At 37.4% G+C, this 57,671-nt stretch carries 48 protein-coding genes and 5 pseudogenes (1 of these 53 running past the window's edge); 17 read left to right on the forward strand and 36 right to left on the reverse strand.

Annotation, left to right across the window (positions count from 1 at the left end; all coding sequences use genetic code 11):
• A pseudogene (locus ACFILO_RS06795) lies at positions 1 to 91 on the forward strand (DNA-binding protein); the annotation flags it as partial.
• 150 nt (positions 92 to 241) lie between these two features.
• Here the strand turns inward: ACFILO_RS06795 and ACFILO_RS06800 are convergent.
• The 4 genes and pseudogenes from ACFILO_RS06800 to ACFILO_RS06815 form a co-directional block, all read right to left on the reverse strand.
• Positions 242 to 654, reverse strand: a pseudogene (locus ACFILO_RS06800) (hypothetical protein).
• Between the two features lie 139 nt (positions 655 to 793).
• Positions 794 to 1,075 carry a hypothetical protein gene (locus tag ACFILO_RS06805; protein WP_375668514.1) on the reverse strand — a complete coding sequence of 94 codons (282 nt, stop codon included), beginning with the start codon at positions 1,073 to 1,075 and terminating at the stop codon, positions 794 to 796.
• Positions 1,039 to 1,524 (reverse strand): hypothetical protein, encoded by a 486-nt coding sequence (locus ACFILO_RS06810; RefSeq protein ID WP_375678037.1) that lies wholly within the window; start codon positions 1,522 to 1,524, stop codon positions 1,039 to 1,041. Before ACFILO_RS06810 ends, ACFILO_RS06805 begins: the two co-directional genes overlap by 37 nt.
• 79 nt (positions 1,525 to 1,603) lie before the next feature.
• A complete protein-coding gene (locus ACFILO_RS06815; RefSeq protein WP_375678038.1) occupies positions 1,604 to 1,987 on the reverse strand; it encodes a hypothetical protein in 384 nt (127 codons plus the stop codon).
• Between the two features lie 125 nt (positions 1,988 to 2,112).
• On the opposite strand from ACFILO_RS06815, the pseudogene ACFILO_RS06820 reads away from it, so the two are divergent.
• Together ACFILO_RS06820 and ACFILO_RS06825 are read left to right on the forward strand one after the other, a co-directional pair.
• A pseudogene (locus ACFILO_RS06820) lies at positions 2,113 to 2,559 on the forward strand (DUF488 family protein).
• A gap of 355 nt (positions 2,560 to 2,914) precedes the next feature.
• On the forward strand, positions 2,915 to 3,865 hold the full coding sequence (locus ACFILO_RS06825) for a tyrosine-type recombinase/integrase (RefSeq protein WP_404977284.1): 951 nt from the start codon (positions 2,915 to 2,917) through the stop codon (positions 3,863 to 3,865).
• Between the two features lie 57 nt (positions 3,866 to 3,922).
• Here the strand turns inward: ACFILO_RS06825 and ACFILO_RS06830 are convergent, their stop codons facing one another.
• The 6 genes and pseudogenes from ACFILO_RS06830 to ACFILO_RS06855 all read right to left on the reverse strand — a co-directional run bounded on the left by ACFILO_RS06830 (position 3,923) and on the right by ACFILO_RS06855 (position 8,535).
• Positions 3,923 to 4,222 (reverse strand): HigA family addiction module antitoxin, encoded by a 300-nt coding sequence (locus ACFILO_RS06830; protein WP_375629753.1) that lies wholly within the window; start codon positions 4,220 to 4,222, stop codon positions 3,923 to 3,925.
• A gap of 17 nt (positions 4,223 to 4,239) precedes the next feature.
• A pseudogene (locus ACFILO_RS06835) lies at positions 4,240 to 4,520 on the reverse strand (type II toxin-antitoxin system RelE/ParE family toxin).
• Positions 4,521 to 4,725: 205 nt separating this feature from the next.
• Positions 4,726 to 5,394: a ribonuclease HII gene (locus ACFILO_RS06840; protein ID WP_375678040.1), complete on the reverse strand. Its 669-nt coding sequence runs from the start codon at positions 5,392 to 5,394 to the stop codon at positions 4,726 to 4,728.
• A 165-nt stretch (positions 5,395 to 5,559) separates the two neighbouring features.
• Positions 5,560 to 6,468 (reverse strand): 4-(cytidine 5'-diphospho)-2-C-methyl-D-erythritol kinase, encoded by a 909-nt coding sequence (locus ACFILO_RS06845; protein WP_375631568.1) that lies wholly within the window; start codon positions 6,466 to 6,468, stop codon positions 5,560 to 5,562.
• Between the two features lie 237 nt (positions 6,469 to 6,705).
• Positions 6,706 to 7,554 (reverse strand): S49 family peptidase, encoded by an 849-nt coding sequence (locus ACFILO_RS06850; RefSeq protein ID WP_375612095.1) that lies wholly within the window; start codon positions 7,552 to 7,554, stop codon positions 6,706 to 6,708.
• Between the two features lie 192 nt (positions 7,555 to 7,746).
• Complete coding sequence (locus ACFILO_RS06855; protein ID WP_375612094.1) at positions 7,747 to 8,535, reverse strand: tRNA1(Val) (adenine(37)-N6)-methyltransferase; 789 nt, start codon at positions 8,533 to 8,535, stop codon at positions 7,747 to 7,749.
• Positions 8,536 to 8,714: 179 nt separating this feature from the next.
• Here ACFILO_RS06855 and ACFILO_RS06860 point away from each other — a divergent pair, with 179 nt between their 5' ends.
• From ACFILO_RS06860 to glyS, 4 genes are all read left to right on the forward strand, one after another.
• Positions 8,715 to 9,791, forward strand: coding sequence for a polyprenyl synthetase family protein (locus ACFILO_RS06860; RefSeq protein WP_375613529.1), 1,077 nt, complete (start codon positions 8,715 to 8,717; stop codon positions 9,789 to 9,791).
• A gap of 95 nt (positions 9,792 to 9,886) precedes the next feature.
• Entirely contained in the window at positions 9,887 to 11,581 is a 1,695-nt protein-coding gene (locus ACFILO_RS06865; RefSeq protein ID WP_375612092.1) for a tetratricopeptide repeat protein, read from the forward strand.
• A 91-nt stretch (positions 11,582 to 11,672) separates the two neighbouring features.
• Positions 11,673 to 12,614: a glycine--tRNA ligase subunit alpha gene (locus ACFILO_RS06870; RefSeq protein ID WP_375606430.1), complete on the forward strand. Its 942-nt coding sequence runs from the start codon at positions 11,673 to 11,675 to the stop codon at positions 12,612 to 12,614.
• Entirely contained in the window at positions 12,614 to 14,836 is a 2,223-nt protein-coding gene (glyS, locus tag ACFILO_RS06875; RefSeq protein ID WP_375652331.1) for a glycine--tRNA ligase subunit beta, read from the forward strand. The genes ACFILO_RS06870 and glyS overlap by 1 nt, the downstream gene beginning before the upstream one ends.
• Before the next feature lie 124 nt (positions 14,837 to 14,960).
• Here glyS and ACFILO_RS06880 read toward each other — a convergent pair whose 3' ends face one another.
• The 8 genes from ACFILO_RS06880 to ACFILO_RS06915 form a co-directional block, all read right to left on the reverse strand.
• Positions 14,961 to 15,455 (reverse strand): F0F1 ATP synthase subunit B, encoded by a 495-nt coding sequence (locus ACFILO_RS06880; protein ID WP_375612090.1) that lies wholly within the window; start codon positions 15,453 to 15,455, stop codon positions 14,961 to 14,963.
• An 11-nt stretch (positions 15,456 to 15,466) separates the two neighbouring features.
• The gene (locus ACFILO_RS06885) at positions 15,467 to 16,033 is read right to left on the reverse strand and encodes a F0F1 ATP synthase subunit B (RefSeq protein WP_273790398.1); all 567 of its coding nucleotides are present in this window, start codon (positions 16,031 to 16,033) and stop codon (positions 15,467 to 15,469) included.
• Between the two features lie 143 nt (positions 16,034 to 16,176).
• Positions 16,177 to 16,407 (reverse strand): F0F1 ATP synthase subunit C, encoded by a 231-nt coding sequence (locus ACFILO_RS06890; RefSeq protein WP_005773968.1) that lies wholly within the window; start codon positions 16,405 to 16,407, stop codon positions 16,177 to 16,179.
• A 54-nt stretch (positions 16,408 to 16,461) separates the two neighbouring features.
• The gene (locus tag ACFILO_RS06895; protein ID WP_375612111.1) at positions 16,462 to 17,220 is read right to left on the reverse strand and encodes a F0F1 ATP synthase subunit A; all 759 of its coding nucleotides are present in this window, start codon (positions 17,218 to 17,220) and stop codon (positions 16,462 to 16,464) included.
• A 7-nt stretch (positions 17,221 to 17,227) separates the two neighbouring features.
• The gene (locus ACFILO_RS06900; RefSeq protein WP_375612110.1) at positions 17,228 to 17,662 is read right to left on the reverse strand and encodes an AtpZ/AtpI family protein; all 435 of its coding nucleotides are present in this window, start codon (positions 17,660 to 17,662) and stop codon (positions 17,228 to 17,230) included.
• A 1,088-nt stretch (positions 17,663 to 18,750) separates the two neighbouring features.
• Positions 18,751 to 20,175: a ribosome biogenesis GTPase Der gene (der, locus tag ACFILO_RS06905; RefSeq protein ID WP_375629773.1), complete on the reverse strand. Its 1,425-nt coding sequence runs from the start codon at positions 20,173 to 20,175 to the stop codon at positions 18,751 to 18,753.
• A gap of 4 nt (positions 20,176 to 20,179) precedes the next feature.
• Positions 20,180 to 20,851: a tetratricopeptide repeat protein gene (locus ACFILO_RS06910; protein ID WP_375631557.1), complete on the reverse strand. Its 672-nt coding sequence runs from the start codon at positions 20,849 to 20,851 to the stop codon at positions 20,180 to 20,182.
• Positions 20,852 to 21,424: 573 nt separating this feature from the next.
• Positions 21,425 to 23,197: an SLC13 family permease gene (locus ACFILO_RS06915; RefSeq protein ID WP_375678041.1), complete on the reverse strand. Its 1,773-nt coding sequence runs from the start codon at positions 23,195 to 23,197 to the stop codon at positions 21,425 to 21,427.
• A gap of 354 nt (positions 23,198 to 23,551) precedes the next feature.
• Between ACFILO_RS06915 and ACFILO_RS06920 the strand changes: the two genes are divergently transcribed.
• Together ACFILO_RS06920 and nhaA are read left to right on the forward strand one after the other, a co-directional pair.
• A complete protein-coding gene (locus ACFILO_RS06920) occupies positions 23,552 to 25,258 on the forward strand; it encodes a hypothetical protein (RefSeq protein ID WP_375678042.1) in 1,707 nt (568 codons plus the stop codon).
• 146 nt (positions 25,259 to 25,404) lie between these two features.
• On the forward strand, positions 25,405 to 26,763 hold the full coding sequence (gene nhaA / locus ACFILO_RS06925; RefSeq protein ID WP_375618444.1) for a Na+/H+ antiporter NhaA: 1,359 nt from the start codon (positions 25,405 to 25,407) through the stop codon (positions 26,761 to 26,763).
• A 2,628-nt stretch (positions 26,764 to 29,391) separates the two neighbouring features.
• Here nhaA and ACFILO_RS06930 read toward each other — a convergent pair.
• Positions 29,392 to 30,648, reverse strand: a complete 1,257-nt coding sequence (locus ACFILO_RS06930; RefSeq protein WP_375629782.1) for an aspartate kinase — start codon at positions 30,646 to 30,648, stop codon at positions 29,392 to 29,394.
• A gap of 189 nt (positions 30,649 to 30,837) precedes the next feature.
• On the opposite strand from ACFILO_RS06930, the gene ubiG reads away from it, so the two are divergent.
• Complete coding sequence (gene ubiG / locus ACFILO_RS06935) at positions 30,838 to 31,581, forward strand: bifunctional 2-polyprenyl-6-hydroxyphenol methylase/3-demethylubiquinol 3-O-methyltransferase UbiG (RefSeq protein WP_375613538.1); 744 nt, start codon at positions 30,838 to 30,840, stop codon at positions 31,579 to 31,581.
• Positions 31,582 to 31,601: 20 nt separating this feature from the next.
• On the opposite strand, the gene grxC is transcribed toward ubiG, so the two are convergent.
• Together grxC and ACFILO_RS06945 are read right to left on the reverse strand one after the other, a co-directional pair.
• Entirely contained in the window at positions 31,602 to 31,856 is a 255-nt protein-coding gene (grxC, locus tag ACFILO_RS06940; protein WP_375612081.1) for a glutaredoxin 3, read from the reverse strand.
• A gap of 47 nt (positions 31,857 to 31,903) precedes the next feature.
• Positions 31,904 to 32,689: a ComF family protein gene (locus ACFILO_RS06945; protein ID WP_375613539.1), complete on the reverse strand. Its 786-nt coding sequence runs from the start codon at positions 32,687 to 32,689 to the stop codon at positions 31,904 to 31,906.
• 195 nt (positions 32,690 to 32,884) lie between these two features.
• On the opposite strand from ACFILO_RS06945, the gene ACFILO_RS06950 reads away from it, so the two are divergent.
• A complete protein-coding gene (locus ACFILO_RS06950; protein ID WP_375613540.1) occupies positions 32,885 to 33,763 on the forward strand; it encodes a methyltransferase in 879 nt (292 codons plus the stop codon).
• 7 nt (positions 33,764 to 33,770) lie between these two features.
• Here the strand turns inward: ACFILO_RS06950 and ACFILO_RS06955 are convergent, their stop codons facing one another.
• A complete protein-coding gene (locus ACFILO_RS06955) occupies positions 33,771 to 35,126 on the reverse strand; it encodes an L-cystine transporter (protein ID WP_375638025.1) in 1,356 nt (451 codons plus the stop codon).
• A gap of 797 nt (positions 35,127 to 35,923) precedes the next feature.
• Here ACFILO_RS06955 and ACFILO_RS06960 point away from each other — a divergent pair.
• A pseudogene (locus ACFILO_RS06960) lies at positions 35,924 to 36,522 on the forward strand (type ISP restriction/modification enzyme); the annotation flags it as partial.
• A gap of 980 nt (positions 36,523 to 37,502) precedes the next feature.
• On the opposite strand, the gene ACFILO_RS06965 reads toward ACFILO_RS06960, so the two are convergent.
• Positions 37,503 to 38,876 (reverse strand): glutamate--cysteine ligase, encoded by a 1,374-nt coding sequence (locus ACFILO_RS06965; RefSeq protein WP_375612076.1) that lies wholly within the window; start codon positions 38,874 to 38,876, stop codon positions 37,503 to 37,505.
• A gap of 68 nt (positions 38,877 to 38,944) precedes the next feature.
• Positions 38,945 to 39,688, reverse strand: coding sequence for a 16S rRNA (uracil(1498)-N(3))-methyltransferase (locus tag ACFILO_RS06970; RefSeq protein WP_375613542.1), 744 nt, complete (start codon positions 39,686 to 39,688; stop codon positions 38,945 to 38,947).
• 235 nt (positions 39,689 to 39,923) lie between these two features.
• On the opposite strand from ACFILO_RS06970, the gene ACFILO_RS06975 reads away from it, so the two are divergent.
• Entirely contained in the window at positions 39,924 to 40,067 is a 144-nt protein-coding gene (locus ACFILO_RS06975) for a hypothetical protein (RefSeq protein WP_273790383.1), read from the forward strand.
• Positions 40,068 to 40,382: 315 nt separating this feature from the next.
• Here the strand turns inward: ACFILO_RS06975 and ACFILO_RS06980 are convergent, their stop codons facing one another.
• Positions 40,383 to 42,263: an AsmA family protein gene (locus ACFILO_RS06980; protein WP_375678043.1), complete on the reverse strand. Its 1,881-nt coding sequence runs from the start codon at positions 42,261 to 42,263 to the stop codon at positions 40,383 to 40,385.
• Positions 42,264 to 42,578: 315 nt separating this feature from the next.
• Between ACFILO_RS06980 and folD the strand changes: the two genes are divergently transcribed.
• Positions 42,579 to 43,478, forward strand: coding sequence for a bifunctional methylenetetrahydrofolate dehydrogenase/methenyltetrahydrofolate cyclohydrolase FolD (folD, locus tag ACFILO_RS06985; RefSeq protein WP_375612073.1), 900 nt, complete (start codon positions 42,579 to 42,581; stop codon positions 43,476 to 43,478).
• Positions 43,479 to 43,544: 66 nt separating this feature from the next.
• On the opposite strand, the gene edd is transcribed toward folD, so the two are convergent.
• The 7 genes from edd to ACFILO_RS07020 all read right to left on the reverse strand — a co-directional run bounded on the left by edd (position 43,545) and on the right by ACFILO_RS07020 (position 51,977).
• Entirely contained in the window at positions 43,545 to 45,368 is a 1,824-nt protein-coding gene (gene edd / locus ACFILO_RS06990) for a phosphogluconate dehydratase (RefSeq protein ID WP_375612072.1), read from the reverse strand.
• Between the two features lie 55 nt (positions 45,369 to 45,423).
• Positions 45,424 to 46,176 (reverse strand): 6-phosphogluconolactonase, encoded by a 753-nt coding sequence (pgl, locus tag ACFILO_RS06995; RefSeq protein WP_375631536.1) that lies wholly within the window; start codon positions 46,174 to 46,176, stop codon positions 45,424 to 45,426.
• Between the two features lie 10 nt (positions 46,177 to 46,186).
• Positions 46,187 to 47,659, reverse strand: a complete 1,473-nt coding sequence (gene zwf, locus ACFILO_RS07000; RefSeq protein ID WP_375678044.1) for a glucose-6-phosphate dehydrogenase — start codon at positions 47,657 to 47,659, stop codon at positions 46,187 to 46,189.
• A 120-nt stretch (positions 47,660 to 47,779) separates the two neighbouring features.
• A complete protein-coding gene (locus ACFILO_RS07005; RefSeq protein WP_375678056.1) occupies positions 47,780 to 49,063 on the reverse strand; it encodes an NAD(P)/FAD-dependent oxidoreductase in 1,284 nt (427 codons plus the stop codon).
• 11 nt (positions 49,064 to 49,074) lie between these two features.
• Positions 49,075 to 50,502, reverse strand: a complete 1,428-nt coding sequence (locus tag ACFILO_RS07010; protein ID WP_375631532.1) for a glutamine synthetase family protein — start codon at positions 50,500 to 50,502, stop codon at positions 49,075 to 49,077.
• 456 nt (positions 50,503 to 50,958) lie between these two features.
• Positions 50,959 to 51,255 carry a class I SAM-dependent methyltransferase gene (locus ACFILO_RS07015; RefSeq protein ID WP_375678057.1) on the reverse strand — a complete coding sequence of 99 codons (297 nt, stop codon included), beginning with the start codon at positions 51,253 to 51,255 and terminating at the stop codon, positions 50,959 to 50,961.
• A 137-nt stretch (positions 51,256 to 51,392) separates the two neighbouring features.
• Positions 51,393 to 51,977 (reverse strand): hypothetical protein, encoded by a 585-nt coding sequence (locus ACFILO_RS07020; protein WP_375678058.1) that lies wholly within the window; start codon positions 51,975 to 51,977, stop codon positions 51,393 to 51,395.
• Positions 51,978 to 52,437: 460 nt separating this feature from the next.
• Here ACFILO_RS07020 and ACFILO_RS07025 point away from each other — a divergent pair, with 460 nt between their 5' ends.
• The 3 genes from ACFILO_RS07025 to ACFILO_RS07035 are packed head-to-tail and all read left to right on the forward strand — an operon-like array spanning position 52,438 to position 55,090.
• A complete protein-coding gene (locus tag ACFILO_RS07025) occupies positions 52,438 to 53,091 on the forward strand; it encodes a radical SAM protein (RefSeq protein ID WP_375678045.1) in 654 nt (217 codons plus the stop codon).
• A 24-nt stretch (positions 53,092 to 53,115) separates the two neighbouring features.
• Entirely contained in the window at positions 53,116 to 53,859 is a 744-nt protein-coding gene (locus ACFILO_RS07030) for a hypothetical protein (RefSeq protein WP_375678046.1), read from the forward strand.
• Positions 53,860 to 53,869: 10 nt separating this feature from the next.
• Positions 53,870 to 55,090 (forward strand): MFS transporter, encoded by a 1,221-nt coding sequence (locus tag ACFILO_RS07035; protein ID WP_375678047.1) that lies wholly within the window; start codon positions 53,870 to 53,872, stop codon positions 55,088 to 55,090.
• A gap of 991 nt (positions 55,091 to 56,081) precedes the next feature.
• On the opposite strand, the gene ACFILO_RS07040 is transcribed toward ACFILO_RS07035, so the two are convergent.
• The 4 genes from ACFILO_RS07040 to ACFILO_RS07055 all read right to left on the reverse strand — a co-directional run.
• Entirely contained in the window at positions 56,082 to 56,447 is a 366-nt protein-coding gene (locus ACFILO_RS07040) for a hypothetical protein (RefSeq protein ID WP_375678048.1), read from the reverse strand.
• Between the two features lie 423 nt (positions 56,448 to 56,870).
• Positions 56,871 to 57,056 carry a hypothetical protein gene (locus tag ACFILO_RS07045; protein ID WP_375678049.1) on the reverse strand — a complete coding sequence of 62 codons (186 nt, stop codon included), beginning with the start codon at positions 57,054 to 57,056 and terminating at the stop codon, positions 56,871 to 56,873.
• Between the two features lie 28 nt (positions 57,057 to 57,084).
• A complete protein-coding gene (locus ACFILO_RS07050) occupies positions 57,085 to 57,282 on the reverse strand; it encodes an NADPH-dependent FMN reductase (RefSeq protein ID WP_375678059.1) in 198 nt (65 codons plus the stop codon).
• Between the two features lie 306 nt (positions 57,283 to 57,588).
• Positions 57,589 to 57,671: the 3' end of an MATE family efflux transporter gene (locus ACFILO_RS07055; RefSeq protein WP_375678050.1), read on the reverse strand. 1,261 nt of this gene lie beyond the right edge of the window; only the last 83 of its 1,344 coding nucleotides appear in the window; the start codon falls outside the window, past its right edge; it ends in the stop codon at positions 57,589 to 57,591.

The raw sequence follows: 57,671 nt of genomic DNA on the forward strand, positions 1-57,671 counted from the left end.
AAAATTTGGTTTTTTATCCCGTTGGTTACAATCGGATCTTTTGAATGTCATCGAGCAAGCAAAACAGCAACGTTATAACGACGTGGTATAAAAAAACTTGTCACGTAAGGACGGACAAGGCTTTCTCAAACTCATCACCCTAGAGAGTGCACAATCCGTCCTATGACGCAACGTTATAGGATTACCTAAGTGTATTCCATACGTCATATCGCTTCACATACAGCATTTTGATTGTTGATTATCAACGGCAAAATTTAGTGTTGATATTTAAGAGTGTTTTTATACTTTTTTTACAATACGGACTATTTAAGCGCTTCTTGACACTGCGCCTCGGGATGACAGCACTTGGACGATACACTGGAATTCTATCATCTTTACAATTTCACACCATTTTCCATTTTTAATTTTATAGTGAAATCCCGATTGAATCACACAACCATGAATCATTGCCCATTCATTTAAATCCAATTTACTATTTTCCGAATCTATATTATAAGGAGATGATATACCACACTCTAACGATGCTTTTTCTACCTCAGTAAAGTCTACACTTGGCTTTTGCCATATAACAAAGTATGTTGAAGGAGGCTTTGAGTTACATCCAGTAATACTTAATAGAACTATCCCACTTAATAATTTAAACAGTGTATTCATTTTTTTTCCATAAATAACCTAAACCTAAATAATCTAAAATTGCACGAGGTGCATAAATTTTTGTATTATCATTATGATGTGTTCCATAAGTATCTTGACATTTTTCCCCGCATTACCATAACACTTATGGGTACTAGGGTTATGCCCGATAAACGTTCCCCCTTGCTCTATCATTGGAATTGCTGGTGGATAATACATAGGGGAACTTCAAGGGTACCTTATAAACAGGAGGTAGATTGTGACTAATTCCTGTACCAATGGGATTAAATATATGGTTTTGTAAATAAATATGATCTTTTTTACCATCACTCACATAATATAGTGCATTCGCTATCGATAGAGAGTTATTAGCTGGTCCCAAAAGATAGATATCTGTTTTTTCTGCTATACCGTGAATGCCATGCTGTTCAAAGTCACGCATTCCATTGCCCACTGTAAGACTACTCGGCTATGCGCACTAACGATCGCCCCTGTATTGCCATAATGATAGATAAAATCTTGTAACTTCTTGGTTGAATTACTCCATCCCCCAAAATACTCATAAATCGCTACTCCAATCTCTACGAGCCTGTCTTTAGCTTGTGGGTGGTATGTAAAATAAAGGGGACCATTTTTATTAACAGCCAATTGGACAGCATTACCCGTAGCATCATCGGGTGAATTTAAAATGCCATTGTAGAACATATAAACAGCGCCATCAGAGCCAGCTTTTAAATGCTGCTCATCTTCAGCATTTAAAAAGTGATACAGAGTAATGTACTTTCCATCGCTGCCTTTTATATACTCTCCATTCTTATCAGTTAAATAGAGTACATTGCCATTTTCATCGTGCGCAACTTCTCCCTCAGGATGCTCTTTGACATTTGTCATTTCGCGCACTTTGTCCTAGTATCCAAGCCCTTCATCCGATAAATCATTGATCATATCTACGCGATTATGAACGATGCCCTCAAGCGGTGTTACGGTTGAGAGAGCCAATGATTTGTCCAGCATCTTGCCCCATCGCCGTCTGTCCAGTTATATCAGTAAGGATGATACTCCCATCACTGATAGCAGATTTGGTTTCCCCTTCTGCTCCATCCTTGGTTTTGCCGTGATTTAAAACATTTTTGGCAATGTTCTTTATCGTGTCATTCCCAGAAATGCTAAACCCATGGCTGCTGGCTTGAGCATGCGCACTGTTGGTGATATCACTGGTACTGATACTTCCTGTGGTCAGGCTGTTTTTATCTGCCGACGCGGTGCTGGCAATGATGCCTCCGGTCAGCGTTGTTTTGTCTTTAACAATGATATTAAAGCCGCCATCACCAGCTTTGATGCCTGATTGCTCCACAACACTATGATAATCGCTGGAGGATTTATCCCTTTTGGAAAGAGGCGCTCATAGAGCCCCCACCTATTTACTAAGGAAATTAAACGTGTGTAACATCAAACATATCATCATACAGCCTGCTAAAGATGAGAGCTTTGTTTTTTACCATTGGCTATGAAAGAAAATCCTTTGAGGACTATTTCAATCAACTTATCAAAAATAATATTAAACTTTTGTATGATATTCGTAAAAATCCAATAAGCAGAAAATACGGATTTTCAAAAAGACAATTAGAGAAAGTTGTAAACAACATTGATATTGAATATATGGCATATGCCTGAACTTGGAATTGCCTCTGAAAAACGAAGAAATTTGAAAATACAAAAGATTATGATCGCCTTTTTGAAGATTATCAAAATACAACTCTCAAGGATAATTCTTGTGCAATAAACAAATTATATCAAATTTTTTTAAACAAAAAGCGCGTTGCAATCACCTGTTTTGAAGCTAATGTATGCATGTGTCATAGAGGACAACTCGCATTAGCTCTCATTCCATTGCCTGATTGGAAATATGAAATTAAGCACATCTAAAAAAATAAATTTGCATATTTTTAAAAAATGGGAGTGCCCATATGCCTCCCAGCCCCCTACCCATTCCTAATAACTTTTAAGTGATGCATGATTCACGCTACGGGTGAATTCTGCGCAAATCAAGGAAAAGAAATATGAACTGACTGATGAAACAATTGAGGTTGGTGGATACATTACACTTTACTACATCCGTGCTTTGAGAGACTTTGGAGATGTAAAGGCAGGTGATCTTGGCGCTTTTATACAAAAAGAAGACAATCTAAGTCATGATGGCAATTGCTGGATAAGTGATGATGCAAAAGTCTATGATTATGCCAAAGTTTTTGGGGATGCACAAGTTTTCGGTGGTACATTTATTAGTGGAAAAGCTAAAATTTATGACAGTCCATTGATTTCCATCAGAGCAAATATACGCTGGGCTATTAAACAAGCGCAAAATGGCATCTCCAAGAAAATAAACAGACTTACAAAAGGCTCTTTCGATTGGTTATTGCATCAGTATTTACAAAGCATGCAATGGCATAATCAATCAGAATCTACTAAAAAAGTTAAATATCGAATTCTGAATAATGTTTCTAAACATATCGGTGATCGTGCATATAAAAGCATAAACAAACAACACATTCTTGAAGCCGTAGACAGAAGGCGAGAGACCCCCGCGGCGGCAAAACATTTTTTGACCTCTTTAAACGGTCTCTTTAATTGGGCGGTTGATAATGCCCTTTTAAATAGAAATCCTGCCTTTAATATAAAAGCACCAAAATCTTTAAACAGTGGGGGATTGCTGCCATGGCTAGAAGAGGACATAGACAAATATTATCACCGTTGGTCACATGGTACACATGAACGCGTCTGGATTGATGTTCTTCTTTATACAGGCTTGCGTCGTGGTGATGCCGTTCGTATCGGCTGGAAAGACGTCAAAGATAATATCATTTATCTCAAAACAGAAAAGAGCCAATTTAAAACAGATGTTTTTCTTCCTATTTTACCAGAACTAGAGGAAACCCTTAAAATTGGTCCCATAGGTAATGAAACATTTATTTGTGGTAAAGGTGGAAATAAGCTTGTCAAAGAAAGTTTTGGCAACCTCTTTCGTGAAGCATGTAATGCGGCGGGTATTAAAAAATCAGCGCACGGATTGCGAAAATTAGCAGCAACACGTGCAGCCAATGCTGGTGCGACAGTTTCGCAAATGAAAGCGCTTTTTGGCTGGACAGAAGATAAAATGGCATCTCTTTATACCAAAACAGCCGATAGAAAACGCCTTGCAATAGAAGCCATTAAAAAACTTCAAAAAAGTTAGAGCAATGGGCGGCAGCTAAAAAAACAAACCAAAGCACCATCAAAATTATTAACGAAATCAAAGCGGCGTTTGAGGTGTATCAAAAACAAGAAGAGAAATAGGTGGTTGTGCCTGTTGCTTTGTTTGCCATAAATTATAGTTTGTTTGCATATCCAACCAAAATTTTGCTTTACTAAAACCAGCTAATTCTAATTTAATAGCAAGCTCGGTACTTATAGAAGCATGTCCGTTAATCACTCTTGATAAAGAAGCTCTTGTCATATGGAGATGATCAGCTAATTTTTGTATTGTTATCCCCATTTCTTCTAAGAAAGCTACTTTCAGAACTTCACTCGGATGTGCGGGGTTATGCGTCATTTTTTTCATTCCTCTCATCAATGGTAATCTTGATAATCAACAAGCTCCACATCTGTTCCTATAAAGCGAAAAGTAACACGCCAATTTCCATTCATCCATATAGAATAGTACCCTGTAAGTTCACCTTTAAGAGGGTGTATTTTAAAGGCAGGCGCTCTCAACATTTCAGGCGTAGTAGCACTTGTTAAAGCCGTTAAGATAACGCGTAATTTTTTAAGTGATCTGGTCAAATAGCTTTTGTGGAACCTGTTGTATAAAATAATTTTAAGCCCTTATATTTAAAACTCACAATTGCCATTACCGCCCCTTGTCGTATATCATTGCTATACGGTTAATAACAAATAAGAGTTAAGCCCATGTTAGAAATATCTGATTCTATATCTGGAAAAAATAGATAGGAATAAGTGATAAAAAGCTTCAAAAAGGTTAGGGATAGACACTCAAAAAACATAATAGAATCAATGAATTATAAAACCCTTTACTCTTGTAGTAAATCACTGATTTTAATTACCTTTTTTACACTCTTTTAGTGGTGCAAAACTATAACGATGTAATCCTATAACTGGTCCATATTTATCAAGAGCTGTACGATGCGCTAGCGTTGCATAACCTACATGCTTCTCTAAACCATACCCTTTATAAACTTGTCCTGTACATTCCATCATCCGATCACGCGTTACTTTCGCAATAATAGATGCGGCTGCAATTGAAACTGAACGCTGATCGCCCTTAATCAATGCCATTGCAGGACAGGACAACTCAGAAGGAATATCACGCCCATCAACAAGGACATAGTGGGCTGGAATGGCTAATCCTATAATACAGCGACGCATTGCTTCTAACGTTGCTTTTCTAATATTAGATTGATCAATTGTACGAGCACAAAGACTGGCGACTGAAACCGCTAATGCACTTTGCAAAATTTCATGATAAAGTCTATTTCGTTGGAAAAAAGAAAGTTTTTTTGAATCATTTAACCCATTAGGAATACGATCTTTATCCAAGATAACGGCTGCTGTTACCACAGGTCCAGCGAGAGGACCCCGTCCTACTTCATCAACACCTGCTATATGAAAAAAACCCTGTTTTTGCAAATCCAATTCGCACGAAAAATTTGGTTGTAGCGGAAAATTAAACATCTTTGATAAATCACAAATACAACAAACATACATCTATTTCTGTAGCCTGATCATTTTTTGCAAGCATTACAGTTTTAAATAGCTCTTCAAACATTCCACGAATTCTTGCACAAAAAATAAAAAACACATTTCTTTGGTTACCCTCTTTTATTATGTATAATAAAATCATGATGAAATAAAAGCTTTTATATTTATTTATCAAATATTTCCTAAAGTCATGATAGGTTGTACAAACCAATTTGGGTGCATTGATTTGATAAAAAGAGCTGCTTGTTGCGCCGTTTGTTTATTTTTAAAAATGCCAAAGCAAGTTGCTCCCGTTCCAGACATACGGGAAAAAAGAGCCCCACATTCATCTAATATAGATAACACTTCAGCTAACTGAGGTGCTATTTTTAATGCAGGAGAAAAAAGATCATTACGCGTTTCTTGTAAAACTTCAACTAATGAATCAACACTCTTTAAAGCGTCTGTATTAATTTTTAAAGAAGGATTATGACGCTTCTCTAACGCTTTAAAAACAGCTTGTGTTGAAATCTCTTGTCCATGATTAACCAATACCATTGCTAATGAACAAGCTTCTTTTAGTCGTATCATCTCTTGACCAATTCCTTTAACCAAAAGCGGCTGCTGATATTCTAATGCACAAAGGCACATGGGAACATCAGCACCAAGAACTAAGCTCTTTTTTGCTAATTCTTCGTAAGGGCAATCAAGATTCCACTGCCGACGCAACATGCTGATAACCCCAGCTGCATCACCTGAGCCACCACCAATGCCTGAAGCAACAGGTAATGTTTTTACAAGCCGAAAAAAAGCAGGTTGAGCACATTCCGGAAAAGTCTTATGCATAAAGTCCCTTGTGCGAATAACCAAATTGTCTAAATGAGAAACAAGCCCTTTTGCAAACGACCCCGTCAAAACAAACTGATTATTTTCACAAGGTGCATAGTGTAGACAATCACCGCTAAGACTAAAATAAACCAAACTCTCTATTAAATGATACCCGTCAGCACGTTGCCCTACAACATGTAGAGCTAAATTCAATTTAATAGGTGTAAATAAATAGGAATGTCTTTGGAACGAAGTTTGTACATTTGATATCATATGACGTAATATTCACTTACATAGGGTTCTTTTAAAAATTTCCCCCTTTTACCCATACTTTTAGCACGAGCCCTATAAACAGCTTGGAATATTCTTAATCGTTTTCTAAAAAACAATAAATATAAAGAGTTCTCATACAAAATAAACGACATGTTCTCATTCGTATCATTTCAAGCCTTTTTTCTTCTAGTATCTGTTTTTAGATAAAAATCTCTCTGGCTTGAATGATCCTTTCCATCACAAACCATAACGCTGCCAAAGAGCTCGCTCTTCTGCTGCCATCAATGCACTATCAACGACTGTATAAACCGTATGTGCCGTCACTCCTGAAGGCGTTTTAGGTCCTAAAAAACTTTTTGGAGGCATAATAAGTCGAAGTTTTGCATCATTACCAAAGCGCTCCTTAATAACAGAACGTACATCATTCAATCCATCAACCAGACCAAGCCCAACGCTTTGTTTTCCACTCCAAAACATTCCTGTAAAGAGATTCGAATCATCTGATAATTTTTCAGCACGCCGTTCTTTAACCAAATCGATAAAAGTTTGATGCACTTCAAGTTGGAGAGATTTCAAATGCTCAATATCCGCCTTTTTTTCTGGCTGAAATGGATCTAATGTAACTTTGTTCTTTCCTGCTGTGTATACACGCCGTTCGATACCAATTTTCTTCAAAAGTTCCGGAAAACCAAAGGAAGCTGAAACCACTCCAATGGAACCAACAATTGAAGAAGGATCTGCAAAAATTTCATCCCCTGCACAAGCAATCATATAACCACCAGATGCTGCAATATCTTCAATAAACACAAGAACCTTTTTATTTTTTTCTTCTGCCAAGTCACGAATGCGCTTGAAGATAAAACGCGATTGTACAGGTGAACCACCAGGAGAATTAATAATAAGTGCAACAACCGGTGACTTTTTGTGTGCGAAAGCCTTCTCTAAAAGATTTGCACACCTACTGAGGGAAAGGGTACGAGATATAGATGCTGATGAATCCATAATTGCTCCTTGAAGGCGCACCACAGGAATTTCAAGTTTATCGGAAGAAAAACGGCGTGGAATAAAACTTTTAATAAAATCCATCAAAACAAAATCTCCTTATAAATTAAGAACAATTAAATAGGCAAGGACAACAAAAAGGAACAACGTGATACCATCCAAAAGCGCCAATCAACCCCCACATTACAATCAGAAATATAACTTCACCCAAAAGCTAAGCCTCCCTAATGACAAAGTGTAGACTTTAAATAATAAACTAAAAAACACAAGATACTATTAGAAAAGTTCCCACAAGCTTATATATCCATTATTAATTGCATCAACTCGAGGTGAAAAAGTATGGTCATTACCTTCATGTATAACCAATGCCGGTAAAATAGATAAAGCTGCTCTGCTTCCTCGTTTTGCGTAAAATAAAAGACGAATTGCTGCTGTTTTCGCACGGGCATGCACAGGAATTATACAAATACCACCAAAACGCCCTTCTAAAGCATGCAAGATATCTGTCAACGATTGTGGACGTGCAATGAGCCCTAAGTATCCACCTGGCTTAACAATAGCTGCTGCACTCCGCAACCAGTTATCAAACATTGCTTCAGACATAACATGTGCTTCAGATTTTTGTTTATCAGGTGTCTTACGATCGGTGGGATTATTAAAAGGTGGATTCATAATCGCAAAATCAAAGCTATTATCTATCAAACCTGCTTTTATACGGGCATTCCCTTTGAAGGTAACATCTGCTTCTAGCAAACAAATTCGGCTAGCAAATTGTTTATTTTGTTTTAGCATAAGCGTTTTTTGAGCGTAAGATACCATAAAAGCTGAACGTTCAACTAAGGTAACATGAACTTTCAGACAACGCGAAGCAACAGCCAAACCCGCAGCTCCAGCACCTGCACCTAAATCAACAACCTTGCCCTTTAAATCACTCGGAACCAAACTAGCTAATAACATCGCATCCATTCCAGAACGATGACCATATTTATGGGGTTGAACCAAATAAAATTTTCCGCGGTGAAAACTGTCAATTGTTTCACCACTCTGATTCGCTGCTTTATCCATTTAAAAGCCTAATGCTCACCTTTATAAATTGCATTTTTGCCATTCAGCTACTATTTTAAATTTTTTATTATTTCATAACAATAAGATTACACTCGCTAAAGAACATTTCTTGCCAATAACATTCCAAGCTAACACTTTTAAACGACATCAAAAGCTTGAGTCAAAACCAAACCCCCTTTATGCTAATGAATAAAGTAAATTTTATATATGTCCATTGCAATACTCTAGGAGTAAACACATTGAGTGCAGCTATCAAACCAAAACAAATAAGAAATAATCAAATTTCTCTTCAATCTCTTGTCAATCTTACTCAAAAAGATATGGATTGCGTAAATCAATTTATTCTCTCTATGGCAAAATCAGAGGTTGAGATGATCCCTGAAATTTCTAACCATCTTATTTCATCAGGTGGAAAGCGATTACGCCCAATGATTACGCTCGCTTCTGCTCATATGTTTGGTTATCAAAGTGACGGGCATATAAAACTCGCAACAGCTGTTGAATTTATGCATACAGCAACATTGCTACACGATGATGTGATTGACGAAAGTAATTTACGACGTGGAAAATCTACAGCACGGATGATTTGGGGGAATCAAGCAAGTGTACTTGTTGGTGATTTCCTATTGGGCCAGGCCTTTAAAATGATGGTCGATGTCGGTTCCATAGAAGCGCTCTCTGTCCTAGCCAACGCTGCTGCAATTATTGCTGAAGGAGAAGTTATGCAACTTTCTGCCGCAAAAAATATAAAAACCAGCCCTTCAGAATATCTCAAAATCATCGATGCAAAAACAGCAGCACTTTTTTCAGCAGCCGCTGAAGTAGGACCCATTATTGCTGGCTATGGAAATAAAGAGCGTTCTTCATTACGTGAATATGGAACATCCTTAGGTTTAGCTTTCCAATTAATTGATGATGCACTTGACTATAGCGGTAGTGCTCAAAACTTAGGAAAAAATATAGGGGATGATTTTAGAGAAGGAAAAATCACAATGCCTGTTATTCTCGCATATGAGCGTGGGAATATGGTAGAAAAAGATTTCTGGAAAAAAGCGCTTGAAGATGGCAATAATAATGATGAATCCTTCGCACACGCGCAACACTTAATGGAAAAGTATGATAGTATCACAGATACAATAGAACAAGCACGCATCTATGGAAAATATGCAATTGATGCTCTTGTTCCCATGAATGAAAATCTTGCTTATAATGCTCTCGTTGAGACTGTTGAATTTTGTATTGCGCGCGTAAACTGAATTCTTTGCAAGAATCGCAGTATTTCTCAACAAAGTAATGAGATATGATCTATAAACAACACCATCAATTGATTATCTTGAAAAGGATTAGCTCCATGTGCTCTGCAACGGTATCTCGACTTTTTGCCCTCTTTATCGTGGGTATCATGCTGATGCCATCCCTCACCTACAGTAAAATAAGTGCAGCAACTCATACAAGCTCATTTACAGGTGCTTATTTAGCTGGAAGGGTTGCAAATCATGAAAATAAAACAGAACTTGCTATCAATTATTTTAAACAAGCACTGGTTTATCAACCTGATAACATTGAAACACAAAAAGAGCTCCTTGAAGCTATGCTCTCGGTCGGAAACTTTAAAGAAGCTGTCCAACAAGCCCAAAAACTCAAAGAGAACGATGTTATAACTCCCTTTGTTTCCTTAACTTTGTCAGTAGAAAGTCTCATCAAAAAAGATTATAAGAATGCCAAGGCTCTTCTGAAATTAAAGGAACTTCCTACGTCCAATAATCCAATACCTGAACTCATCGGCGCTTGGATTACATTTGGATCTGGACAAAAATCTCAGGCAATCGATGATCTTAAGAAACTCAAAGGTCCTGTCTGGTATGATCTTTTTATATCTTATCATCTAGCACTTATGAGCGACCTTGCAGAACGGCCAAAGGATGCAAAAAAATATTTCATTAAAGCACTGAGTAACAAACAGGGAACTCTTATCGCTCCTAATACTTATGAGCGTATTATCATAGCCTATGCCTCATTCCAATTGCGCCATAATATGCGCAACCAAGCTCTTCAAACAATCCAGCATGGCGAACAAATGTTGTCAGGTCGAGAAGTCCTTAAAAACTTTCAAGAAAAAATTGAAAAAAATTCTTTCTTAGAGAGAGTTATTAAAACACCTCAACAAGGAGCAGCCGAGGTATTATATAATTTTGGAACAGCCCTCAACTACAAAAACTCAGGGCGAATTGCACGTATTTTTAAGCAATTATCTTTCGCATTATACCCTCAAAATGACGCAACACTGTTTCAGCTCGCACACATTTCTGCTAAATTGAACGATCCACATCAAGCAATTAAACTTTATCGCGCTTTATCCCCTAAATCTCCTTATTATAAAGATGGACAACTTCATCTTGCATTCCTTCTTGCCAATAACAACAATTACAAAGAAGCAATAAAATTACTCACATTGTTAAATAAAAAATTTCCCAATGATCGTAATATTTTGATAACGCTCGTTGCTTTTTATATGCAGGACAATAAATTTCTTGAGGCCATTAAAACTCTAGACTACGCTATTACAAAGATAAAAAACTTTCAGCAGGACGATTGGAAACTCTTTTATCAGCGTGGTATTGCTTTTGAACGTTTAAAGCAATGGCCAAAAGCAGAACTTGACTTGCGAAAATCACTTGAATTTTTCCCAAATCAACCGCAGGTTCTTAATTATTTAGCCTATTCCCTTGTGGAACGTGGTGAGAAGCTTGAAGAATCGCTCCGTATGCTACAAAAAGCCTCTGCTTTACAAGCTCACAACAGTCATATTCTCGATTCTTTAGGGTGGGCTTATTATAAACTAAAAGAATATAATAAAGCAGTGCAAATATTAGAAAATGCTGTCAGATTACAACCTGAGGACCCAACACTAAATGATCATTTAGGGGATGCCTATTGGAAAGTTGGGCGTAAACGTGAAGCAATCTTTCAATGGAACCACGCAATTGACGGAAAACCAGAAAATTCTGAACAAATTCAAGAAAAGTTGAAATTTGGTTTGCAATAAACGATGCTTAACCATAAACCACATGAATAATAAATAGAGAAACTAAAATTACTTTGGTTTTTTGTTTAGTCCAATATAAAGAGTATAAAGCGTGAAACTGCCTGAACATCTTAACCCCAAACGTTCTTTTCAGGGACTAATATTAACTTTGCAAAATTATTGGGCACACTATGGGTGTGCAATTTTGCAACCTTACGATATGGAAGTCGGAGCTGGGACTTTTCATCCAGCAACAACATTACGCTCTCTAGGACCACGCCCTTGGAAAGTTGCTTATGTCCAACCCTCTCGACGTCCAACAGATGGCCGATATGGTAAGAATCCAAATCGTTTACAACACTATTATCAATTCCAAGTGCTTCTCAAACCCTCTCCGCTCAATCTACAAGAACTTTATATAAAGTCGCTACAAGCTATCGGGCTTGATACAAAACTGCATGATATTCGCTTTGTTGAAGATGATTGGGAAAGTCCCACTCTTGGTGCTTGGGGGCTTGGATGGGAATGTTGGTGCGATGGAATGGAAGTCTCTCAATTTACTTATTTTCAACAAGTGTGCGGCATTGAATGCGCTCCAGTTTCAGGGGAACTCACATACGGTCTTGAGCGTCTAGCGATGTATATCCAAGGGGTTGATAACGTCTATGACCTTAACTTTAATGGTTTGGAGGGAGAAAACAAAATAAGTTATAGAGATATTTTTTTACAGGCAGAACAGGAATACTCATATTATAACTTCGAATTTGCTGATACAAAACTGCTCCATCAGCACTTTATCGATGCAGAACGCGAATGCAGCGCACTTCTTGATGCTGGAAAACCAAATAAAGAAAATGTATTCCATCGCTGTGTTTTTCCTGCCTATGATCAATGTATTAAAGCGAGCCATATCTTTAATCTTTTGCAAGCACGTGGCGTTATTTCTGTAACCGAACGACAAAATTACATTCTTCGCGTTCGTAATCTCGCGCGCCGTTGTGGGGAAGCCTTTTTACTCACAGAAGCTGGACAAATATATACTGGAGAAGCCTAATGTCTGATCTTCTTCTTGAACTTTTCAGTGAAGAAATCCCCGCACGTATGCAACGAAAAGCTGCTGCTGATCTTAAGAAATCTGTTACAGATCAACTTGTGAATGCTGGATTGATCTATGAAGCTGCTCGTGAATATTGGACACCTCGTCGGCTAACATTGGACATACGCGGACTTTCCACACGCTCCAAAGATGTCCATGAAGAACGCAAAGGTCCCAGTATAAAATCACCACAGCATGTAATTGATGGTTTTCTACGTGCAACAGGATTAAATGATGTTTCTGAAGCGCATATTGGACATGATGATAAAAAAGGTCATTTTTATATTGCTAAAATTGTTAAAAAAGGTCGAGCTGCAGAAGAAATTATTGCCGATATTTTACCGGATATTATCCGCAACTTTCCGTGGCCGAAATCTATGCGTTGGGGAAAAGATTCAGCACAAAGTGGTACTTTGAAGTGGATTAGACCTTTACAAAACATTCTTTGCATCTTCGGACCAGAAATTGGTGAAACACATGTTATTCCGTTTACAATTGGTTCTCTTAAAAGCAATAATTTAACTTATGGTCATCGTTTCTTAAGTGATGGAGAGCCATTTCAAGTGCGCCGCTTTGATGACTATGTTACTCAACTTGAAACCCATAAAGTCATTCTGGATGCCGAAAGACGAAAGAATATTATTTTAGCTGATGCCCAAAATCTCTGCTTTGCAAACGGTTTAGAACTGGTTCAAGATAATCCCCTCCTAGAAGAAGTTGCTGGTCTTGTTGAATGGCCTGTTATCCTGATGGGTGATTTTGACAAATCATTCCTTGATATTCCTCCAGAAATTATTCGCTTGACCATTCGAGCCAATCAAAAATGTTTTGTCACCCGCAAACAAGGAGAAAAAGTAAAACTTTCTCATCATTTTATTCTCGTTTCTAATATTCTTGCAAATGATGAAGGCAAAGAAATTTCGAAAGGAAATAGTAAGGTTGTCCGTGCCCGTCTTTCTGATGCACTTCATTTTTGGCAAACCGATCAGCATGATTTGCCTGATCTTCAACAATTGGAATCTTCTATAAAAAAATTTGAGCTTGATATAAAAAAACCTCTCGATCAAAGAATGGCGCGACTTGATCATTTGAATGTAACCTTTCATGCTAAATTAGGTACACAAGGTGAAAGAGTAGAACGCATTGCTACACTCGCACAAGAAATTGCCCCTTTGATACAAACAGATCCTCTTTTAGCAAAACGTGCAGCCATCCTTGCAAAAGCTGATTTGCAAACAGAAATTGTCGGAGAATTTCCTGAACTACAAGGTGTTATGGGGCAAAAATACGCCCTTCTTCAAGGGGAAGATCCTCGCGTAGCTGTAGCAATCGAAGACCATTATAAACCTCAAGGACCAACAGATCGTCTTCCACAAGAACCACTTGCTATAACCGTTATGCTCGCCGACAAAATTGACATGCTCGTTGGCTTTTGGCTCATTAATGAAAAACCAACGGGCTCAAAAGATCCCTATGCGTTAAGACGAGCAGCATTGGGAATTATTAGGCTTGTACTTTCGCGAGATTGGAAAATCAATCTTATGCCGCTGTTCCAGTTAGCAACGAATCTTTTCTTACAACAAAAAAATAAATATGAAATCTCTCAAAGAGAAAATTCACAATTGCAGAATCTGCTTCCAGAAAAAACAGAATATATTTTATCAGATCTGTTATTCTTTTTTCATGACCGTTTGAAAATCTATCTAAAAGAGGAAGGCGCTCGTTACGATGCCCTTGAAGCCGTTTTAAATAAAGATTCTGATGATTTTTTATTGGTTGCACGTCGTGTCGAATCGCTTATCGCTTTTATCAATACCCACGATGGAATGAACTTTGTAGCCTCTGTAAAACGTACTGCCAATATTCTTGAAAATGAATTTCAAAAAAGCACAACAATAGCGAATGAAATTAATCCTGAGCTCTTTGTCGAGAAAGAAGAAAAGCAGCTCTATCATGCAATCTGTGAAGTAGAAAGAAAGGTTCTTGCTCCCATCAATGCAACAAATTTATCATTTGCACTCAGTGTGCTAGCGCCACTTGGAAAATTGATTGATATATTTTTTGAAAAAGTATTGGTGAATGATAAAAAAACTGATGTTCGTGCTAACCGTCTTGCTCTTCTCAAACGCACTCACATTGTTACACAATCGGTTGCAGACTTCTCAAAACTTGTCATTTAAAATCAAAATACCCTATTAACTGATAAAAACAATGAAGATAATTTTTTCTTTTTTATGACTTTTATTAATTAATATTGAGAAAATTATGCAACCAAAGAGACTGTTCTTTATCTCTCAAATATCATTAATTAAGATATGTTTTCATTTTGATAAATGATTCTTTCTCAAGAGACTCTTTGATAAGTTCATCTGCCTTGTTAGAATCTATTTCCCTTGCAATAAGGGTACGTGCTGTAGAAATTGCCAAATCAATCGCCGATGAAGAAACCATGCGTATTGCATCCGCTTCTGCTTGGGCAATTTTTTGTTCTGCCAATTTATTGCGGTTTTTTACATATTCTTCTGCTTTTGCACGGGCCTCAGCAATAACAGATTCAACTTCATGCTTTGCTGCTGCAATAATTTCTTGCGCATCTTTTTCTGCTTCTGCATGTTTGCGTTGATATTCAGCCAATATTTCCTGTGCCTCTTCACGAAGACGCAGAGCCTCATCCAGTTCATCTTTGATACGTTTCGCGCGCGCATCAAGATGGTGTATAACCCTCTGTGGAATTTGGAAATAGACTAAAAGAGCCAAAAAAAGAACTAACCCAACAAATGCCCAAAAAGTATCAGTCATCTTTGTCTTCCTCAATAATCCGCAGTTTTAACAACTGAACGAACAGCCTCTTTGCTGATATCAACGTCAATCAATTTTTTCACAATTTCAAGAGCTACTTCTTCAGCGATAGAACCAACATTTTGCATCGCTTTATCCCGAATTTTTGCTATCTGTTTTTCAGCATCTGCGAGTTTTTTCTCTAGACTCTCTTCAATTTCTTTCCGTTCAAGCTCTGCCTTTTCTTTTAATTCTTCACTAGCTACCTGCGCTATAGCCTGCGCGTTCAAACGCGCTTCTGCTAATTTCCGCTCATAAGTTTCAACAACAATGTCTGCTTCTTGCTTCATGCGCATTGCCTGATCTAAATCAGATGCGATTCGATCTCGCCGTGTTTCAATAACACCGCCAATACGTGGTACAATTACACGGGAGATAAAAAGATAAAACAGTCCGAAAGAAATTGCCAACCAGAAAAAATGCGAACCAAAATGCACAAAATCAAAAGGCGGAAACACACGATTTGCATGCTCTGCTACCTTTTTAATATGTTCTATCGACGTTTCAGTGTTCTGTGCATAAGCGCTTGAAACAAACATCTTCTTTCATCCTTTAAATAGCTTATTAAAGCCCTCTATAACCGATGATAACTGACAAACATCTCTCTGGCATCTCTCTAGTTAAGAGCCTAAAAGGGTAAATCTTTCCTCATGCAAGAACAGATATACCCTTTTGATAATGATTAAACCCCAAAAAGAAGTAATAAAGCAATGAGCAATGAAAAAATTCCCAAAGCTTCTGTTACAGCAAAACCAAAGACGAGACGTCCAAACTGACTATCTGCTGCTGATGGATTTCGTAATGCACCAGAAAGATAGCTACCAAAAATATTACCAAGTCCTAAAGCTGTTCCAGCCATACCAAAGCAAGCAAGACCAGCGCCAATATATTTTGCTGCAAGCACCATTTCCATGTTATTCTCCTTTAAAGCGAAATTGCATTATTCGACGGAAAACCGCCAGTTCTATTAATGTCCTGGATGAATTGCATCATTAAGATACATACAAGTTAAAACCGTAAAGACGTAAGCCTGAAGAAATGCGACCAAAAACTCAAGAGCAGTAATTGCTACAGTCATAATAAGCGGTAAAATCGAACCACCCACACCTACGATTCCTACCCCAATCATTGAAACAACAAACCCAGAAAACACTTTAAGCGTAATATGACCAGCAAGCATATTCGCAAAAAGACGAAGAGAAAGACTAATTGGACGGGAGAGAAAAGAAATAACCTCAATCATTGTCACCAGAGGTAAAACCACAACAGGAACTCCACTGGGAACGAACAGTTTCAAAAAACTGACCCCATGCTTATAAAAGCCATAACCAATCACCGTCAAAATTACCACCATTGCTAACGAAAACGTGATCATGATTTGAGACGTAACCGTATAAAAATAAGGAAAGAGACCAATAAAGTTAGCAACCAAAATAAAAGTAAACAGAGAAAAAACTAAAGGAAAAAACTGCATTCCCTGCACACCAGATGATTCCCGCAGAGTCGATGCTACAAATTCATATGCCATTTCCGAAAGAGACTGCATCCGCGTTGGAACCAATCCACGACTCGATGATGAAATAAAGAGAAAAATAGAAGTTACAACAACCGTGAGAACTGTAAACAATGATACATTTGTAAACGATAAATCCATATTTCCTATGGAAATCTTAATCAGCCTTAAAACCTCAAACTGATGAATAGGATCTGGAGCGTGCGCTGTCACTTCAACCTCATTTATCGGACCTCTCATTGGCCCCTTTATTTTGTTTATCTTGGCGCAATACGCCTTTTTTTCCTAATTGACTGGAGGAAACATACCCCACAGACCGAAGAATACTCAATACACCAGCAGCAAATCCAAAGAAGAGAAAAAATACCAATCCCCAAGGCCATGAACCTGCTAACTTATCAAACCCCAACCCCAAAACAATACCAACTATAATACTTGCCAGAAACTCACTGGAAAGCTTAATTGCACCTGCCATCCTTCCTTGTGATTTTTCCCGCTTATTCCTATGCTCCCGCTTCTTTAATGCTTGCTTGCGCACTAAAGCTACGCTTAAGTTCCTACTACGACATTCCAAATCCTCTGAATGAAGACACTCTCCTTGCTTTTCCTCTTCAGCCTCCTTACGGCTCATAACGGGTTTCTCGCCCATCGCCATCATTGGCTCCTTAATTAAAAAGCAACGTAAGAATACATTTTATAAAACCGTGTGCATCATATTGTTCCCGAATTTATTCGTCAAGATACTAAAAGAAATCTATCACAAATTATCGTATAAATTTTATTGTATAAATAACGTATTTTTAATTTACATCTTTCTTAAAAAGATATTCTGAGCACCTAAACCGATTTCACGACAGCACCCGTGAATATATAACAAAAGTTCCTGTGAATGATATAAAACTCATAGAACAGCCATTTTTACGCTTAACAAAAGGTGTAAACTGATACCATCTTATTTTCCAGCTCCCAATGTTATATCAATTCTAGTTTTGAAAGAGAACATAGAAAGCTAAAAAACAGTATGAGAGCGTTTTTTGTTCCTTTTATTCAAATAAACTTGCACTTTTTATTTTATGAAAATGATAATAATCAATGGTTTTTATATGATCCTATTCGCAAAGTATTTTACATATGCCATCACAGAACCCATCACTCAATGAGCTTGAGGGTATTAAGAGAGGTTTCTTTAAATACGAGATATTAATAAATCTAAAATTTCAAATAGGTCAAGCCAATAGAACACAATAAATTTTAAATAAGATCACCATACTACTTTATACAATTTTAATCCACTTTTTTGAATTTCGCTCTTTACAATTGAATATCCGTAGATTCAGCAAATATTTTTGCTTTTTATTCAGACAAACTATCGTAAGCAAAAGCGCTTATTCATAAGCTTTATTTTTATGAAACGATAATCTAATGCTGCTTTTCAAACAAGCATCATAATTACATTCCCCTACCCTCATATTGCATCTATTCTTGCACTTTAATAACCCATTAAGAGGATTATGTACTCTTTCTTAAATACTCCCTATTAAACTCTTCTCATGACATGCAAATAAATGATCTTTATCAAGATGAGAGAACTCTATTCAATAGCGCTCATGATAAATGATTATCAATAAAATTAAAACTTTAGCAAATAAAACTTTTTCTTTTATGAAAAGAACGATCATTTAAAAAACTTATTTTTAAGATTCTTAAGTATAGATTTCATTCACTTAAAAAATTAAAGAGTTATCATTTCTTCTTGGAACGTGTCGCAAAAGGATTATCAGAGGCTCGTAATGATATGCGAACGGGTATACCAGACATATCAAATGTTTCACGTAACCCATTGACAAGATAACGCAAATACGACTGAGGCATACTTTTGGGGCGCGAGCAGGAAATCATAAACCCAGGAGGACGTGTCTTAACCTGTGTGATGTATTTAACCTTAAGTCGACGTCCAGAAACCGCAGGAGGTGGATGATGTGCCACAACAGTTCCAAGCCATTGGTTCAATTTAGCCGTCGAAATGCGACGATTCCATACACGGTGCATCATCATGACATTTTCCATCAGTTTATCAATCCCTTGACCATATTGTCCTGATAAAGGAACAGCTCTCAAACCACGAACTTGAGGAAGAAATCGCGCACATTTTTCATGCAAATCAATCAATGTGGTCTGACTGTTTTCAATAAGGTCCCACTTATTGAAAGCAATAACTGGAACACGCCCTTCACGAATCACAAGATCAGCAATTTGTAAATCCTGCTTTTCAAAAGGTATCGTTGCATCAAAAACAATGACCACCACTTCTGCAAAACGAATAGCACGCAAAGTATCTGCAACAGATAGTTTTTCTAATTTTTCTTGAATTCTCGACTTTCGACGTAAACCTGCAGTATCAAAAAGTTTAATATGACGACCACGCCATTCCCAATCTACAGAAATAGAATCACGCGTGAGTCCTGCTTCTGGTCCTGTTAACAATCGCTCTTGTTTCAACATACTATTGATAAGAGTGGATTTTCCTGTATTGGGACGCCCCGCAATTGCAATCCTAATGGGCTTACTTTCATCGTAAATAAGCTCTTCTTCTTCCAAATCCTTTACATCATCACCAACAGATGCAGGTTGTATCATTCTATCTTCTTCTTTGTTGTTGCCAAAAACATGCTCTGACCCAACAGCATCTATAATTGCATCACGCAGATCACTAAGTCCCAAACCATGTTCAGCCGATATTGGGCATGGCTCCCCCAAACCTAATGACCACGCCTCATACTCTCCTCCTGTTGCCGCTCTTGACTCAGACTTATTGGCAACAAGCACAATTGGCTTTCCTGATTTGCGAACCAATGAAGAAAAATTTAAATCACTTGGTGTTATTCCGCTCTTTGCATCAAATACAAATAAAATAAGATCCGCTTCATCAATTGCAACTTTTGTATGAGAACGCATACGCCCCTCAAGTGTATGATCACCTGCTTCTTCCAGCCCAGCCGTATCAATCACATCAAAACGTAGATCTTGAAGTTTTGCCGCATGAATACGCCGATCACGTGTTACACCAGGCTTATCATCAACCAAAGCCAATTTTTGCCCAACCAAACGATTAAATAGTGTTGACTTCCCAACATTGGGACGACCAACGATAGCAATGGTAAGGCTCATCGATTTATTCCTTATTTGCCTTGCCCTCAGCTTGTATAAGCTCAAGCATCATTCGAGCCCGATCTGTTATTTTTAAACCCAAAGAACCTTCTTCAGAAATTTTCTTAAAATAATAAACCGCCTCATCCATTTTATCCGCCTTATAAGCAGCTAAGCCTAAAGCTTCTCTTGCAGACATACGCATAGGATCGGTATCACTTGCCATATCTTTGATGCGCTTTTCAACATCAGCTAATGTCCCTGTATCAACCAGAATATAAGCCGCCCGAATTTTTGCAACTTTCTGCAAAATCTGTGGTGCTTTCTCATCCGCTGCAACAGAATCAAAGATCTCCACTGACTTAATAATATCACCTTTCTCCATGAGTAAAGAAGCCTCACGTAAACGAGCAAGAAAAGGATACCCCCCAAAATGAGAGGTTTTAACAGTTTCTAATTGCTTTATCGCTTTATCAAAATCACGTGTATCCGCAAGATCAAGACTCTTTACAAATGCATCACCAATATAACCAGCTTTCTTTATTTGTGTATGATGATAAACTTGATAAGCAACTATCATGAATATAAAAAGAATAGCTGCTCCAATAATTGAAAAACCATACCGTCTCCAAAAAGCAAGCGCCTTTTCCTGACGAAATTCAGCATTCACTTCAGCAATAAAACTATCATACGACATATATCATACCTTGAAAAAAGTTACTTCACCTGTGCTTTTACGCATAAATGGATAAAGATGGTAGCCCTAATTAACTAAAAATCTTTAAATTACTCGTTTATTTATTTTAAATCAACATGTAGCCAATTCAATCAGATTTTTGCAACAGTCTTAATCGAAAATGATGTAAGCACCCTGTTTGTTCACATTACAGCTTTTACATATTATGAAAAATTCACTGCCTTAATATTTATCATGATTGCCTATCATCTCAAGCGAACTTTCTCTCCATTATATAGAGGGATAATCTTTTAAAGTCTTCAACCACAATCGTTGGTTGTATTGGATTATACAATTATAATAGAAAAACCAATTCTTGAAAAAACTTGAATAAACAGTAAATTTCCATGAATATCTACTAAAACCAAATAGATAAATTTTTATCTGTATCAAAAATACCGAAGCGTCATGATGAAAGTGTGGTATAATTCCAAATCTTCAGTTAAAGCTCTCTATATAAAGTATATCCCTTCAACTTATCTTCATACGATTAACAACCTTTTATAATTGATTCTTAAAGTTTCTAAAAATATCCTATTGTAAGGGCCAAACCCACATAAGCATTGGAACAGCAATAATAACGATCAACACCGCCAATGGAGCACCTAAACGTGGATAATCACTAAAACGATATCCTCCTGGCGCCATCACGAGCATATTACTTTGATGTCCAATAGGTGTAAGAAACTCACAGCCCGCACCAATTGCAACAGCCATCAAAAAAGCTTCAGGCTTATAATGAAGGGAGTGAGCAAAACTTGACGCAATTGGTGCTACCATCATCACTGTTGCTGCATTATTCAAAAATGGCGTAACCAACATAGCTGTCACCAACATAAGCGTTAAAGCACCGGATGGCGGGAAAAATATTGCCAATTGGCTCAGCCATTGACCAATGAGATCCGTACATCCTGTTTTCTCTAACGCTTCACTCACTGGAATAAGAGCTGCTAATAGCACTAATATTGGGCCATCTAATGCCTGATACAGATCACGCGCGGGCAAAACACGAAAGATCACCATTGCAGCAGCAGCAGAAAAGAAAGAAAAAGCAACTGGAACAATATGAAAAGCTGTAAAAATAATTGCTATAAATAAAACAGCTAAAGAGATGAAACCATGTCGTAAATTTCCAAACACAATATTTCGTTTTGCTAGGGGCAAGCATTTCAATTCTCTTAATAAATTTGGAATAACTGCATCCTGTCCTTGCAAAACAATCACATCTCCAAGATGGAAAATAATATCATCAAGTCTTCCCCGCACCCTTTCATGTTGACGACTTAACGCAAGCAAATTTACATTATAGCGATCAAATAAAGAAAACTCTTTCGCACTAATACCGATAAGAGGTGAATTATGGGTAATGACTGCTTCAATAATATCAATATCACTGTCCTTATCACCTGCAACAATAGTTCGCCCCTTAGAAAACTCTAAACGAGCAGAGTTCATCACGCTATCTAACCCTGTATGTGATCCTTCCAGCAAAATAATATCATTTTCAGACAAAACAAAATCTGGTAATGGTGAAATAGATACTTTGTTTCTGATGATTTGAATCACCATAACATCACCACTTGATGGCTTAACCAAATCAACAATATTTTTTCCCACAATCGGTGAATTTATTGGAATATGTACTTCTGCAACATAATTACGAATATCAATGGCATCATCAAACGATACACCTGAACGCACACGCACAGGCAAAAGCCAATAAAAACAGACCAAATATACAACACCAGCCGTCGCAACAACCGCACCAACTGGTGTAAAATCAAACATAGTAAAAGGTGTTCCTGCTAAACGTTCTTGCATCGCTGAAATAACAACATTGGGAGATGTTCCTATCTGTGTCATAAGCCCCCCCAACAAAGAACCAAAGGCCATGGGCATCAAAAAGACAGAAGGAGAAACCTGAGAACGACGTGCAAACTGAAAAGCTATCGGAAGCATAATCGCCAAAGCACCAATGTTTTTAACAAACATTGATAATACGACAACAGAAAGAACCAAAAAAGCTAATTGAAGACGCACCGATTTCACGTCTGGCCATATCCGTTGGATAATAAATTCCATTATACCAGAGCGAGATACAGCAGTACTGACAACAAACACACTCCCCACGATAATAACGATATCATTACTAAAACCGCTAAAAGCTTCCTTCGGACTGACAAGACCAAGGGCACAAGCTATTAATAAAGTACAAATAGCAACAAGATCATAACGAAATCGATCCCAAATAAAAACAACCATCATGAGACCAATGATCGAAAAAGCCATTATTTGATTTTCTGTCATAACACTTACCTCTCCCCATTAAATTATAATGAACAAGAACATATTTTTTATGTTTTAAATATTCCTATAAACAGCAGCAAGATAAAAGCAGACATCGAAATATTTTAGGATAATTTTAAAGTGATAAAAAATTATGATGCGCATAAACTTGCCTCTCCTTATTATGCGTGCTTTTCTATAAAGTGCTGAACCCAAAGAAAATTGATAAAAGTTGATAAAGCTATATTGTAAAAAAGATGAGAATAACTCTAATATAGAGAGTAGATAATTGTTGAAACTGGTACACGCTATATTTAAACCTTTGTCGTTGCTTAAAAGAATTTATCTTCACTCTCAATTCAAAGAGTGGTAAAAATGAAAGAAGAAAGAATGGTCAATCTTAATAGTGGGTATCAAAGTAACCTCAGATATTGGCTCACTTGCATTATTGGATTTGTTGCTATCTTGGCAATTATAATTGTTGGTGGATTTTATATTGCAAAACCCTATCTTGACAGTTTTGTAAGAAAAGAAATAGCCCGTCATTCCATAAAAGCCGAAACATCTGAAGTAAGCATTCTAGGTAAAATCAATTTGAAGAATGTGACATTACCTGTTCCAGCTGGTACATCACTTAAAATTGGTGCCATTTCTGCCCGTCCTCCTCTTTCCTTTATTCCCGGAACTTTTACATTTTATAATGTTGATTTAAAGCATAATAATATTCATGTGCAAATTCCCCAAATTTCTCTTCGGAATGTATCCTTAAAAGAAAAGGATAGAACGATAACATCACGTCTTTTACAATCAATGATGCGTATTGAGCTTTCCTCAATTATTGCTCCCAATATACAACTTTCTATAGAAAATAAAAATAACCGAACAGAAACGGTTGAAATCAAGAATTTCCAGCTTTCTGATTTTAGAAATAACCATATCCATTCAGTTAGTATCAAAAATATGGATCTTAAAACGGTCGTAGCAAATGGTGCCAAACAGATGCAACTTATGGCTAAAAGTGATACAATAAAAGCCCATGATATCGACATCAACTATGCCTACTCTATCATTTTTGGAAAAAACAATGCTCTCAATCAAGGTAAAACCGTTACTGGCCCCATTTCTTTGAATAATATAAGTGTCGATATTTTTGAAGAAGTAGAAAAAAACAGCTCTTTCTTCCTTGGGCAGTTTAAAACATCTGGTTTAAAGATGAAACCGCTTGAGCAAACTCCTGAAAAATTAATCAAAGCTTATCTTAATGCAAGAAAAGAGAATAATAAAATCGCTGAAAAAGTAGCACAAAATGGTCTTCTTCTAAACATACTGCTCGCCATTACCTCAGCGGATGCCAAAGTTGATAATATCACCGTTGATATACCGCAGTTGAAAGCAACGCTCGAATCATTCCAATTCAAACCAAGTTTGTGGAAACAACCTATCCCTAAAAAGCTTTTTCTTTCTCTCAATAACCTTTCCGTTTTACCTAAAAAAATGAATGAAAAAGACTTAGAGTTCTTCAAAAATCTGAACTTTGAGCGCTTTAATGTTTCAGGAAAAATTGATATTTCTTACGATGAAAAAAAACGTATGCTCTTTCTTGATACAATGTCTTTCAATATGAAAAACGTTGGATCTGGGAACATCTCGGCTAAGGTTATTGATGTTGATGAAAAGCTTTTTTCTGGTCAGAAAAATATAATGATTGCTGCGTCTCAAGACCTTGGCATCAATGAAATTGATATACAATATACGGATGCAGGTTTCATTGATAAGCTTTTTTCTTATCTTGCGCAAAATCTTAATGACAGCCAACATGATCTAAAAAAGGAACTTTATGACGATTTCTATCTAATGATGACGCAGACCCCAAAAATTCTGCTAAAAAATCATGACGAAGCAGAAAAAATTTCAAAATCCTTAGGAGAATTTGCTAAAAATCCACAAACATTGATCGTTAAAATTAAAGCAAAAGATAATAAAGGTCTCGCAATAGTTGATCTCGAATCTGCTCTACAAAATGATCTATCTAAGGCTTTAAGCAAAGTACATCTCACTATTAAAAATGAAGCGTCGCGTTAAACATTTTGTGCTTTAAACATGATGATCTTGTCTATAAATTAAGAACTTTATTCCTCTTTTTTCTTTTGTATGATACAGAAGATATCATACAAAGTCATTTATACAGAGAGTATAGAATCTAAAATTGACGATGCTTGGAGTTGTTCATGTCTGATTTATCTTCAAATCGCCTGCCTAATCGCGCTTCTCGTGTCACTAATCAAGCGCTTTCTGCTATCGAGCGTTTTCTCCATATTGAAGCTCTTAGTGGTGTTGTTCTTTTATTAGCTGCTGCTTCTGCACTTATTTTTGCCAATTCTAAATATGCTGCTTTCTATGAATCTTTTTGGCATACACCTCTTGGCTTTAATTTGGGTCATTTCACTCTTTCATGGGATTTACATTTCTGGGTTAATGATGCCCTTATGACTATTTTCTTTCTCGTCGCAGGAATGGAAATTCGACGCGAAATTCATGAAGGGGCTCTTGCCGATTTTAAACAAGCAATCTTACCAATTGTTGCTGCAATAGGGGGCGTTTGTGTTCCTGCAATTATTTACTTTATCTTCAATTTTAACGAGGGACATATCCGCGGTTGGGCTGTGCCAACAGCAACAGATATTGCCTTTGCTCTAGGTATTCTTGCTCTTCTAGGGAAAAAAATTCCTTCTAATCTTCATATTATTCTTCTATCATTAGCAATTATTGACGATATTATCGCTGTTCTTATTATTGCTTTTTTCTACTCAACAAACATTGATCCTAGCGGTTTAATGATTGCAGGAGCGGGTATTGCTTTGGTACTATTTTTTCAGTGGATCGGGCTTGCATCAGCATGGCTTTACATTTTACCTGGTGCAATCATTTGGTGGGGTTTAATGGTAACAGGCGTTCACCCATCGCTTGCTGGCGTAATCTTAGGGATGATGACTCCCGTTCTTCCTACCCGTACTCTTGTAGCGCCACTCACCATGCTCAGTAATGCTATGCAAATTCTTCAAGAAAAAAATACAAAAACAGATCTGCATCATATTTCAACAGCATTGAAAAAGATGCGCAAAGGACAACGGGCCATGATCGCCCCAGTAACACGTGTTCAAAAAGCATTGCATCCATGGGTTGCATACGGTATCATGCCAGTTTTTGCCTTCGCAAATGCAGGAGTAAGTTTTGCAAACTTTGATCTTTCTTCTGACAAATCATTCTTGATTGTTCTGGGTGTTGTCATTGGTCTTTTCATCGGTAAGCCTCTTGGTATTATCACTGCCAGTTATATAGCTGTAAAATCAGGGCTATGCCGCCTCCCCCCTCATATGACCTGGACAGGCGTTTTACTCATTGGTTTTTTAGCAGGAATTGGCTTTACAATGTCTATTTTTGTTTCAATGCTCGCTTTTAAAGATATTATTCTGCTTGATGCGGCAAAAATTGGGGTCCTTTGTGGCTCAGGTTTATCTGCCCTTATCGGTCTGGGATATGGATTTATTTATATTAAGCGCAATAAAGGAATTTCTCATAGTTCCTAACAAACTAACTGAAAATACATTTTTATGCAGAACTTTTAAAAAGCGATTTCGCTCATTTGTTGGGTTCGGACGATATTTAATGTAAAAGCTGTTGTCTCGCCTCATCTTTACACTTATGAAGGAGAAAACTAACATCATCATACTATTTACGAGCCTCTAATGTTACAACACCTTTGACTCTTAAGAAGACTTATAAGAGATATTTTTATTCCTTTCTTCAATATTCTTTTACTCATGCACCAGCTCCACTCATGATATGTACAGAAATAATTTTAATTGTTTCAATATAAAAGGCTTCGTGGTTTCAGAAAAGCTGCCTTTCGTCGGGACTATTATTCACTATAAAGAAAAAATTAATTATTATAAATCAATATCTTATGTTTAATCATACGAAACAGATAAGAATAAGCAAAATTCAATAATCAGTTAAGTAATTCCATGGTTTATTTTTTTCCAATAAACCACCCTCCTCGTTACTGATTTTATTGCGGTATTCTAAATAACTTTAATTTTTATCTTCTTAAAAGCACATTATTTTTGGATAAAAAATATTTGATTTATCATTATAAATCTTGAATGGAGTCTAAATATCGTATGATTTCCTCATTTCAAATCTGTACATGATGAATCAATCAAGACTATTCTCTTACACGTCACAAGCCGAGGAGAAGTATGGATTATTTGAAGAAAGAAATAAGAATGCTTCATCATATCCATATAAGCGCTGTTCAACAGGAAAACTAAAAATTAAATGATGACGACCAGCTGACACATTTGATCTAAGTAAAGGAGATGGTGGTCCCCAATAAACTTTACGTTAGCCATCCACAGGCGCCATAATGTGGGGGGGCGCTTGGGGAGAGAGATATTTCTTCAAAACAAGCGCGTAAATTGGCACTATAATAGCGTTTTGTTTTACGTGAAAGGCATATAGATTTAAATAACGCAAATAAACAAAAACGTGAACCAATGTGTAATATCCATTATTTAAAAGATATTGCTGTCAATACCTTTGAAAATTGTAAAGCAGAATTAAAAGGAAGTTGTAAAATGGAAGTTGGTTTTCACTTTTATGGCTTCATCTCACCCAATTAGGTTTTATCTCCATTTCAGAAATTACCCCACCAGGTATACGCAACATCCTTATTCCTATCTGGCATACAAAAACAGGAGTTGCTCGTAGGCCCCTTATCCGTCTCAATATACCATCAAATATGCATCTGCACTGACATTAGATATTGATACAGGTAACAAAAAACAAAAGATTTATTTGGAATAACAACGTCATAACATCACTACTAGATTGACGATGGAGTGGAAAAATATTCCCGTTTTTTATCATCGACACATCGCTTGTCTCACTCCATGAAAGAATTAAACTTGAAGCATGCTTCCATAGGGAGCACTCTAGTTTACGTAATTAACTCGCGGAAAAAAAGAAAACCCTAGTCATTTAGACTATTCTAAAACATATGATTGGTGGAAAAATAGAGCATATATATCGTTGTTCTCCCCTTTTTCCGCTCTTATTTGATATTTATTTTCTTTTTGTTTAAAGAGCACGCTCTATATTTCTTGATATCATAAAATACTCTTCATAGATAATTTAAAAAGCAATATTTCCGAGACTTTCAAATTGTACAACGCCACATAAAATACAAGAAGGGTAAAATAATATGGCTATATTTCTCACAAGAAGAGCTTTACTTACAAAGACCACCATTTGCAAAATATGTAAACATGATAAGAAACTAGCACAATATACTGCAAAAACGAAAGAATGTATTTCATGTGTGATTGGCAGTATGACACAGAAAATACTTATAATAGAGTAGTTAAGGGAAGAAAGTTAACCTAAAAAACATATGGAGGTATCAAAAACTTTGAAAATCTTAATCATAATTCAAAAAAAAGAAATAGACATGAAAAAAAATTTAAGTAATAAAATCATAAAAGCAACACACTATAACATTATCATTAATTTTGATCTATATTTACATGATTTTATGAAAAGTACTTCTGAAAAAGCTATAAACGCATAAGACATGGTAATTTTATAACTTATAGTGCAACATAAATATTATCTATAGAGATATATTTTTTTATTGCCTCGTAATATGGAAAAAATTAAATTTTCAAGATATACATAAAGTCATAAACAATCATTTGATGACAAACTAAACATCTCTAGAAAATACATCATCAATTCTATTTTGGTAATTCCATCACTAATCCAATGAGCTCCCATTGCTCTAAGATTTATAATATTAAATCTGTATTCACGAGGCTGTCCCTCATGTAATATGCATTCTTTGAATAAACGCAGTGCATTGTTCCTTAGTTCTATTAAGGCTTATCGTAAAGTCTTCTCCATCTCACTCTATAGGCTCTAAAACGTTTATAGTCGGCATATTTTATATCCCTTCTTAAACAGAGTTTTTACCCAAACATCTTTCTCTTGTAATGTATAAGTAACCATTTTTAAATTCATCATGAACAAGTTTAAAATGAGAGAGTTCTGCTGTATTAAATATTCCATTTAAGTTAAAAATATAAATATCCTTAACAAAAATTATTAATATATATTAAATCTTTACGTTATTGAAACTCTGTTGAAACTAAAAATACTTATCCCTTATCAAGTGCATAAACAGCATGTAATGTTCTAACCGCAAGTTCAGTGTAAGCACTATCAATCAAAATAGAAATTTTAATTTCTGAGGTCGTAATTGCTTGAATGTTAATACCCTTTTCAGCCAAAGCCTTAAATGCTGTAGCGGCAACACCTGCATGGCTACGCATTCCAATACCAATCACAGATACCTTGGCGAGATCGCTTTCAAACTGGAGAACATCAAATCCAATTTCTTTGCGATTCTTTTCAAGAAGTGTAACGGCTTTTTCTACATCTGATGATGGTACAGTAAAAGTCATATCAGTTTTTGAGCCATCTTCAGAAATATTTTGCACAATCATATCAACATTAATGCTTTCTTCAGCCAAGGGACCAAAAATTGCTGCCGAAATCCCTGGACGATCGGCAAGCCGACGAAGGGAAATTTGTGCTTCATCCTTAGCAAAAGCAATACCAGTAACATTTTGTTGTTCCACAATTTCATCCTCATCGCAAATAAGTGTTCCAGAAGAACTCATTGGATCCTCCATGCCTAACGCATCAGGATCCTCAAAACTTGAACGCACAAAGGTACGAACCTTATGAACCATTGCCAATTCAACAGAACGAACCTGTAAAACCTTTGCACCAAGAGAAGCCATTTCTAGCATTTCTTCAAAAGCTACTTTTGGTAAACGACGCGCTTTCGGCTCTATACGTGGATCCGTTGTATAAACACCATCCACATCCGTATAAATATCACAGCGATCAGCTTGTACAGCAGCGGCTATAGCAACAGCACTTGTATCTGATCCCCCACGCCCTAAGGTAGAAATCCGGTTATCCGGAGATAACCCCTGAAAACCAGCAATAACGGCAACCTGACCTTCCTGAAAACACTCGATTAAAAAAGATCCATCAATATTAGTAATACGTGCACGGCCATGCGCATTGTCTGTATGAATAGGAATTTGCCAACCAAGCCATGAACGTGCATTCACCCCCATTTCTCGAAGTGTCAAAGCCAACAAACCTGACGTAACCTGTTCACCAGAAGCAACCACAACATCATATTCACGAGCATCTCTATGCATAGAGGAAGCATCACTTGTCCACTGAACAAGTTCATTTGTTTTACCAGCCATCGCAGATACGACAACGGCTACCTCATTGCCTGCATCAACCTCTCTTTTGACATGCCGTGCAACATTATGAATACATTCCATGTTTGCTACAGATGTTCCACCAAATTTCATGACAATGCGCGCCATTAATAACACTCTTACCTTTACATCTTTTATCTCAAACAGTAATGAGAATTAGATGCTGTATCAACTAACCATTTTCTCGACATAGCGAATATCTATCATTTGTGCAAGTTTCATTATGATTATATTAATTTCTCTTGACTTTGTATAAAATCTACTTGACCTGATCATTAAAAATAAAAGGAAAGCAAAATGATAGATAAAACGCCGACAACTATTGATCAAAGTGAAATTGATCATTTTTCACGTATTGCTACAGAATGGTGGAATCCACAAGGAAAATTTCGACCTCTTCACCAATTTAACCCAACACGCCTTGCTTACATCAGAGAAAAAATCTGTTTAGAGTTTAATCGTGACCCTTCTTCACTTACGCCCTTTCACAATTTGAAAATTCTTGATATTGGCTGTGGAGGAGGCTTGTTATCTGAACCAATGGCACGTCTTGGTGCTATAGTTGTAGGCGTTGATGCTTCACAAACGAATATTGAAGTCGCAAAAATTCATGCAGCCCAAAATGATCTTTTAATTGATTACCGTATCACTACGGCAGAAGCACTCGCCAACGAAGGAGAGAAATTTGATATCATCCTTAATATGGAAGTTGTTGAACATGTCGCTGACGTTAATCTCTTCATAGAAGCTACAGCAAAAATGCTGAAACCACAAGGGGTGATGTTTGTCTCAACACTCAACCGCACATGGAAAGCATGGGGGCTTGCTATTGTAGGCGCTGAATATATTCTACGTTGGCTTCCTAAAGGAACCCATGATTATAAAAAATTCCTAAAACCTCTAGAACTTAAAAACTTCTTATCAAAAAACGCTCTGACTGTCATTGATGAGATAGGTATTACTTATAACCCATTAAACGACAGCTGGAATCGCTCAAAAGACATGGGCGTTAACTATCTCCTTCTTGCAAAACGGTCTTAAGAATATGTAATTTACAAATATTATATGCCTTGTAATAAAGAATTGAGCTTTCCCTCAGCCTCTAAAGCATAAAGATCATCACAACCGCCAACGTGATAATCACCTATGAAAATTTGTGGAAATGTATTACGTCCATTTGCACGCTGTACCATTTCTTGGCGAAGGGATGTGGAAGCATCAATATCTGTATACTTTACGCCTTTTTTATTAAGCAAATCACGTGCTTTTGTACAATAAGGACAGTTAGGGCGTGTATAAATTATTACCTCTTTCATAGTATTATCCTCCAATATTTTTTAATAATATTCATTTTAAATTCCTCTTAAGAAGAGGGAAAAATAGAATCTTCTTTGAGAACACGCGAAAATGTTAGCACATCAACCTGCCGTGCACCTGCATCTTTTAATGCAGCAGCTGCTGCTGTAACTGTTGCACCCGTTGTAAATACATCATCAATCAGCAAAACAGAACATCCTTTGAGATATTTTTTAACTTTATGCGAAACCTTAAAAGCATTTTTTACGTTAAGTTTTCTCTCTCTCGAAGAAAGACTAACCTGCGGACGGGTATGCCGACAACGAACAAGCCAACTCGGTTTTAAAAGCTTTTTTTGTGATGCTGCAATGTAACGTGCAAGCTCAGCAGATTGATTATAACGCCTCTCCCAAAAACGACGAAAATGCAATGGAATGGGAATAATAACATCACAATCATCAATAACCTCGCGTCCAGCAAACATCATCCAATTGGCCATAAATGATGCCAATTCTATATGATCACCATATTTTAAGCGCGTTACTAAAGTTCGTGCAAGCCCTTTATGAACAATGACTGAGCGAACACGTGAAAAAGGATGGGAATTACGGAGTGCTTCACCACTAAGAAAACCATCCCCCATATCACAAACAAAAGGAGTCCCCATAACAGGACAATAAGGTTTTGTGATAAATTGAAGATCTTTCCAACATTCGGAGCAAATCGTACCATAAGTAGAAACATTTTGCTTACATCCAGGACAAATTGGTGGATAAAGCATCGTTTTCAAGCGTTCAACGAACTTACTTAGTATATCTCCGCTATTTAACGCCGCTTCTCGAAAATACAACATTATAAATTTAGGCTTTTACAAGTTTCCCTCAGAACAAAAGTTCCTTTGTATTTCCTCAATTTATAATTTTAATTCCTTTAAAAACTCTTACCTTCTATAAATTTATTTCTTTCATATTATAAACTTGACAGAGCTTGCACAAATAATGAACCTTTTCAAAATATATTCTTTCATAGATCGAAAGTGTTCTACAATATGTCGCATCCTTTAATTTTTGATCATAACCGCATTGAACAATTCCGAAAACGTGCCTTTCAAAAAGCAAAAAAAGGATGTGACTTTTTACTCTCTCACATGGCAGAAGATCTCTATAAACGCCTTAGCACTGTTGATCGCCTCTTTACATTAGCTCTCGATTTACACAGCCATACAGACCTTGCTGCGCAAGCTTTAATGAAATCTGGAAAAGTTTGTTCCATAGAACGCATTGAGACCGATCCGCTTTATCAAAGCCATGATAAAAAATTTCATTTACGTCATCGAGAATTTCTTGATTTACCTCAAAGTTACTGTGACCTTATTGTTTCACTTCTTTCATTACAATTGACCAATGATACCCCTGGTGTTCTAAGCCAGATAAAAAATACCCTTAAACCAGATGGCTTATTTCTTGCTGTTATGGCAGGAGCTGGTACATTAAGAGAATTGCGCGAAAGCCTGCTGCAAGCTGAAAGTGAAATTTATGATGGAGCAAGCCCTAGAATCTACCCTTTTGCCGACATTCGTGATGCAGGCGCTCTTTTACAGCGTATTGGCTTTGCCCTGCCTGTAGCAGACGTTGAAGATATCACAATACGTTATAATACAATGTTTGACCTTATGCACGATCTTAAAGCTATGGGAATGCAAAATGCACTCATCAATCGTTCACGACGCCCTGTATCCAAACGTTTTTTTCTCCGCGCAGCTGAAATCTATGCACAACGATTTAGTGATCCTGATGGACGTATTCGTGCACATTTTTCTTTCATCTGGCTCTCTGGTTGGGCTCCTCATCCCAATCAACAAAAACCGCTACAACCTGGTTCAGCGCAAATATCTCTTACAGATGTTTTACAGCCCCAAAAAATATAATCTAAAATTATTTTTTAAAAATACTTTTATCTGTTGTCCGTAATATTTGACTGGTGACCGTTCCAGCTATCATTGAATCGCTCACGTTTAGAGCAGTCCGTCCCATATCAATTAGCGGTTCAATAGAGATAAGTACAGCAACCAAAGTAACAGGAAGCCCCATAATTGGTAACACAATCAATGCAGCGAAAATAGCACCTCCCCCCACACCAGCAACACCAATAGAACTCAACGTTACAACACCAATAAGCGTAGCAATCCAAGTAGGATCAAGAGGATTAATACCCATAGAGGGTGCAATCATGGTCGCAAGCATCGCTGGATAAAGACCAGCACAACCATTTTGTCCAATTGTTGCCCCAAAAGAAGCTGCAAAACTCGCAATGGATTGTGGTACACCTATCCACTGTGTTTGCGCTTCAATATTCAAAGGAATACTTGCAGCACTTGAACGACTGCTAAAAGCAAATGTTAAAACTGGTAAAACCTTTTTGAAAAAACGAAAGGGATTAATCCCAGAAATACCAAGCAATACACCATGAATTCCAAAAATTAAAATAATACCGACATAAGAGGCAATGATAAAAACCAGTAAATTTAAAATATCTGTAATACGCGATATTGCTCCTACTTTCGTCATAAGTGCAAAAATACCATAAGGCGTCAAAGCAATCACAATACGGACTAACCGCATAATCCAAGCTTGTGCCACTTGAATAAATAAAAGCGCTTTTTCTCCTTTTTCTGGCTCATCTTTCTTTAAAAGAAGAACCGATGCACCTAAAAATGACGCAAAAATCACAACACTAATAATTGACGTACGTTTAGCTCCACTCAACTCAGCAAATGGATTTTTAGGAATCATAGACAAAATCATCTTTGGTATATTCATATCTCCAAGTTTAGAAATATGACCTTCAAGAAGAGCAGAAACATTTTGCCCTTCATGCACCAAACCATCGGTTGTTAATCCAAAAAAATTAACCACAAGCACACCAACCAATGCTGAAAGAGCCGTTGTAAAAAGCAATATTGAAATTGTTATTATACTCATCTTTCCAACAGCATAAACAGAATGTAAATGAGCAACTGCTGAAACGATAGAGATAAAAACCAGTGGCATAACAATCATTTGCAACAATAAAATATAGCCCTCACCGACAATGTTAAACCATTCAACGGATTTCAATAAAGTGCTTTCACCCTCTCCATAAATAAACTGCAAAACACTTCCAAAAATCAAGCCAAGGATAAGCCATAGCATAACACGTAGTGAAAGACTCCATTGCATTTTCTTACTTTGAAAAACCAACAATAAAAAAATAACAAATAGAAATAAATTGACGAAAAAATTAAGTGTCATTGTCTATGCTCACTATTATTATGGTTGACATAAATAATCTGCATAATTCAAAATCAATGCATGATATTTAAAATTAACCTATAAAGCTTACAAGGCTTTTACAAAATCATTATTTTTTTAATTTATAGATTAAAAGAGAATTTTTTATCTACTAATAACTGTTTAAAGAAAATAAATAAAATTATTTTCTTATTCTTTAAATTTATGCTCTTATAAAATAGTTAAAAAAGAGAAATATAAGCAGCATTCATTGCATCTTAATATTGAATAATTCTAGCATATCTTATCCTATAAATCTCCTTACCTCTCTCTTTTTCTATTTGAACTGAAGCGAGCTTTCCAAGCAAGGATGAATTAACAATCGAACATTCATGATTTTTCTAGAAAATACACCAACAAGCTACTTCTGCTCATTTTATGGACTGCACTCTCAATAGCTTTGATCAGCACTTCAAATATAATTATTTTATTGAAAATACTTTTTATACATTCTTTCTTTGCTCTCAATGAAAGCTTTTTTATTTTTCAAAACTCTTTTTATAGTCATAAAAAGGCTTTGAAATACAACATATTGATTTATAATCATAATTTACTGTTTTGCATATTAAATGAGAGTCCCGAATAACGTAAGATTCTCTCATTTCAAACCTGTTTATCTTGAATCAATCAAAATCATTTGCTTGCACGTCACAAGCAGGGCTGGCGTATGAGTAAAAATGTATAAGAAAGGAGTAGAAAGACCTCTTATGAAACATCTTAATGCAAGAGTTGCCGTAACATTGGAGGGCGGAGCTTGAGCAGAAAATATAAATAATATGATTGCTTTTTATAATAGCGCAGTAAAACGTTTTAACGATACCTATTCATATGCTGATCGAACAACACGTGCACGTGCTATAGATAATTTTGTCACTTTAGATATAAAAAAGATAAGTTGGAGTTATAATGTTACGCAAGAACTAATAAGAGGAAAGGTTTTTGAATTTGAAGAGGCATGCCTCACTCAGAGTTCATATTATCCTTTTACGCAACAGTGGTTTTATTATAATCGGAATCTCAACGATGGAATTTACCAAATGCCTCGTATAGTCCTGATAGGACAAAAAGTTGAAAATAGGATGATACAAATTACAGGCATAGGAGCACGAAGCGTTTTTTCTGTATTGATAGCTAAGAATTTGCCTAATCTAGATGCAATAGATACAGGTCAATGCTTTCCACGGTATCTTTATAAAAACGTTGAATCTCTGTAACTGTTCATGATGAAAAACAATCCCATTTGTTTGCAAATTCAATAAAGGAAAGAAAAACATCTGGTTTACAGAGGCGTGATGCCATTACGGATGAAGGACGAGCACATTTTAAAGCTGCTTATCCTAGTGAGAGCATAACAAAGACGATTACAAATTTCTAGATAATGAAAACAATGGAAAAGACTGAGGATATATGATTAAAATGAGAGGCTTTAAGCCTACAAATATTATAAATTTTATGAATAGTACAGTTTAAAGCATTAAAAGCAGTCTTACAGCAGATTTACAATGTATGGGGATAATTAATTGCCTATAATAAGTTGCGCTCATACTGATAAAGATTATTCTGCTATAGAAATGTTGTGCTTTTTTGAATTTTTGTGCGTATTCAAACACTCATTCGTTACAAGCTCAATCTCTTTATCTCGTGCCTCTTTATCAAGAATAATAGTATTTTAATATAATACCCCTTTGCATACAAATAGTTATTTCTTATCTATGAATAGCTTATAATTTCATATAACTCTATGAAGATAATATTTTTTATTTATCAATATTTAATGATGTAATTAACACATTCATTATATATAATAATCTTTATTTCTATCTATTTACATAATATATTTCTTTTTTTATAAAAATAAAATTGAGTTATACATACATAGATCTATCGGTATTTTTTCTACTGTCTTTTTAGCGCACTGAAAGATTGATATCGTAATTTTTGTATAATAAAATACTCTTTCATATAAGCATCGTATATTGAATTATAATAATTGACTATTAGCCGCAAATTATATTTTTTATCCCTTTTAAAAGTAAAAAATATAATTTTCAGACCTATTCATAAGTAGGCTTAGCCAAGTGAATAAAAAATGTTTGATAATAAGCTTTATCTCTTATGAACTATCTTTTGTACAAAGGGACAACATTATGATTACGGAAATATCGTGATATTATTGGGTATAAAAATCACACTCCCCAAGAAATTTTTGTATTGTATCCTTTCCGTTATGAGAAATGTTAAAAGCAAGGTAGGATATGCTCTCTAGAGCAAATGAGTGAATGAACCACCACGGTTATATGCATTTTTAAAAAAGTAGGAAGTATCTTTGCTTCAAATTTAATAGGCACATTCTAAAAATAAAGGTTCTACCGACTCATTCCAAATAGAATAGTAATGGGACAAAAATTTTTCAGCATCTGTTTGTCCCATTGCAACAACCTCTTCTAGAGGATTAAGAAAATTTGTTTCATCAAAACCATTCGTATCATACTGTTTGCGATTTTTTAAGCCTTTGCGAGCAATAGCGAGAGCTTGACGTGCTAACTCTAAAAGAATAGTTTGACGAAAAGGAGTTCTTAACCCTTCTTTAGGAACGCGTTGGCGCAACTCTAAAACTTCTTCAAAACACCAATCTTTTGTCAAAGCCTCTGCCTCATTAAGTGCTTCCCTATCATAAAGAAGCCCAACCCAAAAAGCCGACAACGCACAAATGCGCTTCCAAGAACCACAATCAGCTCCCCTCATTTCTAAAAATCTTTTTAAGCGGACTTCAGGAAATAACGTTGATAAGTGATTAATCCAATCTCCCATGTTTGGAATTGAATTTGCAACTTGTCCTTTTAATGCTCCATTCATAAACTGACGAAACGTTATGTGTGTACAATCATAATAACGACCATCACGCACAACAAAATACATTGGAACATCAAGGGCCCATTCAACATAATCAGCAAAACCAAAACGCTCAGAAAATACAAAGGGCAGAACGCCTGTCCTCTGATTATCCGTATTACGCCAAATTTCAGAACGCCACGATAAAAAGCCATTTGGGCGCCCTTCTGTAAAGGGCGAACTTGCAAATAATGCCGTTGCAATGGACTGTAACTTCATGGATACTTGCATTTTTCGCCGCATATCACTTTCAGATGAAAAATCAAGATTAACCTGAACTGTTGATGTGCGATACATCATATTAAGACCATTATACCCCACTTTAGGCATATAATCAGTCATAATCTGATAACGTGATTTAGGCATTCGCGGCGTTTCAGCTAAAGTCCACTTTGGACTAGCTCCAAGACCTAAAAAACCTATACCTAATGGTTCTGCAATTTTTTTGAGAAGAGTTAAATGCTCCATCAACTCGTAATATGTATGGCTTACTGATTTTAATGGTGCACCAGATAATTCAAATTGTCCCCCAGGTTCCAAAGAAATGGCTCCCTGATCAACTGATCCTACGAGCCCAATAATATTCTCTTCATCTAAAATAGGTTTCCATCCTAAGGCGCTTTGCATCCTCTCTAAAAGCGCTCGGATTCCCCTCTCTCCTTCATAAGGAACAGGGTGAAAACCATCTCTATAAAACGGAAATTTTTCATGTTCTGTACCAATGCGCCAATCATCTTCTGCTTTATACCCCCCTTGGAAATAGCTAACCAAAGAATCTAAGTTATAAATTTCACTTTCATCAGTTATATCAAGCGCCATAACTTACCGTATCCTATAATTGGTATCATCATCTTAAATAAATTGTTTAGAATGATTTTACAGATTTCTCAATCCATTGCCCAATCCCCCACGGTAGCATTAAGAAGAGCCAAAGCAGCAACAGCGGCAGTATCAGCGCGTAAAATACGCGGACCTAGTGATATTGGAACCACAAAAGGATGTTTTTTTAAAAAGCTCCGCTCTTCTTCACTAAAGCCACCTTCCGGTCCAATAAGAATACCAGGTGTTGTAACGTCACGCTTTTTAAAAGAAGGTAATGGATTATGCGATTTATGCTCTTCATCACAAAAGAATAAAGGCTGTGTCTCATCCCACTGTGCTAAAAGTTCTGCTAATGATAGAGCCGATACGCATTCAGGAAGAGATAAAATTCCACACTGTTCAGAAGCTTCAATAACATTGGCTTCCATACGCGCCATATTGATACGCGTAACCTGCGTATGATGCGTTATAACAGGCTGCAAAATCGATACCCCCATTTCAACAGCTTTCTGCACCATATAATCCAACCGCGCATTTTTGAGTGGAGCAAAGCAATAAATAAGATTGGAATGCGTCGTTTGTAATCTTTCTTGATGGATAAGCTGAACCACAACAAATTTTTTCTTAACAGTGATAAGTTTAGCAAGCCACTCACCATCCTGTCCATTAAAAAGTAAAATTTCTGCTCCTTCTTTCATACGCAAAACATGCATAAGATAAGAAGCTTGTGCCCCCTCTATCTTTATTTCTTCATTCAAAGCCAATGTCTGTCGGATAAATAATCTTTTAAGTTTATAATTTATGCGCATAAAAATTTTGCCAATGCTCACTATCGTCATCGAGAAAATGAAGAAAAATATATAGCAAAAAGAAAAAATTATATCTATAGAACTATAATATATTAAAGAATTATAGAGTTTTTTTAGCTTTATGAGATAATAATAGGAACTTATAGATCCTTAAGTGATTCTGCTTTCATAAAAGTTTAAATAATGCACCATTCATCTTTGCATTCAGTCATTGATGCATCCGTGGAGGAAAAATATGTCTGCTAAAAAAGCTACAATTATTACGATTACAACCCTCTTAGCCTTTATTTTGATTACAGTGGGAATTGGTTCTGTTGGAGCCGACGGGAAGCATACAATTACCAAAGATGGCTATGGTATTTCTTCTGCGATTCAATAAGCACTGGCCAACATCCTCCTTAAAATTTTAATGTTTTTTAGCAATTTTTATAAGATTAGCACCGATATTATGAATCTCTTGTATTTGAAAGATTCCATAAGAAGGTTTTTTATTCCTCTCTTCAGTCATTTATCTATACCAACCTCACTTATTATGACGGTGAGGATGGTTTTTACTGCTTCACGACGAACGGATTTAAAATGAGAGAATCTTCCGATAATGGGAGCTCTGATTTAAATTTAAAAGACAATTTTAAGTTGCAAAAAGACGAATTACCATTATAGGATAGAATATTATACAGATGAAAAACGATACTCAATCTGCGTTAATATCTTTTGTAACCCAAAAATCACCATGATTTTGTCCTTTAGAGCTTAGAGAAAATGTAAAAGGCCATGCAAGGCTATTAGCAAGACATTGGACATCTTTACATAAAGTTTCTGATCTATAGTTTTTGCGTAGTTGTGCCTGTAATATCAGTTCATTTTCCTTCCCTTGCGCAATAGCAGTTGCAATGGTTCCTTGAATGGATAAGCTCAAGTCTGCTGTACGCATTAATGACTCTGTTACCTTCATCATACCTTCTGAAAAGCTTGTCTGAATATCCCAGTGATCAAATGTTGTTGAAAAAGTATCATTATTCATTAAAAGAAATTGTTGTTTATTTGAAAGTCTTGTTTGTAATTCATTCAGATCATACCCTAATAGCCGACCAGAAGACATCTTCAGTGTTAACTCACCCTGCATTTTCGTAAAAATTTCTGGCCAAGAATCAGCAAGTGTTCGTACCGTTGCAGTAAAATTCGTTTTGCTTTGTATAAATGGAATAAATCCCAAGATTTCTAAAGTCTCCTGCATATCAATAGAAGCACCTGAAATATTTCCTCCAATACGCACTTTCTGTCCAGCTGAGGTAACTTCAATATTACTTTGCACAGATCCACCAAAAATATTCGCATGTCCAAGATCAAAAATACCATGCCCATCTCTTATTTGTATTGCAGCAGCTAAATTTGTGAGTGAAATATTTCCTATTTTAGCTTGTGGCGCAGAAAGTCGTATATCCACGCCAATACAATCAAAAGTTCTCATGTCAAAGCAGGCATTTTTCTTTTTACCTGAAAAAAACATTGAACCCAAGAGGCTAAGGTCTAGATTATCAAAGGCTAAAGAGCCCATGACATTTGGTACATAATCTTGAAAATCGAGTTTTAAAGCTCCTCGCGCATTGGCTTTCCCCATCGTAAATGTAACATTGTTCATTTGGATATGCATTGGCTGCGCTAAAAAATGAGATTCCCATACAATGGGTATTTTTAATTTATGTCCCCAAAACTGATTTCCACCAACCCAAGACAATGTCTGATTCCATCCAGGAGAACGCATTGACACTTTTCCGTCAAAAATATAATATTCAGATAATCGAGCCTTTCCTGTAAAAGTTATTCCCCCACGTACAGAATTGAGACTTGCCCTAATATGACTTTTGCCTCCAGCAAGAAGCAGCAATGCTTGAGAAGCATCAAGTGATAATTTTGTAAACTCTCCGCGCCAACGCGCATCTGCACGTAACCGTACTTCCTGAGTTGATTCCGGCCAATCTAAAGTTGCATTTAATCCTGTTATTTTGTCTGCTACTCCTGAAAAACTATCGTGATACACAAGAACACCATTTTTAATGACAATCCGTCCAAAAGGTTGTTTTAAAAGGTGCTCTATCTCTGGATGCTCAGGATTATGTTTTAATATTTCACGCGTATTACGTATTGCCACCCCTAATGCACCTTGTGAGCGAGAAAACCGATCAAAAAAATCTGCTATTGTTTTAACAGGCTTTTCCATAACAAATTGAGGATGCATAATCCGCGTCTCTGAAAAAGAAATATGTCCCCAAAGAAGATCGACGACAGAAAGATCAACTTCTATTGATTCAGCTTCCATTAATGGCGCAACATCATCCATTTTTGATGTTAAAGTAACGCCAGAAAGAAATGCTTTAGGATAAGGAAAAAGATGTAACCGCGGTGGATCACGCAATTGCACATTGTAACCCGTCCATGCACTTAAATCCTGCGCTAAACGAATACGAATCGCATCTGTAGAAATAAGATAAGGTAAAACGAGAATCCCCACTCCAAATAAAAAGATAATTGTAATAAAAACTCCGCTCAAAAATTTTATTATTCTGATGCGCACATTATCCCTCTATACTTATCCCCCTATAACAGATTAAAAACAAACTTAAATGATCATAAAAAGTTTTTATAATCCTATAATTCACTATATCCACTTTGTATCTTCATTATTTTTGTTCTTTATCCAAAATTTATTCAAACAGCAATGTTGCTGCTTCTTTATAAAGCAATTATTTAAAAGTCTTCAAAACTATAAATCCACAACATTATAAAACCATTCTTACTGTTCTCATATGAATATTGCTATAAAACTCTATCGTATTATTAGAAAATGCTTTACAAAAAAAACAAACAGCCTTACCGAAAGGATCTCTGAATGAATAATATTATCGACGGAAAAAAACTTGCTGAAGAGATTATTGTGAAAGTTAAGGCCGAAACAGCAAAGCTCCGCCATCACTATAATATACAACCTAGTATCGCTGTTATTATCGTTGGAGATGATCCTGCAAGTCAAGTATATGTCACCTCAAAAAATAAAAAAGCCGAAGAATGTGGGTTTCTTTCAATCAAACATGCCGTTTCCAAAGAAACGCAAGAAAAAGAACTCCTTCAACTTATTGCAACATTAAATTCTGATCCCAAAATTCATGGTATTTTGGTACAGCTGCCTCTCCCTGCTCATATGAATACAAATCGCATAACACAAGCCGTTGCTTTCCAAAAAGATGTTGATGGTTTTCATTATATTAATGTAGGAAAACTCGCGGCAAATGCACTTGAAGATGCAATTATTCCCTGCACTCCAGCTGGTGCCATGATGATGATTGAACAACACTGTGGACGAGATTTATCTGGACTTGATGCTGTCGTTGTTGGACGCTCTAATATTGTTGGAAAACCTATGGCTGCCCTTTTAACAGCAGCCAATGCCACTGTGACAATTGCCCATAGTCGTACCCGTGACCTTGATGATGTGTGTCGAAGCGCTGATATTCTAGTAGCAGCTGTAGGCCGCCCACAAATGATTAAAAAAGACTGGATAAAAGATGGTGCAATTGTTATTGATGTCGGTATTAACCGCGTTGCTGCACCAGAAAAAGGTATAGGGAAAACACGTCTTGTTGGTGATGTCGATTTTGAAAACGTAAAAGAAAAAGCTGCTGCGATCACCCCTGTTCCTGGAGGCGTTGGACCAATGACAATTGCCATGCTTATGGTTAATACACTCAAAGCCGCCGCGCGATCACACAATCTGCCGATACCAAAATTCTAAAAATTGTAACAATTCCTTGTATATGGTTTCATTGTATATGATTCAGCTTATTTATTTTTGCATTTTTCATGTCATAAAAACAGATGCCCCTTGATCTGCACGATTAACGGATTGACGAAAAACATGAAAAAGTTCGCGTCCAACACCATGTTCGTTTTTTGAAAGATCCGGAGATATGATTTTTCGCGCGTTAAATTTTGCTAAATCCTCCAAAAGGGTTAATTTACCCTCATGAGCATCAAGAAAAACAATATCACCATCCTGCAAACGTGCAATGGGGCCATTATCCACTGCTTCTGGTGTCACATGGAGAGCAGCAGGAATTTTTCCTGACGCTCCTGACATACGCCCATCGGTTATCAATGCTACCTTTTGACCGCGATCTTGTAAAACGCCTAAAATGGTCGTTAATTTATGAAGCTCTGGCATACCATTGGCTTTTGGTCCTTGATAGCGAATAACAGCGATAAAGTCTTTATTATGCAACACTCCAGATTTAAAAGATTTTTGTAGTTCCTCTTGATCATTAAAAACAAAGACTGGTGCTTTAATCTGCCAATACTCTGGTTTAACAGAGGAAACTTTTATAATAGCTGTTCCCAAATCTCCTGATAAAACACGAAGACCACCATCAAGCTGAAATGGCTTTCTCCACCCCGCTAACACCTTATGATCACCACTCTCCTTAAGAGCCGCTTCACGCACCACATGACCATCAGCAGAAAGCTTTGCTTCAATTGCATAAGCATTGAGATCTTTACCAAAAACCGTAGAAACATCTTCATGGACCAAGCCTGCCTCGATAAGCTCGCGAATAATAAATCCCATTCCCCCCGCAGCGTAAAAATGATTAATATCTGCTAAACCGTTAGGATAAATGCGCGCTAAAAGAGGCACAACGGATGAAATTTCTGCAATATCATGCCATGTCAATTTAATACCGCAAACAGCAGCCATAGCAATCAAATGAATCGCATGATTGGTAGAACCTCCTGTTGCATTTAATCCTACAATGGCATTCACAAAAGAACGCTCATCAATGATCATACCAAGTGGACTATAATGATCACCAAGATCTGTCATTTCAAGTACACGTTTCGTGGCTTCTTTTGTTAAAGCATCACGCAACGGTGTATTCGCATTAATAAAAGAAGCTCCCGGCATATGAAGCCCCATCATCTCCAGTATCACCTGATTAGAGTTAGCTGTTCCATAAAATGTACATGTTCCTGGTCCATGATAAGAACGTGCTTCTGATGCTAGAAGTGTTTGACGATCTATTTTATTTTCCGCGTAAAGTTGACGTATCTTCGCTTTTTCATCATTACCTTGACCACTTGTCATAGGACCAGCAGCTATAAAAATTCCTGGTAAATGACCAAATGTTAGGGCACCAATCAATAAACCTGGCACAATTTTATCACACACCCCAAGATACAATGCTGCATCAAAGACATCGTGTGATAAGCTTATAGCTGTTGCCATTGCAATTACTTCACGCGAAAAAAGGGAAAGCTCCATCCCCGCATTTCCCTGCGTAACACCATCGCACATCGCGGGAACACCACCTGCAACCTGTGCAACACCACCAACCATACGGGCCGACTCTTTAATTAAGTGAGGAAATTTTTCAAAAGGTTGATGTGCTGAAAGTATATCGTTATATGCCGTGATAATGCCAATATTCCCAACGATATTTCCCTTCAAACGCTCTTTATCTATTGCACCACAAGCAGCAAACCCATGAGCCTGATTGGCACATCCTAAAAAACTCCGTTTGGGGCGATGAACTTGTGCTTTCGCAATACGATCTAAGTAAATTTCTCGTGTTGATCGAGAACGTTCATAAATTCTTCGTGTAACTGTGGCAATTGTCTTGGAAAGTGCCATATTTCTCTCCCCCTTTCATTGTTTCTTCCCCTCATTCATTGAGAGAGATTACGTTTTATTCACTTTGTGTCACATATTTTGATTCACTTATTTCATTTTCTGCAGGCGACCAATAAACCTGAACGAGATGAGGGGAATTACGCAAAATTGCCCGAATAGGCATTTCTATTTCAGACCCGTCTTGACAAGCTTCTTCAAAACAATCGCGTTTCTGAAAACCTTCGAAATGGAGAATAACGCAACGAGATTGCATAATAACTGGCAAAGTTAGTGAGAGTCTTGGCTCAACAGCGCTCTTGGCATGAAGGGGTAAAACAAGTGCTTGCGTTCGAAGATCAAGCGCTTGCTTTAAACGATCAGCATCAGGAAAAAAGGAAGCTGTATGTCCATCCTCCCCCATTCCTAAAACAACAACATCAAAGGGTTTAGGCAAAGTATTAACACGACTCGCCGCTGAAAAAGCAGCAAGTTCAGCAGTAATTGCTTTATGATAAAGCCCTACAAAACGTGCTTTTTCGGCAAAATTTTGTAACAAATGACACCGTACCATATGTTCATTTGAACGTTCATCGTGTGTAGGGACAAAACGTTCATCGACCAAAGTGATAATAATATTTTGCCAATCAATATCCGCTTTTGACAAATAATGAAAAAACAATTCTGGTGTTTTACCACCAGACACCGCTAAAACTGCTCTCTTACGCTCAAGAACAGATACACTAAGCTCTGCGGCTACTCGATCTGCTAATGCCAAGGCTAAAGTCTGAGGGGTTTCAAAATCTAAACGGTCAATATTCATTCTATACATACTTATTGCTCTAAACTAAATTGTTCCATATACGCCTATCACGTTCCATGAGGCTCATCGAAGCAGACGGCCCCCACGAACCAGCATTATAACTGTGAACAGGCTGTTTTATTGCTTCCCATCCCTCAATGATTGGATCAATCCAACGCCAAGCAGCCTCAACTTCATCATGACGCATAAACAGTGTTTGATCTCCACGAATAACATCCATTAATAAACGTTCATAAGCATCAGGATTACGTTCAGAAAATGCGGAAGCAAAACTCATGTCTAATGGAATGTGACGAAATCGCATACCGCCATAACTTGGATCCTTAATCATCAACCATTGTTTTACACCTTCATCAGGTTGGAGACGAATTACAAGCCGATTAGAAAAAATTTCATCTAAATCCACATTAAAAATATTATGAGGAATAGGTTTAAAAACCACAACAATTTCAGACATTCGCGTGAACATGCGCTTACCTGTTCGTAAATAAAAAGGCGTATTAGCCCAACGCCAGTTATCAATCTTAACCTTAAGTGCTACAAATGTTTCACTCTTACTCACTCTTCCCAGATCATCAAAATAAGACTCTACCGATATACCATTTGATAGACCAGAAAGATACTGCCCACGTACAGTATGCTGCCCTACATTATGGACATCAAGCGGTGTTAAAGAATGTAAAACTTTAAGTTTTTCATCGCGCACAGCATTAGCACTGTTGGTAAATGGTATTTCCATCGCAACCAAACAAAGTAATTGTAGCATATGGTTTTGAACCATATCGCGTAGAGCACCAGTGCTTTCATAATATTCTGTACGGCCCTCTAACCCTAAAGATTCAGCAACGGTTATTTGAACATGATCAATATAATTGGAGTTCCATAGCGGTTCATAAAGTGTATTAACAAACCGCAATGCCATTAAATTTTGAACAGTTTCCTTCCCAAGATAATGATCAATACGAAAGATCTGTTCTTCATTAAAGGCGCTTGCAAATACATCATTAAGTGAAACCGCTGTTTTTACATCGCAACCAATTGGTTTTTCAATGATAATCCGTGTTTGTGGTGTCACCAAATCATTTTTTTCCAACTTCATCGCAATATCAGCAAAAAGTGACGAACCAACAGCCAAATAAAAAGCTCGAATATCCGCTGAATCTTGTGACAGAAGAAGGGCTAAATCCTCCCACCCTCGATTTGAGGTAACATCAACAGAAACGTAAGTTAAACGTGCAAGAAAACGATTGAGTTCTGTTGAATTTAGATCTTTTGGATGGATATGTTTTTCTAAAGAAATGCGGACAAAATTTTGATATTCTTCACAACTTAAGGAAGTGCGCGAAACCCCAATAATACGTGTTGGCTCACTGAATTGCCCAGCACACTGACAATGATACAAAGCCGGCAAAAGCTTGCGCAACGCCAGATCACCATTGCCACCAAAAACAATACAATCAAAGGAAGAAACTGGAATAATTTTACGCACCATGAACTTGTTTATTTTTCTATTCGATTATGAAATCCCATATCACTTATAAAAGCTTTCATCATTAAAGCAGACAGATACTAAATAAGCCATTAATTTTCTTCATTTCAAGCAATGTTTACATTAAAGGCGATCCAATAAAGAAAACCAACGCATTGCTAAAAATATAAGCGGATAACGCAAAACGCGTCCTCCCGGAAAAGATGAAATCTTTAAGTCTTGGAAATAGGAAAAACGTTCATATTTTCCAGTTAACCATTCTGCGTATAATTTTCCCACGAAAGGAGCCAGCATAACGCCATGCCCTGAATAACCACCACAATAAGTTATCCTTGAGAAAAGTTGGCGAACATAGGGCATGCGTTCAACTGTGATGGCAACCGTTGCTCCCCACCGATGGCTTAAATTGATAGAATGTAATTGAGGATAAATTTCAACAATTTGCCGTTTTATACGTTCATCTAAATTTAGAGGATGCTTATTATCATAACTTTCTACACCACCAAATAAGAGACGATTATCAATGCTTTTGCGAAAATAGCGAACCATAAAACGGGAATCATCAACCGATTCCCCCCCTATAAGAATTGAACTATGCTTTGGTAATGGGTCCGTTGCTCCAATATAAGAGCGAATAGAAACAATATTTTTTTCAATAAAACGCTCCAGACCAAGTTTATACCCATTTGTTGCAAGTAAAACATGCTCTGCTGTTACACTGCCTTTTTCTGTTATCACTTTCCAATGTGCTCCCTTGCGCCTTATGGTCGTTACTTGTGACTTCTCATAAAGCTTAGCACCAGCATCTTGGGCTTTTTTTGCCAATCCAACAACCAATTTTAAGGGATTTATATGGCCGGTATCCGCATCATAAATACCACCACAATAAAAAGTTGATCCAAGTCGCTCAAATGTTTCAGCCTTATCCATAAAAGTAAGCGCGTGATAGCCATAACGCTGCATCGCCTCAATATGCCGTTGATAAGAGAGAAGCTCACGCCTTTTATGGGTTACAGAAAGCTGTCCTCCTATAAAATCACACGGACAATTAGGCATTGCGCATAAAGATAAAATATCTCTTTTAGCTTCTTCTGCCAAATCAAACAGAGCCTTACTTCGCTCAAAACCATACTTTTTTTCTAATGTTTCTACCCATTGCCGTTGCCCTGTTCCCAGCTGTCCACCATTGCGCCCTGAAGCGCCGTCACCAAAACGTGATGCTTCAAATAAAACAACATCTACTCCAGCCTTGGCTAAATGATAAGCAGCCGAAAGACCCGTAAATCCGCCTCCAATAATGACCACATCACACTGTCTGTTTTCACAAAAAGAGGGATACGATGGACGTTCTCTTAAAGCATCTTCATACCAAGAAATTCCTGGAGAAATTGAATTATAATCAATCATCGTCATAAAATTTAAACATTCAGCAGGAGATATTCACGCTCCCACGGACTGATTACTTCCATAAAAGTTTCAAACTCTTGTCGTTTGATTGCAGCATAAGTACTGACAAACACATCCCCTAAAATAGCACGTATCACTGTATCTTGTTCAAACAAATTGACTGCCTCAATGAGCCCACGCGGTAACTCAATATTATCAGCGTTTACATTATTTATCGCTGGCTCATCCGGCTCAATTTTTTGTTGCAAACCAATAAGACCACACGCTAAAGAAGCTGCAAGGGCTAAATAAGGATTCGCATCTGATGAAGGAAGTCTATTCTCAACACGCCGCGCTTGAGGAGCAGAACGGGGAACTCGAAAAGCTGTAGTACGATTATCATATCCCCATCGCAAATTAACAGGAGCCGAATTATCAGGGACAAGACGTCGATAAGAATTCACATAAGGTGCAAGCATCACAAGTACCCCTGGCATATGTTTTTGCAATCCACCAATAAAATGGCGAAAACAGATACTTTCTTCACCATTTTCCTGTGTAAAAATATTCATACCGGTTTTCTTATCAACAACCGATTGGTGAATATGCATAGCAGAACCCGGCTGCCCTTGAATGGGTTTTGCCATAAAAGTTGCATACATATTATGTTTTAGTGCTGCTTCACGAATTGTTCGTTTAAACATAAAAACTTGATCCGCTAACTCAATAGGATCACCATGACGTAAATTAATTTCAAACTGACCTGCTCCTTCTTCATGAATGAGGGTATCAATTTCCAATCCTTGTGCCTCTGAAAATTGATAAATATCATCAATCAAATCATCAAATTCATTAACACCAGCAATGGAGTACCCCTGTCCACCACCAATTGAACGCCCAGAACGACCAACCGGTGGAACTAACGGATAATCAGGATCGGGATTTTTTTGGACCAAATAAAACTCAATTTCTGGTGCAACAACAGGGCTTAAACCCATTTTTGTGTAAAAATGAACCACTGTTCGTAAAACATTGCGTGGTGTGTAATCCACAACCTGACCATTTTGATACACAAGATCACAAATCACCTGTGCCGTAGGAGCATCTTCCCATGGAACAATGCTTAACGTAGAAAGATCAGGCTCAAGGCGTAAATCACCATCTGCTTTAGGATATTCAAAACCATGACCATCTTCCGGATAATCCCCTGAAATTGTTGCCATAAAAACTGCTGAAGGCAATGCCAATGATGTTTCCGATGTAAATTTTTTAGAAAGCATCATCTTGCCCCGTGGGACCCCTGCTTGATCAGGCGTAATACATTCAATATCCTCTACCTTACGGAAAGCAAGCCATTGTGACACTTGTTCCCAATTGTGCACACCACGTAAACTTTTGAGAAAACGAGAAACAGGTTTAAAATTCTTACTTTTCGTTTGTTTACCATTTTTTACATCCATAACATACCAACTTTAAAAACAATCAAGTCCTATTCTTATTGTATCAGCCCATGCATAAACGACACGAAAAAAATTTATCAACTGATATTTTGAATAATACTATAAGATCCATCAAGGTAAAAGAACTTTACGCTCAACAAGTTATCCTATCACCATAGTGAAAAAATTGATATTTCACGCGATACATCGGTGCGAACCTTCTCCTTATATAAAACAGCGAGAAATACCATATTGTACGTAACCTAATTCCGATTCAAATAATCATATATAAGCAAACATTGACGAGAATAATAAAGGCGAGATATTTAATTTCCTTTTGGTTGTAGCAATGCTTCATATTAAAAGAAAAGAAACTTTTCTTTTAATATGAAGCAAGTTTTGTAACTCTATTGTTATCCACATAGAAGTAAACACCCTAGGATGGTGAGTAGCCTTTACAGCTGTGCTTACAAATACTCACCCCGCCGTAATATGCGTAAATGTATTTTCAGGATAAGTCATACGCTCAGCATTTCCGACATGAAACTTAACCATCGTCTGCATAACAGAGCTATCAACCTTGTTCTGAGCGGATGGTACAGACTCTGCACTTATATCAATTCCCACCGCTTGACATTGCACTTCGCACACAATATTTAGAGCTGAGAATCCAGTAGAGCATACCAAATCTAATAGATAGGAATTTTTGCTAATTGCGCCATGCGGGATCCAACATCTGATAGTCTCCAGCCCACTAGGAGATGTGTTATTTATATCTAAAAAGCCAAAAAATCAGGATATGAGAACACAATAATATCAATTTCCTTTGAACTAACGTCCTTTATCGTCGGTCTTCCACCATCGTAAAATCTATTTTGTATCAGTTGCTTTCACATACTTTGACTTATGATCTAGTGATACTGTGCAGATTGAGTACACATCCCCAGAGCCCAGATTATAATTAAGTTCGTACCATTCTGCTCTTTTATAGAGCTAATATTTGAAAATAAATAACCATAATCTTTAGATATAATACGCCTAGGTTCAATAATTACCGTAAGCTTATGTAAATCACAACCCAATTGTGATAATGCCTCATAAATTTTACGAGGGTATTCGTCATTGACCGTCATGGCATCGCAGAACGCTGTGGAAGTCGGATATCCTCCGCCTAGACTGATAAAACTTTTTTGATCCTTCAATGCGTAAATATCCTTTCCAGCCTTAGTTAAGGTGGATACTATTAACTCAGTCGAATTCAAATTAGAGCCCACATGCAAAGGCACCCCATTAAGCCTAATCCTATTGGATTCTAGCAAAGATAATGCGGCACGTAACTTCGCCGCAGTCATACCAAAACACGATCTATCCCTGTTTGCCAGTACATGGCACAATCTCAATGAGATTTTAGGTAGTATATCAAAATGGCGTGCAAGAGTGATGATGTCATGTAATTCGATAATATTATCACACTGGATATTTATATGTTTTCTAATAGGATAACTCTATCTCTTCTCGAAGTTTTACAGGGATATTAAAAAATGTATCTCTACCTTTAAAACCATCTTTTTGCGCTAATGATATCTCATAACCAGACGCAAATTCCAAGTCCCAGCAACATAACAATGATGCCCCGCACGTCCATTAAAATACCCTGCTTTTTCTCGCCCTAGGCATCCATAGCCCGACCACGTAAAACAGGATACCAATTACAATATCAGACCATAAGACTGCAAGAGAAAGTTTTTTTATAAATAGACATTTTTTTATCTTTCCATTGCCTCTTAAACAAGCTCATCTGTTCATATAATGAGTTATATGTATAATACATATAACTTCTACAAAAGGAGGATTCATTATGTTCCGTGAAAATCTTTGGTAATACACTCGGATAATTGGATCACCAGTCGCCCGTCAATAATATAGTGCGCGTTAAGAAATTGGGGGAGATAAGCTATGCAACTCGTGGATCATCCTTTTGTGAAATTCGATCAACTCAAGCTGATTTACAACTTCACATATCCGTTATTTCGCACTATTTCAAATGAATTTTACGATTACCTAGACTTTAATAAACTAGCGCACAGTAAGCAGATTCCACAAGCGCATACTATTTCTCTTTATTTGCATATTCCCTTTTGTGAAATCATCTGTTCCTTTTGTCCCTTTCAGAAAGGGGACTACAAGCACGTTAAACAAATCGAATCTTATATGTCAGCGCTTACCACAGAGATCAGAACCAAAGGAAATTTCATTCGCTCGCTTAGAGGGCCCATCCGCAGCATCTATATAGGGGGCAGCACACCATCGCTTTTGTCGGCAGATAATATCCGACACATCGGAAAAGTATTGCATGCCGAATTTGAGCTCTCTTCCTTAACCGAATTTACACTGGAAAGCGAACCGAAGAGCGTCACACGTGATAAACTTTATGCTGCCCGTGAGATCGGCGTTAACCGAATAAACTTCGGTGTACAGAGTTTCATTGAGCGTTTCCGATCATTGTTTAACCTCACCTCAACACGTGAACAAATCAACAATACCGTGGCTTTGTCACAAGAGATAATTGGACATGTCGGTTTCGACCTACTATATGGCATGCACAGCTAGCAAGCCGAAGAACTATTATACGATTTGAAGCAAGTCAGCGAGCTTCATCCTGAAACCATCAACCTCTATGCAATTAACAATCTGGCTATCACGTCGCAACTGCATAAGTCTTACGCACAAAAAGGGCTAAAGCCATCCAGCCTACAGCATCGACAGATGCTTCGATTATTTAGCGATATCGTTATGCGCAGCTGCGGCTATGCGCCGTGTAATGGGCATTCCTATATCAAAATTGCCAATAACACTCCTCTAACGCTCGCTAAAACGAGTTCAGCTAATTATTTCCGCTATCACAAATATTTGCATGGTTATCATGACGATTATGTCGTTGGCTTTGGGGCGTCAGCACTGTCGATTCCCAGCTCACTCGTCACACGAGCCAATCCCAGTCGAAGCGGATACATTACCGACATACAACTTAAAGGAAAATCCAAAGTATACTACAATTGGGTATCAGCGGAGCAACAAGCCTCCAAAGCTTTGTGTATGCGGCTACCTTATAACGGCTATGCCCAAAAAGAAAGAATTGACTGGACCGCACTTCCCTCTTTCGTATACAATAACCTACAACAGCTCATAGGTGCAGGTCTCATCGCAGAAAGTGATAACAATCTCCAGCTAACCCAGCGTGGTTGGCAATGGTATTCCAACCTTATGTATTTTCTTCTACCTCAGGAAGACAGGAATATTTTGGACGACTATGTCGCAAACATGCTGAATACAACCGCCGTACTTGATGGAACAGCGGAAACCTGTGTGGCATCTTAAGGAGAACAGAATGTTCACGCTTTTTGCCAACAAGAACATACGCTATTTTTGCCTAACCGTTAGTCTGCTCGCCTTACTCAGCGGTGCTTTGCGCACTGCCATCCCGCTATTAGCAAGACAATCTGGATATGGCGTAGTCGGAGTAAGTTGGGCGCAAGGTCTCTTCTCATTAGCGTGGCCAATTTTCGGCATCCTTGCAGGCGTTTTACTTGATCGCTGCGACAAAATAAAACTTGCCACCACAGCTCTCTTCATCTTCATGCTACTGCATATTGTCCTGTTCATACTACTTATGATACAGATTACTCCAGCCGAACAAATTTTCTTCTATGCAACCATTGCTGGATTCATCGTCGTTTCTGCCGAAGCTTATATAATGACGATTCCACCACTTATCATGGAGGGAGAGCGATTGATGACCTTCTACTCTATTGTCTTGTTCTTAGATTTCGGGGTCTCCTATTTTCTTGCCCCTGTCATAACAAGCAGCATTTTAGCGCATAGCACACTGCTATTTCTCGGCCTTTTAATCGTGCTTTTTATCACATTGATTTTTACCGCTCGCCATGCTGTTCCGACATCGCCAACACCTGATAAAGAAAACATCACTTTCCGTTATATCATTGCCGGCTTTCGTTTCATTTTTTCAAATCGGCATCTTACCTCCCTTACATTACTCACATTCTTTCTATCGGTGGTATTTGGAGCATTCCTAACCTCGTTCATCTTCTTCGTTACCGACGGTCGGTATCTGGGCCTACATAGCAGCCAATATGGCGTGATGTTTGCAGCCTACGCGCTTGGTACAATGGCAGGTGCCCTATTTGCGCCGCGTATACGCTATGCACCGGTGCGCCTAGCTGTTCTCACTGACGGTTTAGGAACGGTTGTCTTGCTGTTGATTCCAGCCTTTTCAAAAAGTGCTGTCGTCGTATGGGGCGTCACCTTTATCGCTGGCGTTGGAGCAAGCTTATGGTTTATTGGTGTTACCGCCTTCAGGCAGCGCCTCACACCAAAGCAACTTCTCGGGCGAGCTAATTCTGCTTTTCGAGTGATAGGCTATGCTGGAACGCCGGTCGGAAGCTTTTTGGTCGGCGTCCTTGGTTCTTTTATATCATTGCAGTTTGCTGCCACCTTTATCGCTGGGCTCCTATTGGTGGCTATCGCAATAACGCTTCCTTTTCTTTGGCAGGCTGATCATATAGACACACCCAATCCTTCCACGAGGTAACAGCTGCTTTAAAAAAAAGACACGATCAAAAAGGCACACATACCCTATTACGCAATCAATTGATCTATTCTTTGGACGAGAAAATTATCACCATAATGGCTGATAGAGCCAGCGGCACTATAGAAGCAGCCAAACAAGCGCTAAAGACAAAACAGCCCCTTTACGTTGCATTGGGCGATGATCCAACGCCTATATGAAGGATGCAGAGAGCTTATAGCGTACGGAGCGCGATTCTTAACTAAAAACTCCGCCCTAGCAATACCCCCTTATACTCCATCCATCACTCGCTGGACATCAAATACCTCACCCCTTTACTGCTCCTCAAAATACATTTTGCTTCACTTACGCGCCGTATTCTTCCTTTGTAATTAAAAGAGCAGCCCTCCTTTCCTCATTTAGGATCTCTGCCTACACAATGCAGCAACAGATGCGAGCATATATGCAATCACGCCTTAGAACCTGCATAGTAGAAAGCTTAGTTCGAGAGATTCATAAAGCCTATATCCCAATAAATTTTCCACCCAATCCACCTTTTAAAAGGGCGGCTTTATATAAACCGTTAGAGCAAGCTATGAAATCCTTAGGTGTATTAGAAATAATTGACGGTTTTTACCTCAGACCAATGTTGATTGACTTTTACTCGTGCATATACGCAAGCGGTGCTACTCTTTTCTTAGATAGAAAGGACATAATCGTTACCATCTGACCTATTATTGTTTGAAAATAAAGAAAAAGTATCAGTGCAACTGATGATATTGAAGAGCTATCTCATTATGTAGCTGTACTTAATTACGGCATTGGGAAGCTAGTCACGTAATCACCCCCTTCTGCGCGCGCCTTCTGCATGATATTCATAAGATTTTATTACGCGGTAAACGCGGTACGTCCAAAAGTCTTAGCGAATTCCGCAAAGCACAAAATTAGCTTGGCGGTACGCAACTAAAGACAGCGTCATTCGTGCCGCCCACTCTTACCACAGCCCCCACTCTCTCTACCACCATCCCCGCTTAGAATCGCGCCAACTCATCACCAGTGCCTCGTTAAACACCACACCAGTCTCAAGGGCGGTAAAATGCGCCTTGCCGCATTTAATCTTCAGCATTTCTTTAAGGCGCAAATCAAAATCGCTATTCGTTCCTTTTGTTTCCAGCACAAAGTAAAGCTTTTGTTCGCCATCCCTCTCTAAAAAAACCGCCCAATCAGACGTATAAGAACCAATGGGAATGGTTATTTTAAAACTTCTTGGCAGTTTAAAAAACAATCTTACATCAGAGTCATTATCGAGATTTTGCGCAAACTCTTTCTCAATACGGCTCTCACAAATCACATGATCATAAACACTTTTCTCATTGACCACCGCCGGCCATATGATAGCCTTTTCCGACCTAATTTTACAGATGTGGGATCAATCTTATTATGATGCGCACATCCAGAGATTATTTTATCCTCTGCATTAGAACCAAAAACATGAACAATACGCTGAGGTTTCGGTAAGAAGGACAACCGCTCAATCTCAACCTACACGAAAATGCATGTGCAGGCGAATGCCCCCCATAATATGCAATATTTCAAGCCCGTCCATAGTGGTACCCCTTTTAAAAATTGTGCCTATGGCTTATAATAATCTCCAAAATATACATTTAGCCCTTGTCTGAAATAACTCAATTTTGGATTGATGAGAACGAAAACGCGCTGCGATAATCACGTTGTTCAGCCCTTATGACCGGCAAAGGGCGCCAATATTCCTGTACCACCAACGACTAACTAACGGTATTTCTTATCATTTTTGATCATATCCTCCACCCTTATTGTACATTTTATCAGCAAGATGTGCGCAGCAAGCCCGTACATTTACGCTGCTAAGTCTCCGTGTACGGTTTTCATTCTCAAACGCAAAATCATCTTTAGCCGAAGCAACTTGATATTGCAGAGCTTGTCCATAAAGCGTATGCGCAACTGGTACCAAATATACACAGGGCAGTGCGCATTTTGGGTTATATTGTCATGAGAGAGATGACCAAAAACTTTATCCCAAAAGCATTATACTCTAAATTATCAAGAGCATTCTTCAATCCCCCTGAATAAGACCCGTGATAAACAGGGCTTGCAAGAATAACATCGTTAGCGTCTGCGATTGTTTTGACAAATGCATGCGTTTTAGCATCGCAATGGTAATAACTTATAAAAACAATAACTTTTTTAAATGACTCCTCAACGGCGTATGAATATAAGCACGTTTTTTCTCGTCATTTTTTAAGGTATTAAACTCTTCCAATCTACCGAACTTACTCTTAAACTGTAGCCGAATGATTTTAATAAACCCATATTATTTTAAAAACTCAACAAATAATATTGAGGCTACAATCAAAGACACTTCTTTTCAATATTAAGCAAGTTTTGTAACCTATATTGTTATCTCCATAGAAGTAAAACAGCCTCTATGGACGATGAGTAGCTAAGCCTTCACAGTTAGTGCTTTACAAGCGCTTTTATAACACTCACTCTGCCCCAAACATAGGATTGCATTTTATTAAATAACCCACGCGCATATAATTAAAGAGAGAAACGATTAAGCTTGCAC

Source organism: Bartonella sp. AP72JLCBS, assembly GCF_042195705.1.
GTDB lineage: Bacteria > Pseudomonadota > Alphaproteobacteria > Rhizobiales > Rhizobiaceae > Bartonella.

What these genes read in the sequence shown, in the direction of transcription:
- ACFILO_RS06805 (WP_375668514.1), bottom strand. Translation starts at nt 1,075, where the DNA reads ATGCGTGACTTTGAACAGCATGGCATTCACGGTATAGCAGAAAAAACA.
- ACFILO_RS06810 (WP_375678037.1), bottom strand. Translation starts at nt 1,524, where the DNA reads ATGACAAATGTCAAAGAGCATCCTGAGGGAGAAGTTGCGCACGATGAA.
- ACFILO_RS06830 (WP_375629753.1), bottom strand. Translation starts at nt 4,222, where the DNA reads ATGACGCATAACCCCGCACATCCGAGTGAAGTTCTGAAAGTAGCTTTC.
- ACFILO_RS06840 (WP_375678040.1), bottom strand. Translation starts at nt 5,394, where the DNA reads ATGTATGTTTGTTGTATTTGTGATTTATCAAAGATGTTTAATTTTCCG.
- ACFILO_RS06845 (WP_375631568.1), bottom strand. Translation starts at nt 6,468, where the DNA reads ATGATATCAAATGTACAAACTTCGTTCCAAAGACATTCCTATTTATTT.
- ACFILO_RS06850 (WP_375612095.1), bottom strand. Translation starts at nt 7,554, where the DNA reads ATGGATTTTATTAAAAGTTTTATTCCACGCCGTTTTTCTTCCGATAAA.
- ACFILO_RS06855 (WP_375612094.1), bottom strand. Translation starts at nt 8,535, where the DNA reads ATGGATAAAGCAGCGAATCAGAGTGGTGAAACAATTGACAGTTTTCAC.
- ACFILO_RS06860 (WP_375613529.1), top strand. Translation starts at nt 8,715, where the DNA reads ATGCTAATGAATAAAGTAAATTTTATATATGTCCATTGCAATACTCTA.
- ACFILO_RS06865 (WP_375612092.1), top strand. Translation starts at nt 9,887, where the DNA reads ATGTGCTCTGCAACGGTATCTCGACTTTTTGCCCTCTTTATCGTGGGT.
- glyS (WP_375652331.1), top strand. Translation starts at nt 12,614, where the DNA reads ATGTCTGATCTTCTTCTTGAACTTTTCAGTGAAGAAATCCCCGCACGT.
- ACFILO_RS06880 (WP_375612090.1), bottom strand. Translation starts at nt 15,455, where the DNA reads ATGACTGATACTTTTTGGGCATTTGTTGGGTTAGTTCTTTTTTTGGCT.
- ACFILO_RS06885 (WP_273790398.1), bottom strand. Translation starts at nt 16,033, where the DNA reads ATGTTTGTTTCAAGCGCTTATGCACAGAACACTGAAACGTCGATAGAA.
- ACFILO_RS06890 (WP_005773968.1), bottom strand. Translation starts at nt 16,407, where the DNA reads ATGGAAATGGTGCTTGCAGCAAAATATATTGGCGCTGGTCTTGCTTGC.
- ACFILO_RS06900 (WP_375612110.1), bottom strand. Translation starts at nt 17,662, where the DNA reads ATGGCGATGGGCGAGAAACCCGTTATGAGCCGTAAGGAGGCTGAAGAG.
- der (WP_375629773.1), bottom strand. Translation starts at nt 20,175, where the DNA reads ATGAGCCTTACCATTGCTATCGTTGGTCGTCCCAATGTTGGGAAGTCA.
- ACFILO_RS06910 (WP_375631557.1), bottom strand. Translation starts at nt 20,851, where the DNA reads ATGTCGTATGATAGTTTTATTGCTGAAGTGAATGCTGAATTTCGTCAG.
- ACFILO_RS06915 (WP_375678041.1), bottom strand. Translation starts at nt 23,197, where the DNA reads ATGACAGAAAATCAAATAATGGCTTTTTCGATCATTGGTCTCATGATG.
- ACFILO_RS06920 (WP_375678042.1), top strand. Translation starts at nt 23,552, where the DNA reads ATGAAAGAAGAAAGAATGGTCAATCTTAATAGTGGGTATCAAAGTAAC.
- nhaA (WP_375618444.1), top strand. Translation starts at nt 25,405, where the DNA reads ATGTCTGATTTATCTTCAAATCGCCTGCCTAATCGCGCTTCTCGTGTC.
- ACFILO_RS06930 (WP_375629782.1), bottom strand. Translation starts at nt 30,648, where the DNA reads ATGGCGCGCATTGTCATGAAATTTGGTGGAACATCTGTAGCAAACATG.
- ubiG (WP_375613538.1), top strand. Translation starts at nt 30,838, where the DNA reads ATGATAGATAAAACGCCGACAACTATTGATCAAAGTGAAATTGATCAT.
- grxC (WP_375612081.1), bottom strand. Translation starts at nt 31,856, where the DNA reads ATGAAAGAGGTAATAATTTATACACGCCCTAACTGTCCTTATTGTACA.
- ACFILO_RS06945 (WP_375613539.1), bottom strand. Translation starts at nt 32,689, where the DNA reads ATGTTGTATTTTCGAGAAGCGGCGTTAAATAGCGGAGATATACTAAGT.
- ACFILO_RS06950 (WP_375613540.1), top strand. Translation starts at nt 32,885, where the DNA reads ATGTCGCATCCTTTAATTTTTGATCATAACCGCATTGAACAATTCCGA.
- ACFILO_RS06955 (WP_375638025.1), bottom strand. Translation starts at nt 35,126, where the DNA reads ATGACACTTAATTTTTTCGTCAATTTATTTCTATTTGTTATTTTTTTA.
- ACFILO_RS06965 (WP_375612076.1), bottom strand. Translation starts at nt 38,876, where the DNA reads ATGGCGCTTGATATAACTGATGAAAGTGAAATTTATAACTTAGATTCT.
- ACFILO_RS06970 (WP_375613542.1), bottom strand. Translation starts at nt 39,688, where the DNA reads ATGCGCATAAATTATAAACTTAAAAGATTATTTATCCGACAGACATTG.
- ACFILO_RS06975 (WP_273790383.1), top strand. Translation starts at nt 39,924, where the DNA reads ATGTCTGCTAAAAAAGCTACAATTATTACGATTACAACCCTCTTAGCC.
- folD (WP_375612073.1), top strand. Translation starts at nt 42,579, where the DNA reads ATGAATAATATTATCGACGGAAAAAAACTTGCTGAAGAGATTATTGTG.
- edd (WP_375612072.1), bottom strand. Translation starts at nt 45,368, where the DNA reads ATGGCACTTTCCAAGACAATTGCCACAGTTACACGAAGAATTTATGAA.
- pgl (WP_375631536.1), bottom strand. Translation starts at nt 46,176, where the DNA reads ATGTATAGAATGAATATTGACCGTTTAGATTTTGAAACCCCTCAGACT.
- zwf (WP_375678044.1), bottom strand. Translation starts at nt 47,659, where the DNA reads ATGGTGCGTAAAATTATTCCAGTTTCTTCCTTTGATTGTATTGTTTTT.
- ACFILO_RS07005 (WP_375678056.1), bottom strand. Translation starts at nt 49,063, where the DNA reads ATGATTGATTATAATTCAATTTCTCCAGGAATTTCTTGGTATGAAGAT.
- ACFILO_RS07010 (WP_375631532.1), bottom strand. Translation starts at nt 50,502, where the DNA reads ATGGATGTAAAAAATGGTAAACAAACGAAAAGTAAGAATTTTAAACCT.
- ACFILO_RS07025 (WP_375678045.1), top strand. Translation starts at nt 52,438, where the DNA reads ATGCAACTCGTGGATCATCCTTTTGTGAAATTCGATCAACTCAAGCTG.
- ACFILO_RS07035 (WP_375678047.1), top strand. Translation starts at nt 53,870, where the DNA reads ATGTTCACGCTTTTTGCCAACAAGAACATACGCTATTTTTGCCTAACC.